60 protein-coding genes (1 of these 60 cut by a window edge) are annotated in these 54,580 nt (G+C 54.1%); 38 read left to right on the top strand and 22 right to left on the bottom strand.

From position 1 onward, the window contains the following. The 3 genes in view from csgF to csgD are tightly spaced (at most 9 nt apart) and all read right to left on the bottom strand, a layout consistent with a single transcriptional unit that may run on beyond the window. Positions 1-331 carry the 5' portion of a curli production assembly/transport protein CsgF gene (gene csgF, locus VGM55_RS17695; RefSeq protein ID WP_038473783.1) on the bottom strand. It extends 86 nt beyond the left edge of the window, so the window shows 331 of its 417 coding nt (coding positions 1-331); its start codon is at positions 329-331; its stop codon lies beyond the left edge, outside the window. Positions 332-340: 9 nt separating this feature from the next. After that, entirely contained in the window at positions 341-727 is a 387-nt protein-coding gene (gene csgE / locus VGM55_RS17690; protein ID WP_154187708.1) for a curli production assembly/transport protein CsgE, read from the bottom strand. Between the two features lie 5 nt (positions 728-732). Further along, positions 733-1,383 (bottom strand): biofilm master transcriptional regulator CsgD, encoded by a 651-nt coding sequence (gene csgD, locus VGM55_RS17685; protein WP_331636175.1) that lies wholly within the window; start codon positions 1,381-1,383, stop codon positions 733-735. Positions 1,384-2,160: 777 nt separating this feature from the next. Between csgD and csgB the strand changes: the two genes are divergently transcribed. The 10 genes from csgB (at position 2,161) to ymdB (ending at position 10,309) form a co-directional block, all read left to right on the top strand. After that, positions 2,161-2,613, top strand: coding sequence for a curli minor subunit CsgB (gene csgB / locus VGM55_RS17680; protein ID WP_154187707.1), 453 nt, complete (start codon positions 2,161-2,163; stop codon positions 2,611-2,613). Positions 2,614-2,658: 45 nt separating this feature from the next. Continuing rightward, entirely contained in the window at positions 2,659-3,072 is a 414-nt protein-coding gene (gene csgA / locus VGM55_RS17675) for a curli major subunit CsgA (protein ID WP_331636174.1), read from the top strand. Between the two features lie 57 nt (positions 3,073-3,129). Further along, entirely contained in the window at positions 3,130-3,459 is a 330-nt protein-coding gene (gene csgC / locus VGM55_RS17670) for a curli assembly chaperone CsgC (protein ID WP_331636173.1), read from the top strand. Between the two features lie 120 nt (positions 3,460-3,579). After that, positions 3,580-3,888 (top strand): hypothetical protein, encoded by a 309-nt coding sequence (locus tag VGM55_RS17665; RefSeq protein WP_038482776.1) that lies wholly within the window; start codon positions 3,580-3,582, stop codon positions 3,886-3,888. A 105-nt stretch (positions 3,889-3,993) separates the two neighbouring features. Beyond that, complete coding sequence (locus VGM55_RS17660; protein WP_331636172.1) at positions 3,994-4,599, top strand: outer membrane lipoprotein carrier protein LolA; 606 nt, start codon at positions 3,994-3,996, stop codon at positions 4,597-4,599. Then, on the top strand, positions 4,589-5,212 hold the full coding sequence (locus VGM55_RS17655; protein ID WP_144244027.1) for a 4'-phosphopantetheinyl transferase superfamily protein: 624 nt from the start codon (positions 4,589-4,591) through the stop codon (positions 5,210-5,212). Before VGM55_RS17660 ends, VGM55_RS17655 begins: the two co-directional genes overlap by 11 nt. Positions 5,213-5,287: 75 nt before the next feature. Continuing rightward, on the top strand, positions 5,288-6,169 hold the full coding sequence (fhuD, locus tag VGM55_RS17650) for a Fe(3+)-hydroxamate ABC transporter substrate-binding protein FhuD (protein WP_331636170.1): 882 nt from the start codon (positions 5,288-5,290) through the stop codon (positions 6,167-6,169). Beyond that, entirely contained in the window at positions 6,100-7,344 is a 1,245-nt protein-coding gene (locus tag VGM55_RS17645; protein WP_414648290.1) for an iron chelate uptake ABC transporter family permease subunit, read from the top strand. The genes fhuD and VGM55_RS17645 overlap by 70 nt, the downstream gene beginning before the upstream one ends. A 67-nt stretch (positions 7,345-7,411) precedes the next feature. Then, positions 7,412-9,628, top strand: coding sequence for a TonB-dependent siderophore receptor (locus tag VGM55_RS17640; RefSeq protein WP_331636168.1), 2,217 nt, complete (start codon positions 7,412-7,414; stop codon positions 9,626-9,628). A gap of 150 nt (positions 9,629-9,778) precedes the next feature. Then, positions 9,779-10,309, top strand: coding sequence for an O-acetyl-ADP-ribose deacetylase (gene ymdB, locus VGM55_RS17635; RefSeq protein WP_154187699.1), 531 nt, complete (start codon positions 9,779-9,781; stop codon positions 10,307-10,309). A 96-nt stretch (positions 10,310-10,405) separates the two neighbouring features. On the opposite strand, the gene mdoC is transcribed toward ymdB, so the two are convergent. After that, entirely contained in the window at positions 10,406-11,566 is a 1,161-nt protein-coding gene (gene mdoC, locus VGM55_RS17630) for a glucans biosynthesis protein MdoC (RefSeq protein WP_331636167.1), read from the bottom strand. A gap of 295 nt (positions 11,567-11,861) precedes the next feature. Here mdoC and mdoG point away from each other — a divergent pair, with 295 nt between their 5' ends. The 3 genes from mdoG to VGM55_RS17615 all read left to right on the top strand — a co-directional run bounded on the left by mdoG (position 11,862) and on the right by VGM55_RS17615 (position 16,415). Beyond that, positions 11,862-13,397 (top strand): glucans biosynthesis protein MdoG, encoded by a 1,536-nt coding sequence (gene mdoG / locus VGM55_RS17625; RefSeq protein ID WP_154187756.1) that lies wholly within the window; start codon positions 11,862-11,864, stop codon positions 13,395-13,397. Continuing rightward, on the top strand, positions 13,390-15,921 hold the full coding sequence (mdoH, locus tag VGM55_RS17620; protein ID WP_331636166.1) for a glucans biosynthesis glucosyltransferase MdoH: 2,532 nt from the start codon (positions 13,390-13,392) through the stop codon (positions 15,919-15,921). The genes mdoG and mdoH overlap by 8 nt, the downstream gene beginning before the upstream one ends. Positions 15,922-16,193: 272 nt before the next feature. Continuing rightward, on the top strand, positions 16,194-16,415 hold the full coding sequence (locus VGM55_RS17615; RefSeq protein ID WP_414648297.1) for a YceK/YidQ family lipoprotein: 222 nt from the start codon (positions 16,194-16,196) through the stop codon (positions 16,413-16,415). Positions 16,416-16,418: 3 nt separating this feature from the next. Here VGM55_RS17615 and VGM55_RS17610 read toward each other — a convergent pair whose 3' ends face one another. The 3 genes from VGM55_RS17610 to VGM55_RS17600 all read right to left on the bottom strand — a co-directional run bounded on the left by VGM55_RS17610 (position 16,419) and on the right by VGM55_RS17600 (position 19,186). Then, the gene (locus tag VGM55_RS17610) at positions 16,419-16,793 is read right to left on the bottom strand and encodes a MysB family protein (RefSeq protein WP_154187696.1); all 375 of its coding nucleotides are present in this window, start codon (positions 16,791-16,793) and stop codon (positions 16,419-16,421) included. Between the two features lie 94 nt (positions 16,794-16,887). Beyond that, complete coding sequence (gene mdtG / locus VGM55_RS17605; RefSeq protein ID WP_331636164.1) at positions 16,888-18,114, bottom strand: multidrug efflux MFS transporter MdtG; 1,227 nt, start codon at positions 18,112-18,114, stop codon at positions 16,888-16,890. Between the two features lie 148 nt (positions 18,115-18,262). Further along, positions 18,263-19,186: a Kdo(2)-lipid IV(A) acyltransferase gene (locus tag VGM55_RS17600; RefSeq protein ID WP_331636163.1), complete on the bottom strand. Its 924-nt coding sequence runs from the start codon at positions 19,184-19,186 to the stop codon at positions 18,263-18,265. A gap of 224 nt (positions 19,187-19,410) precedes the next feature. On the opposite strand from VGM55_RS17600, the gene VGM55_RS17595 reads away from it, so the two are divergent. Continuing rightward, a complete protein-coding gene (locus VGM55_RS17595) occupies positions 19,411-20,463 on the top strand; it encodes a rhodanese-related sulfurtransferase (protein WP_331636162.1) in 1,053 nt (350 codons plus the stop codon). Positions 20,464-20,497: 34 nt separating this feature from the next. Here the strand turns inward: VGM55_RS17595 and VGM55_RS17590 are convergent, their stop codons facing one another. From VGM55_RS17590 to mdtH, 9 genes are all read right to left on the bottom strand, one after another. Next, positions 20,498-21,070, bottom strand: coding sequence for a YceI family protein (locus VGM55_RS17590; protein WP_154187692.1), 573 nt, complete (start codon positions 21,068-21,070; stop codon positions 20,498-20,500). A 17-nt stretch (positions 21,071-21,087) separates the two neighbouring features. Then, on the bottom strand, positions 21,088-21,642 hold the full coding sequence (locus tag VGM55_RS17585; RefSeq protein WP_154187691.1) for a cytochrome b: 555 nt from the start codon (positions 21,640-21,642) through the stop codon (positions 21,088-21,090). Positions 21,643-21,905: 263 nt separating this feature from the next. Further along, positions 21,906-22,019 carry a DUF2770 family protein gene (locus tag VGM55_RS17580; protein WP_154187690.1) on the bottom strand — a complete coding sequence of 38 codons (114 nt, stop codon included), beginning with the start codon at positions 22,017-22,019 and terminating at the stop codon, positions 21,906-21,908. A 46-nt stretch (positions 22,020-22,065) separates the two neighbouring features. Then, the gene (gene solA, locus VGM55_RS17575) at positions 22,066-23,187 is read right to left on the bottom strand and encodes an N-methyl-L-tryptophan oxidase (protein WP_331636161.1); all 1,122 of its coding nucleotides are present in this window, start codon (positions 23,185-23,187) and stop codon (positions 22,066-22,068) included. A 129-nt stretch (positions 23,188-23,316) separates the two neighbouring features. Continuing rightward, a complete protein-coding gene (gene bssS, locus VGM55_RS17570) occupies positions 23,317-23,571 on the bottom strand; it encodes a biofilm formation regulator BssS (protein ID WP_008453527.1) in 255 nt (84 codons plus the stop codon). A gap of 298 nt (positions 23,572-23,869) precedes the next feature. After that, on the bottom strand, positions 23,870-24,115 hold the full coding sequence (gene dinI / locus VGM55_RS17565) for a DNA damage-inducible protein I (protein WP_154187688.1): 246 nt from the start codon (positions 24,113-24,115) through the stop codon (positions 23,870-23,872). Between the two features lie 75 nt (positions 24,116-24,190). Then, complete coding sequence (gene pyrC, locus VGM55_RS17560; RefSeq protein WP_331636160.1) at positions 24,191-25,237, bottom strand: dihydroorotase; 1,047 nt, start codon at positions 25,235-25,237, stop codon at positions 24,191-24,193. A gap of 146 nt (positions 25,238-25,383) precedes the next feature. Then, positions 25,384-25,944: a lipoprotein gene (locus tag VGM55_RS17555; protein WP_154187686.1), complete on the bottom strand. Its 561-nt coding sequence runs from the start codon at positions 25,942-25,944 to the stop codon at positions 25,384-25,386. A gap of 99 nt (positions 25,945-26,043) precedes the next feature. Then, positions 26,044-27,258 carry a multidrug efflux MFS transporter MdtH gene (mdtH, locus tag VGM55_RS17550; protein WP_154187685.1) on the bottom strand — a complete coding sequence of 405 codons (1,215 nt, stop codon included), beginning with the start codon at positions 27,256-27,258 and terminating at the stop codon, positions 26,044-26,046. A 229-nt stretch (positions 27,259-27,487) separates the two neighbouring features. Here mdtH and rimJ point away from each other — a divergent pair, with 229 nt between their 5' ends. The 5 genes from rimJ (at position 27,488) to VGM55_RS17525 (ending at position 31,864) form a co-directional block, all read left to right on the top strand. Beyond that, positions 27,488-28,078, top strand: coding sequence for a ribosomal protein S5-alanine N-acetyltransferase (gene rimJ, locus VGM55_RS17545; protein WP_154187684.1), 591 nt, complete (start codon positions 27,488-27,490; stop codon positions 28,076-28,078). Between the two features lie 2 nt (positions 28,079-28,080). Continuing rightward, complete coding sequence (locus tag VGM55_RS17540; RefSeq protein ID WP_154187683.1) at positions 28,081-28,728, top strand: YceH family protein; 648 nt, start codon at positions 28,081-28,083, stop codon at positions 28,726-28,728. A 2-nt stretch (positions 28,729-28,730) separates the two neighbouring features. Beyond that, positions 28,731-29,654: a Gfo/Idh/MocA family oxidoreductase gene (locus VGM55_RS17535; RefSeq protein WP_331636209.1), complete on the top strand. Its 924-nt coding sequence runs from the start codon at positions 28,731-28,733 to the stop codon at positions 29,652-29,654. Between the two features lie 113 nt (positions 29,655-29,767). Beyond that, positions 29,768-31,303, top strand: coding sequence for a murein biosynthesis integral membrane protein MurJ (gene murJ / locus VGM55_RS17530; protein ID WP_154187682.1), 1,536 nt, complete (start codon positions 29,768-29,770; stop codon positions 31,301-31,303). Between the two features lie 78 nt (positions 31,304-31,381). Further along, on the top strand, positions 31,382-31,864 hold the full coding sequence (locus tag VGM55_RS17525; protein WP_154187681.1) for a cold-shock protein: 483 nt from the start codon (positions 31,382-31,384) through the stop codon (positions 31,862-31,864). Positions 31,865-31,918: 54 nt separating this feature from the next. On the opposite strand, the gene flgN is transcribed toward VGM55_RS17525, so the two are convergent. From flgN to flgA, 3 genes are all read right to left on the bottom strand, one after another. Next, positions 31,919-32,344, bottom strand: coding sequence for a flagella biosynthesis chaperone FlgN (flgN, locus tag VGM55_RS17520; RefSeq protein WP_331636159.1), 426 nt, complete (start codon positions 32,342-32,344; stop codon positions 31,919-31,921). Between the two features lie 2 nt (positions 32,345-32,346). Next, the gene (gene flgM, locus VGM55_RS17515) at positions 32,347-32,640 is read right to left on the bottom strand and encodes a flagellar biosynthesis anti-sigma factor FlgM (RefSeq protein ID WP_154187680.1); all 294 of its coding nucleotides are present in this window, start codon (positions 32,638-32,640) and stop codon (positions 32,347-32,349) included. A gap of 95 nt (positions 32,641-32,735) precedes the next feature. Further along, positions 32,736-33,395 carry a flagellar basal body P-ring formation chaperone FlgA gene (gene flgA / locus VGM55_RS17510; RefSeq protein WP_331636158.1) on the bottom strand — a complete coding sequence of 220 codons (660 nt, stop codon included), beginning with the start codon at positions 33,393-33,395 and terminating at the stop codon, positions 32,736-32,738. Positions 33,396-33,554: 159 nt separating this feature from the next. On the opposite strand from flgA, the gene flgB reads away from it, so the two are divergent. The 11 genes from flgB to flgL all read left to right on the top strand — a co-directional run bounded on the left by flgB (position 33,555) and on the right by flgL (position 43,469). Next, positions 33,555-33,965, top strand: a complete 411-nt coding sequence (gene flgB, locus VGM55_RS17505; RefSeq protein ID WP_154187678.1) for a flagellar basal body rod protein FlgB — start codon at positions 33,555-33,557, stop codon at positions 33,963-33,965. A gap of 3 nt (positions 33,966-33,968) precedes the next feature. Further along, entirely contained in the window at positions 33,969-34,373 is a 405-nt protein-coding gene (gene flgC, locus VGM55_RS17500; protein ID WP_126356811.1) for a flagellar basal body rod protein FlgC, read from the top strand. Between the two features lie 11 nt (positions 34,374-34,384). Beyond that, a complete protein-coding gene (gene flgD, locus VGM55_RS17495; RefSeq protein WP_154187677.1) occupies positions 34,385-35,083 on the top strand; it encodes a flagellar hook assembly protein FlgD in 699 nt (232 codons plus the stop codon). A gap of 26 nt (positions 35,084-35,109) precedes the next feature. Beyond that, complete coding sequence (gene flgE, locus VGM55_RS17490) at positions 35,110-36,360, top strand: flagellar hook protein FlgE (protein ID WP_154187676.1); 1,251 nt, start codon at positions 35,110-35,112, stop codon at positions 36,358-36,360. A 20-nt stretch (positions 36,361-36,380) separates the two neighbouring features. Further along, entirely contained in the window at positions 36,381-37,136 is a 756-nt protein-coding gene (locus tag VGM55_RS17485) for a flagellar basal body rod protein FlgF (protein WP_154187675.1), read from the top strand. Between the two features lie 30 nt (positions 37,137-37,166). Beyond that, complete coding sequence (gene flgG / locus VGM55_RS17480; RefSeq protein WP_038473679.1) at positions 37,167-37,949, top strand: flagellar basal-body rod protein FlgG; 783 nt, start codon at positions 37,167-37,169, stop codon at positions 37,947-37,949. Between the two features lie 55 nt (positions 37,950-38,004). Next, positions 38,005-38,700 carry a flagellar basal body L-ring protein FlgH gene (locus tag VGM55_RS17475; RefSeq protein WP_154187752.1) on the top strand — a complete coding sequence of 232 codons (696 nt, stop codon included), beginning with the start codon at positions 38,005-38,007 and terminating at the stop codon, positions 38,698-38,700. A 12-nt stretch (positions 38,701-38,712) separates the two neighbouring features. Beyond that, positions 38,713-39,810, top strand: a complete 1,098-nt coding sequence (locus tag VGM55_RS17470; RefSeq protein WP_154187674.1) for a flagellar basal body P-ring protein FlgI — start codon at positions 38,713-38,715, stop codon at positions 39,808-39,810. Beyond that, on the top strand, positions 39,810-40,754 hold the full coding sequence (gene flgJ / locus VGM55_RS17465) for a flagellar assembly peptidoglycan hydrolase FlgJ (RefSeq protein ID WP_154187673.1): 945 nt from the start codon (positions 39,810-39,812) through the stop codon (positions 40,752-40,754). Before VGM55_RS17470 ends, flgJ begins: the two co-directional genes overlap by 1 nt. A 76-nt stretch (positions 40,755-40,830) precedes the next feature. Further along, entirely contained in the window at positions 40,831-42,486 is a 1,656-nt protein-coding gene (flgK, locus tag VGM55_RS17460; RefSeq protein WP_331636157.1) for a flagellar hook-associated protein FlgK, read from the top strand. Positions 42,487-42,500: 14 nt separating this feature from the next. Further along, on the top strand, positions 42,501-43,469 hold the full coding sequence (flgL, locus tag VGM55_RS17455; RefSeq protein WP_331636156.1) for a flagellar hook-associated protein FlgL: 969 nt from the start codon (positions 42,501-42,503) through the stop codon (positions 43,467-43,469). Between the two features lie 93 nt (positions 43,470-43,562). Here flgL and VGM55_RS17450 read toward each other — a convergent pair whose 3' ends face one another. Beyond that, positions 43,563-43,745, bottom strand: coding sequence for a DUF1869 domain-containing protein (locus tag VGM55_RS17450; RefSeq protein WP_154187751.1), 183 nt, complete (start codon positions 43,743-43,745; stop codon positions 43,563-43,565). A 242-nt stretch (positions 43,746-43,987) separates the two neighbouring features. Then, positions 43,988-47,236, bottom strand: a complete 3,249-nt coding sequence (rne, locus tag VGM55_RS17445; RefSeq protein WP_331636155.1) for a ribonuclease E — start codon at positions 47,234-47,236, stop codon at positions 43,988-43,990. A 570-nt stretch (positions 47,237-47,806) separates the two neighbouring features. Between rne and rluC the strand changes: the two genes are divergently transcribed. Beyond that, positions 47,807-48,760 (top strand): 23S rRNA pseudouridine(955/2504/2580) synthase RluC, encoded by a 954-nt coding sequence (gene rluC / locus VGM55_RS17440; RefSeq protein WP_167549838.1) that lies wholly within the window; start codon positions 47,807-47,809, stop codon positions 48,758-48,760. A gap of 193 nt (positions 48,761-48,953) precedes the next feature. Here rluC and VGM55_RS17435 read toward each other — a convergent pair whose 3' ends face one another. After that, positions 48,954-49,538: a nucleoside triphosphate pyrophosphatase gene (locus tag VGM55_RS17435; RefSeq protein ID WP_331636154.1), complete on the bottom strand. Its 585-nt coding sequence runs from the start codon at positions 49,536-49,538 to the stop codon at positions 48,954-48,956. A gap of 232 nt (positions 49,539-49,770) precedes the next feature. Here VGM55_RS17435 and yceD point away from each other — a divergent pair, with 232 nt between their 5' ends. The 7 genes from yceD to acpP all read left to right on the top strand — a co-directional run bounded on the left by yceD (position 49,771) and on the right by acpP (position 54,572). Further along, positions 49,771-50,292 (top strand): 23S rRNA accumulation protein YceD, encoded by a 522-nt coding sequence (gene yceD / locus VGM55_RS17430; RefSeq protein WP_038473650.1) that lies wholly within the window; start codon positions 49,771-49,773, stop codon positions 50,290-50,292. A 16-nt stretch (positions 50,293-50,308) separates the two neighbouring features. Further along, on the top strand, positions 50,309-50,479 hold the full coding sequence (gene rpmF, locus VGM55_RS17425) for a 50S ribosomal protein L32 (RefSeq protein ID WP_016535856.1): 171 nt from the start codon (positions 50,309-50,311) through the stop codon (positions 50,477-50,479). 12 nt (positions 50,480-50,491) lie between these two features. Continuing rightward, the gene (plsX, locus tag VGM55_RS17420) at positions 50,492-51,526 is read left to right on the top strand and encodes a phosphate acyltransferase PlsX (RefSeq protein ID WP_331636153.1); all 1,035 of its coding nucleotides are present in this window, start codon (positions 50,492-50,494) and stop codon (positions 51,524-51,526) included. Between the two features lie 6 nt (positions 51,527-51,532). After that, positions 51,533-52,486: a beta-ketoacyl-ACP synthase III gene (locus VGM55_RS17415; RefSeq protein WP_154187666.1), complete on the top strand. Its 954-nt coding sequence runs from the start codon at positions 51,533-51,535 to the stop codon at positions 52,484-52,486. Between the two features lie 17 nt (positions 52,487-52,503). Then, on the top strand, positions 52,504-53,433 hold the full coding sequence (fabD, locus tag VGM55_RS17410) for an ACP S-malonyltransferase (protein ID WP_154187665.1): 930 nt from the start codon (positions 52,504-52,506) through the stop codon (positions 53,431-53,433). A gap of 13 nt (positions 53,434-53,446) precedes the next feature. Next, positions 53,447-54,181 (top strand): 3-oxoacyl-ACP reductase FabG, encoded by a 735-nt coding sequence (gene fabG / locus VGM55_RS17405; protein WP_154187664.1) that lies wholly within the window; start codon positions 53,447-53,449, stop codon positions 54,179-54,181. 154 nt (positions 54,182-54,335) lie between these two features. Further along, a complete protein-coding gene (acpP, locus tag VGM55_RS17400; RefSeq protein ID WP_004157115.1) occupies positions 54,336-54,572 on the top strand; it encodes an acyl carrier protein in 237 nt (78 codons plus the stop codon). Positions 54,573-54,580: the final 8 nt, after the last annotated feature.

Raw genomic sequence — 54,580 nt, 5'->3', positions numbered from 1 at the left:
GTTGACCGTCGGTATTGGCGATATCGACGATGAAATCATTGGTGACCATGCGCCCCGGCTTCCCGGTATTGATATTGGTTAACAGGCCGCCCAGCACCTGTGACTGCAGCGCCTGGGTGAAATTATCCAGCGCGCTGGGCATTTGAATCCCAAGATCGCTGCTGTAGCTGGGATCTTTGTAAGAGTTTTGTGCCTGGGCCGAATTTAACAAATAGGCACCGTTATTGGGGTTACCGCCGAAGTTAGGGTTAACAAACTGGAAAACCATATTTCCGCCCCAGGCCAGCGGCGTAAAGAGCAGCAAGGGCAGAACGGCATGAGAGATACGCATCATCGTCTCCTAGAATTCGTCATGAGTTAAATCGCTGGTGCTCAATAATTGCTTATCAATCAGCCTGCGTTTAAGCGCCTCATCGGTATGGACCAGTGCCACCTCAACGTTTTTGTCGAAGTCGCGTTTTGTGGGGTAAAGAAAAGCCTGATAAACAACGTCCTGGCCGGCGGTAATGGTTATCCAACTCCCCCAGCGGGCGCTGGGGCGCTCGTTGATGGTTAAATTGCCGGTATAGCTGCTTTCCCATTTATCGCTGAAGGCGCGGTAGAAACTGTGGCCCACCGAAGTGACGGTATGGTCCGTCAACAGCCCGGGGATCTCGACTTCTTCAGCATGAACGCTGTTCATCGCGCACCAGCAGGCCGCCAGGACAAAAATGGCTGAGCGTTTCATGGTGTTTATCGCCGAAGGTTATCGTTTGCCCAGGAAACCGCCTGGGTGCGGTTTTTGACGGCTATTTTTCTGAACAGGTTATACAGGTGCGTTTTGACCGTGTTCTCACTGATAAACAGCGAGCGGGCGATTTCAACGTTGGAGGAGCCCACGCGCAGCTTGTTCAGAATTTCCTTTTCGCGCTGCGTTAAGCGTGAGGATTCGGTGCTATTAAAACGATAATTTCCGGAATGGCTGATGAGATAGCTGGCCAGCTTCTGCGAGAAGTAGCATTCTCCTTCCAGGACCCCACGCAGCCCCTCAACGACTTTGGGCTCTTCGGTCGCAAAATAAAATACGCCGTTGATATGCGGCCAGTTCTCGATCTCTCTGAAAGGATACTCTTCCGGCGTGTTGAGCAGCAGTAATTTTATCTGGCTGTTTTTACGGCTTAATTTTTCCTGCCAGAACAGGATGATCTTCTTATCCGTTTCCGCCATATCAAATAAAATCAGAACATTACTGGAAAAGTCATCCAGTGGACGTTGAATATTGTGAACCCGCCCATTTATTTCTAACGAGGCGCGTAGATGTTGTAATAAAGCTGAAGCCTGGAGAGAGGGTTTCGTAATTAACAATAACGTAGGGCCCTGTAGGGCATGGACTTCATTATACATGATGAAACTCCACCTGGTTTTTGTCGCTACCGTTTGAATTAATGGAAATTAATTCTCCCTGAGATATCGAGATTCGCGACAGTGCTGTATGTTAAATATTTTTAATCGCCGAAATAATGGTTTTCGGTCGCAAAGGGATTTTTAACTAAAGTCTTACTATCTGTTTTCAATTTAGCGATTAGACATTTTAAAGCAAGTGTTAACTATGTAACTAAATGTTTCTGTGGATATTAAAATGTTTCCATGTGATTTTTTATCTATTTGGATTTAAGCCTAAAGTTGTACTTTTAGAATTGGTTGTATAGTCATTATTTTTTCTTTTTTCATTCTACTTTGCTGAATTTTAATGTTTTTATTCTTAGTGATTTGATTTTGTTAACGCCTCTCATATTTTTAAAAACAGCGTTTCCAGTATTCACCCGCTTCGCTTAAGAAAACCATGCCTGGTGACGAATGTTTTTCATAAACTGACTAAGCATCGCCTAAGTTGTGCTAAGTCAGTGACCGTAAAGGCGACTTTAAATAAGTGTGCTAATGATTATCCGATCCCTGGATCAGGTAGTTGCAATGAAGGGATTAGTGTATTTGATTCCGTATTAATACTTTGGTGTGAATTGGATAATGCAAAATACCACTCGTGCATGAGATATTTAAGATGCCTGCCGTAACATACTCATTTCCGTAACGGAGCAATAACAAATTACCATTGGTTCGTTATAAATAATTACTGCATTACGCGTCATAATGTTCCGGCGTTATTAGGTTCAAGGTGACAGAATGAAAAAATATTGGCTGTTAATGATATTGTTTATGGGGCTGTCTCAGTACGGCCTGGCCCAGAGGAACGATCTTGCCGTCTCCGAATACAATTTCGCCGTAAATGAATTGAGTAATCCTCAATTTAATCAAACGGCGATTGTTGGCCAGTACGGCAGTAATAATAATGCGGCGGTGACTCAGCGAGGTCAGCGGCAATTATCTGAGATAGCACAGAGCGGCTCGGGTAACCGGGCAAACATCGATCAATCAGGTAGTTATAACCTTGCTTATATCTCGCAAGAGGGCGTCGCCAACGATGCGAGTATAAAGCAGGATTCATTTGGTAATGCCGCTCTTATTATCCAGCGAGGTGCTGGTAACAAAGCAAACATTACCCAATACGGTACCCAGAAGTCAGCAGTTGTTGTGCAAAACCAGTCACAAATGGCGATTCGTGTTATTCAGCGATAAGCAAAACATTTGGGCTGAAACTATCAATCCGATGGGGGTTTTAGTATGAATCTTTTCAAAGTTGCAGCATTAGCAGCATTGGTTGTTTCCGCAGGTGCAATGGCTACTTACCCGCAGCAGGCTCAGCACTCAACCTTGAAAATATATCAGCAAGGTAACGGCAATAACGCCACAGCACTGCAGTCGAATGCTTTCTATTCGAAGACGGATATTAAACAGCTGGGCACCGTAAACGGGGCAAAAGTTGGCCAGGGTTCCGACAGCAGCGATATTAAATTGCTGCAGGACGGCTATGGTAATAACGCCACTATCAGCCAGTGGAACGGTAAAAACGCGCAGATTGACGTTCAGCAGTTCGGGACCAACAACGGGGCGGTGGTTAACCAGACGGCATCAAGCTCACTGGTTGCTGTTACCCAATACGGTAACGGAAACCACGCAACGGCTTCTCAGTATTAAGCCTGCCTGGCAATAGCGTAAACAGGGCCACAGGCCCTGTTTTTCTTTGGAGGTCGTATGCATACCCTGGTGTTGCTTGCTGCGCTCTCAAGCCAGCTGACGTTTAATACCCGGCAACAGGACAATATTTACACCATAACTCCCGTCGCCACACTCGCCGCCGATTGCCAATGTACTATGACGCTCGCCGCCACCAAAAGCGGCACCGCCGGACAAAGCACCAGCCAACAAAGCAGTGAGTTGTTCATTAAAGCGCATCAAGAGGTTGCTCTGTCGCAGCTTAGCCTGAATATCGATCCCGGCGACAGCGTTACGGTGACCGTCACGTTGAGCGACGGGAAAGCATTTCACCTTGAACAGCAGTGGCGAGAGCCGGGCAAACCTTGACGACGAATAAATATATGTGACGGAGGTATTGCAAGAATAAAAAACATCGATCACTGTTTAATTATCTTTGATTATCTGCCGATAACCTTCAGGGACGACAGCAATCGAGGAGTAATGAACGTGAAAGCAATTTATACGAAGTATTTGCTTTGTCTGGCGCTGAGCGTGGCGGTTACGCCGTTATCCCAGGCCGCTTCCTCTGGCATTATCCATTTTCGGGGTGAAATAGTAGAAGGCGGCTGTCAGTGGGCGCCTGCAAGTTCCAGTGTTGCAATGACCTGTACCGAAAAAGGCAAACCTGTCACCCAAACCGTGGCCCTTAGTTCCCTTGATGGCGTAACCGTGCATAACGACAGCACGATGCAAACCCGCGTGCAGTATCTCGACTCACAGCACAAAACCGCCGTTTTGCACGTGACTTATCAATAATCTCCTGGCCCGTTTTGCCGACGGGCCTTCTCCTTTTGGTTTCAGACCACGTTGCAGAGTAAACTAGCCGACGTCGATTTAGATTCAGGGTATAGGGCTAGTGCTGTGAAAAAAAGTTTGCTTCTCTCTCTTCTGCTGGTGGCTCAGGCGACCGGCGCGGTGACGCTGGATGAAATCCAAAAGCGGTTTGCCGCTGCGCCCGTTATGCGGGCTCAGTTTGAGCAGGAGCGCCAGATAAAAGGCATGGTCCAGCCGCTGCATTCCAGCGGGCGAGTCGTGGTAGCGAAGAACAAAGGGCTGTGGTGGCAGCAGCGTCAGCCTTTCCCGATGCGGCTGATCGTGGGCGATAACCGCATGGTGCAGGTGATGGGTAACCAGCCTCCTCAGGCCATTACTGCTCAGAGTAACCCGCAAATGTTCCAGTTCAACCAACTGTTGCGCACGCTGTTTTATATCGACCGTAAAACGCTGGAGAAAGACTTCATCAGTGAATTTTCCGATCTCGGACAGGGGAAATGGCGGCTGGTGTTGATTCCCTCTGATGAAACGCTTAGCGGACTGTTCCGCTCCATAACGCTTTATGGCGAGAAGTCTCTCGATCGTGTTGAGCTTCACGACGTTGAGGAGGACTCGACGGAGATAACCTTCAGCCATTATCAGCCAGAGCCCCACAAACTTACCCAGGAAGAGCGTAAACGCTTTGTCTTCTGATGCACATTACCGGCTTGCCGTGGGGAGAGTAGGGCACCTTTGCGATCCGCAATCCGTGGAGCGCTGGCTGTCGGAGGCGCTGATCGCTATGGCGCCACAGGGCGCGCGCCGCTCTGCATGGCTTGCCGGGCGAGTGCTTTTAGCGCAGCTGCTGGATAACGGCGCTTTGCCGCCGCTGCAAAACGGTTCTCACGGTAAACCCTGGCACCCGTATCTGCCTGAATTCAATATTTCTAACAGCGCCGACGCCGTTGCGGTACTGACGGGCAACAAGCCCGTTGGCTGCGACATGGAGCTGCTGCGCCCGCGTAAGCGCTGGCAGGCGGTGGCGAAGCACAGTTTTTCCCCGGCGCTTAATGACTGGCTGGAAGGGCTGCCTGAAGCGCAGCAGCTGACGGCATTCTGGCGTTTGTGGACGGCCCACGAAGCGGTCGTGAAGCAGCGGGGCGGGACGGTCTGGCAAATACCGGAGCTGTCGCTCCCGCTGGAAACGCTTTGCCCGCCGAACCTGCATTTGCAGCATATTACCTGCGGCGAATGGCTGATTGCCTGCTGTGGGTCTGAGGCGTTTGCAGCTGATTTTTCCGTAGAACGAGCGGTGGCTATCGGCTGAGTTTTTGATTGCGTTGTCGGCGGGCGGCGGCATAATACGTAAAACTTAATTAGAACGATAACTATTGCTATTTATATGGGCGTTTCTCTCAGCCGTCGGCGTTTGCTGGCGCTTTCCGCCTTGCTGCCTCTGGCCACAATTTTTCCGGGCCGCGCTCAGGCGCAGCGTGTTGACCTGAGCCGTATTATTGCCCTGGAGTGGCGGCCGGTCGAAATGCTGCTGGCCCTCGGCATCATGCCGCTGGCTATCGCCGATAAACGCAATTATCACCGCTGGGTTGGGGAGCCAAAGCTGCCTGATACCGTCGTTGACGTTGGGCTGAGAAACGAGCCTAACCGCGAATTAATGCAGCGCCTCAACCCTTCGCTATTTCTAATCTCCAAAGGTTTTGGCCCCGCCGAGTCAGACTTAAAGCCAATCGCTCCCTGCTGGTCGACGGCGTTCAATGACGCCAGCAGGCGCCCGTTGGCGCTGCTGGAGAAAGATTTAATGAGGCTCGGGCAGTTCCTGGGGCGCGAGCAACAGGCTGTCGAGCATCTGGCACAGCTTCACCAGGGCATTGCTTCCACGCGTGAAAAACTCCCGTCTGACCCGAGGCCGCTGGTGATGTTCTCGTTTCTCGATAGCCGCCGGGTGATGATTTTTGGCCGCAGCAGCCTGTTCAATGATTTGCTGGAGCGGCTGGGGATGCGCAATGCCTGGGACGGGAAAACCAATGCCTGGGGGAGTGCCGTGGTGGGGATTGAAACCCTGGTCAGGCTGGAGAACGTTACGGCGCTGTGTTTTATGCATGGCGATGACGATCCGGTGAAAACGGTGGCGAAATCTGCGCTATGGCAGGTGATGCCCTTTGTTCGTGACGGGCAGCTGCACCTGCTGCCAGCGGTATGGTTTTACGGCGGCAGTTTCTCGGCGCTGCGTTTCTGCCAGCTCTTGCCGGAGGCACTGTGCGCATAATCCTTCTTTTACTCTGTGCCTTTACGCTGTTTTTAACCGGCTACAACTTTCAGCAAATGCTGCCCGCAGGCCTTTGGTGGCAGGCGATAACCTTGCCGCAGGTCACCGATGTTTCGCAGATGCTTTTTCATTACAGCCTGCTGCCGCGAACAACGCTGGCGCTGCTCACCGGTGCCGGGCTGGCGCTGGCCGGCTGTCTGTTTCAGCATATCCTGCGTAACCCTCTGGCCGAACCGGCAACCCTGGGCGTTGCGGCCGGGGCGCAGCTGGGCCTGACCCTTGCGACGCTTTTTCTGGCGGGGGCAGGTGAGGCGGGTAAACAACTTGCTGCGCTCGCCGGCGCAATGGCTGTCGGCACTATTGTACTGGGGGCGGCGTGGGGTAAGCGTATGTCACCCGTAACGCTTATTCTTGCGGCGGCGGGAACGCTGGTGCAGAAAATGACCGGAAATCCTATGGCCAGCCCCGAAGTGCTGGGCGTGAGTTCCGGAGCGGCCTGCGCCATCGTGTTATTGACCTTCCTTGTCCCCGGCGACGTAAGCGCGTGGCAGCTTCCTGCCGGATTTACAGGTGCAACGCTCACGCTGCTGGCAATGCTCATTTTGGCCCGGACAGGGCTGGCGCCGGGCCGGCTGCTGCTGACCGGCGTTGCGCTAAGTACCGTCTTTGCCACGTTATTGACCTTGTATCTTGCGAGTGGCGATCCGCGAAGTGGGGCGGTGCTGACGTGGCTTTCAGGTTCAACCTGGAAGGTCACCGGCCAACAGGCACTGGTGAGCGGAGGCATGGCGCTGGTATTGATAGGCTTTACGCCACTGGTGCGCCGCTGGCTGACTATTCTGCCGTTGGGAGGCGAGGCCGCGCAGGCGCTTGGCGTTGCCCTTAATCGCTCGCGTATCAGTATCCTCGTGCTGGCTGCTGGGTTAGTGGCTGCTGCAACGTTATGCGTTGGGCCACTGAGTTTTGTCGGCCTGATGGCCCCCCACATGGCAAGGATGCTCGGCTTCCGCCGCGCGGTGCCTCAACTCGTCGTGGCGATAGCCATCGGTGCCGGGCTGATGCTGGTGGCCGACTGGCTGGGGCGCAGCATTATCTTCCCGTTCCAGATCCCCGCCGGGCTGCTGGCAACGCTCTGTGGCGCCCCTTACTTTATCTGGCTATTACGTAAGGCGTAGCGGGTAACGACAATCAAAATCAGAATCGTTCTCATTATTGAATTTTAAATTTTACCAGGGACTTTAGATGCCTCACCAACCTTCTCATCAGGCCGGGTTTAAACTTCGCCTGATTGCAGCACTGATCGCTGCCTCCTGCCTGCCTGCCGTTGCTTCGATGCAGGAAAACACTCAGCAAAAAACTGCCGCTAAAGAAGAGACGATTACCGTAACGGCTACCCCGGATAATCAGTTCAGCGCGGGCGGTAACGATCTGGTCCCGGCTTACCTGGAAGGGCAGGTAGCCAACGGCGGGCGCCTGGGCATGCTCGGTGAACAGGATGCGAGCAACGTGCCGTTTAACGTTATCGGCTATACCTCAAAAATGATTGAGGATAAGCAGGCCAATACTATCAGCGACATTATTCGCAACGACGCCACCGTGCAGCCCGTGCGCAGCTACGGTAACTTCGGCGAATCCTACCGCATCCGAGGTTTCCTGCTCGACGGCGACGATATTTCTTACGGCGGACTTTACGGCGTGCTGCCGCGTCAGATAACGAGCACGGCCATTGCGGAGCGCGTGGAGGTTATTAAGGGTTCCACGGCGTTTCTGAACGGCGTGCCGCCGGGTGGCTCTGGCGTGGGCGGGGCGATCAATATCGAGCCTAAGCGGGCGGGAAGCGAGCCGCATACCCAGATTGGCGTGGATTATACCGGGCGCTCGCAGATTGGCGGCATGCTGGATACGGGGCGTAGGTTTGGCGATAACGACCAGTTTGGTGCGCGAGTTAACCTGCTTCACCGCGAGGGCGAAAGCGAAGTTCATGGCCAGAAGGACAGAACGTCGCTGGCAAGCGTTGGGCTCGATTACAAAGGCGAGAAGCTGCGGACTTCCTTCGACGGCGGCTATCAGAAAATGACGGTGCATAATGGGCGTATCGGCGTTGGCGTTGGGGCGATTACGGCGATGCCTGACGTGCCGGATAACCGCACAAACTACGGGCAGCCTTGGGTTTACTCAGATATGAGCAGCCGTTTTGCCGCCCTGCACAGCGAGTACGATTTGCAGGACAACTGGACGCTTTATGGCGCGCTGGGCACCAGCGAAACCGACGAGCGTGGCAATTACAGCGTGCCAAAGTTTGTTGATAACAACGGCAATACCAGCCAGACGCGCCTTTCTACGCGCTACATCGCCGACGCTTTCTCCGGCATGGGCGGGGTGAGAGGTAAGTTTGATACCGGCTTTATCGGCCACAGCGTGAACCTGGGCTATTCAGGCGTGTACCGAAAAACCCGCGCGGCCTACACCATGTCGTCCAGTAAAACTGCCGTCGGGAATAACATCTACGACCCGTCTTATATCGACCTCAGCCGTTTTCCGACGGTCGCTTCCGGCAGCGATATGGACGATCCAACCCAGCGTAGCCGCACGATTACCGGCGGCGTGTCTCTTTCCGACACGCTCTCTGCGCTGGATGGTAAGGTCCTGTTGACCCTGGGGGCCCGTCGCCAGGAAGTGCGGGTTCGTAACTACAGCTATACCGGCGTCGAAGACACGAAGTCGCGCTTTGACGCTTTCAACGTTACGCCGGTTTATGGCCTGGTGGTGAAGCCGTGGGAGCCGGTTTCCTTCTATGCTAACCATATTGAAGCGCTACAGCCTGGCCCAACGGCAACGTCGAAAGCGACCAATGCCGGTAACGTCGTCGGTATCGTGCAGTCAAAGCAGAACGAAGTCGGTGTGAAGATGGACTTCGGCCGCGTGGGCGGGAGCATGGCGCTGTTTGAGGTCAAAAAGCCGGTGGGGATGATCGACAGCAACAACGTTTACGGCCTCTACGGTGAGCAGCGTAGCCGCGGTATGGAGCTGAACGTCTTTGGTGAGCCGATGTACGGCGTACGTCTGCTGGGCAGTGCACTGTGGCTTGAGCCTGAAATGGTTAAGACCAGCGGCGGAACCTATGACGGTAACGACGCTATCGGTGTACCTCGCTACTCCTGGTCCGTAGGCGGTGAATGGGATCTGCCGTGGGTGCAGAACCTGACCGCGACCGGGACGCTTATCCGCACCGGCTCTCAGTATGTCAACGTGGACAACAGCCTGAAGCTCAACGGCTGGACGCGACTCGATCTCGGCGTGCGTTACAGCACGAAGGTAAACGACCAGACGCTGACCTGGCGTGCCAACGTGGAAAACGTGACCAACGAGAAATACTGGGCGTCCATCGACGACAGCGGCTCGTACATTACGCAAAGCGACCCACGTACCTTGAAACTTTCCATGACTGTTGATTTCTAATCCAATAACAAATGCCCCGTTAAGGCGGGGCTTTTTGTGGCTGATATCCGAACATGTTTAAAAGTTGAAATGTCCGGAAACGATAATAGTCATGTACGCGCCCCGTCTGACGAGAATAGACTACGGCAAAGTACAGTTGGAGAATGGTTAATGAGTGCACGCATACAGGTAGTCCAGGGGGATATCACACAGATTGAGGTTGATGTGATCGTCAACGCGGCAAACCCTTCGCTGATGGGCGGTGGGGGAGTGGACGGGGCGATTCATCGTGCCGCCGGACCTGCGCTGTTGGAAGCCTGTAAAGCGGTACGCCAGCTCCAGGGCGAATGCGCCCCTGGCCATGCGGTTATCACCGAAGCCGGAAACATTGCAGTAAAAGCGGTTATTCACGCCGTGGGGCCGGTATGGCACGGCGGAGAGCAGAACGAGGCTGAACTTCTGGAGCTTGCCTATCGCAACAGCCTGGATTTAGCCGCCGCTAATGGCTATCGCACTATTGCTTTCCCGGCGATAAGCACCGGGGTTTATGGCTTCCCGAAGGCACAGGCGGCGCGCATAGCCTGGGATACCGTCTATAAATATATCGGCCTACGCCCGCTGCCGGAAAGCGTGGTGTTTGTCTGCTTTGATGATGAAAACACGCAGATTTATCAGCAGATTGCAGCCGGTTGTCATAAATAAATCATCAAGCCTTCATAAATTTTCAATCCAGGAAGGCTACGCTTCTCAGCGCGGAGATAGTAAAAGGCCGGAATCGATCACCCGGCCTGCTGTGTATTACCCGGCAAATGATTGCGGCGCAACGGCCTTCTGTTTCGGCTTGCCGGAAAACAGGAAGCGAAGAAGCGGAATGCGTAAATGAAGCTCATAGAGCAGCAGCGCAATGCCGACAACAAACACCAGTCCGCTAAAGAAGCCCAAAATATTGGACGTAATGTGTGGCGTAATAAATGCGCCAAAGAACAGCGTTAGCGGATGGTGCACCAGATAAATAAACAGCGATGCATTGACGAAATAGGTTACCCGTGCTGATTTAAAATTCAGCATCTTGTAGCCCAGCGAGAACACCACATTGACCATCCATAGCCCCATAAGCATGGTGATCACGCTTTCCGTTTCGTACATCCAGGCGTCACCGCTGCCGTAGCGCTGGTTTAACAAATATGCGGCAAAGGCGCATGTTGCGCCCACCATGCTCCAGCGCGAAGGCGTAGTAAACAGTATCTTCAGCGACTCGCGTTTGAAGGTGAGCGCCCCGAGCATAAAGAACGGCAAATAGAACAGCGTTTGCATCACAACGAAATTAAACAGCCCATCGCTTAATAAAGGCGCGTGGATAATAAAAATCATTCGCCGTACAGCGGCATATAAAATGCCAAAGCCTAAGAACAGAATTGAGAGTTTTCCCAGCGTAATTGGTGAATTATTATTCTTTTCGTTTCGAATTATAAAATCATTAATTTTTTGAAACAAAACCATGCCTAGCGTTGTTAATATCACCAGTACCAGCAAAAACCACAGGTGAGACACCAGTTCCCACACCAGCGTGTTGTATTTTTGGTAGCCGGTGAGCGTATGCCACAGGCCCGCTTTGTCGTTAATATATTGCAGCATCAGAAACTGAGGCAGCGTCAGCAGCGGAATGGCCGTCAGCATGGGAATGCCGACCCGCTCTACGCGTACTGTCCACCAGCGTTTTAGCGGGTAGCGCAGAAATAACATGTAGGAAAAATAACCAGAAATAACGAAGAACACCTGCATACGAAACGCGTGAATAAAATCATTAAATAGCGTCAGGCTTGCAGAAGGCATCGCGCTATTCACGTGCCAGTGGTGGCTCGAATAGATAAGCGAAATGTGGAACGGGATGCCCAGTAGCATCAACCATGCCCGGATAGAATCCAGGAAAAACTCACGTTGTTGCGGTGCGTTACTCATAATACTCCAGACATTTTCAGACTATTCGTCTTATCCTTAAGACCCTATCCTATCAGGCTAAAAGTCCAGTTCAGTCTACATATTCGTGGCAACCCTACACTAAGCGTGTCATCCTGTCGCCAGGGTGAACTCTTAAAGCGTAAGCAGTTGTCTTTATTTTGCTTAAACCCTGAGCCAGTACGCTGAACAAAGCGGTGATTTGGTTGTCGGAAAGCAAAAGTTTCCATTAAAATGGATAGATTGATTTAAGCACACAAAGGGGGATGTGCTGGTTAATATGAAACATAAAGCAAATATGATGAAAGTGCGCTGGTTAGGCGCGGCCGTAATGTTGTCCCTTTATACCACCTCGGTTTGGGCCTTCACTATCGACGACGTCGCAAAACAGGCGAAAACCTTAGCGGGTAAGAGCTATGAAGCTCCGAAAAGCAACCTGCCTTCGCAATTCCGCGACATGAAATACGCGGACTACCAGCAGATCCAGTTCAATCATGACAAAGCTTACTGGAACAACATTAAGACCCCATTCAAGCTCGAATTCTACCACCAGGGGATGTACTTCGATTCGCCGGTGGCGATCAATGAAGTGACCGCTACCGCGGTGCACAAGATCAAATACAGCCCGGACTATTTTAACTTCGGTGATGTAAAGCACGATAAAGACACCGTAAAAGATCTCGGTTTTGCCGGATTCAAAGTGCTCTATCCGATCAATAGCAAAGATAAGAACGATGAAATTGTCAGCATGCTCGGAGCGAGTTATTTCCGCGTAATTGGCGCTGGCCAGGTTTATGGCCTGTCTGCCCGTGGGCTGGCCATTGATACCGCTTTACCGTCAGGTGAAGAGTTCCCGCGCTTCCGTGAATACTGGATTGAACGTCCGAAACCAACGGATAAAACGTTAACCTTGTACGCATTGCTTGATTCCCCACGAGCGACCGGTGCTTACCGTTTTGTTATCACCCCTGGGCGTGACACCGTGGTGAACGTGCAGTCTAAAGTCTATCTGCGCGATAAAGTCGGCAAGCTGGGTGTGGCACCGCTAACCAGTATGTTCCTGTTTGGGCCAAACCAGCCGTCCCCAACCACTAACTTCCGCCCGGAGCTGCATGACTCCAATGGTCTGTCTATTCACGCAGGTAACGGTGAATGGATCTGGCGTCCGCTGAACAACCCGAAACACCTTGCCGTAAGCTCGTACGCAACGGAAAACCCGGTTGGTTTTGGCCTGCTGCAGCGTGGCCGTCAGTTCTCTCGCTTTGAAGATTTAGACGATCGTTACGATCAGCGTCCGAGCGCGTGGGTTGCCCCGGTCGGGGATTGGGGTAAGGGCCGTGTAGAACTGGTTGAAATCCCAACGAACGATGAAACTAACGACAACATCGTCGCCTACTGGACGCCGGATCAACTGCCGGATCCTGGTAAAGAGATGAACTTTAAGTACACCATCACCTTTAGCCGCGATGAAGATAAAATGCATGCGCCGGATAACGCGTATGTTCTGCAAACCCGCCGTTCAACCGGTGACGTTAAGCAGTCTAACCTGATCCGTCAGCCGGACGGTACCATTGCGTTTGTGGTGGACTTTACCGGTGCGGAAATGAAAAAACTGCCGACCGATACCCCGGTTACCGCGCAGACCAGCATTGGCGATAACGGTGAAATAGTCGATAGCCAGGTGCGTTATAACCCGGTCACAAAAGGCTGGCGTTTAACGCTGCGCGTGAAGCTGAAGGACGAGAAGAAGACGACGGATATGCGTGCTGCGCTGGTCAACGGCGATCGGACACTGAGTGAAACCTGGAGCTATCAGCTGCCTGCCAATGAATAAGTCTACTGAATTCTTGCCCGATTACATTGAGGCACTTCCGCTTTCTGCTGAGCAGAAGGCGGGTCTTCCTGCATCCGATCTTCAGGCGGTGCATGAGGCGCTAGACGCGCAGCAGCACCACTACGAACGAGCGGATGATTCTCCCCTTGCATCGGTAAAAGCTCGCCTCGAGGCGAGCTGGCCGGGTTCCCTCGACGGTGAGCAATTGATCGCCGATGAGGAAGGGCGCCCCCAGCTTCAGGCAATGCCGAAAGCGACGCGCGCTTCTATGTTCCCGGACCCATGGCGTACCAACCCGATTGGCCGTTTCTGGGACCGCCTGCTTGGCCGTGATACGAAGTCGAAATTTGCCTCAAAAGAAGAGGAAGCCTCCGAGCAGAAATGGCGTACTGTCGGCACTATCCGCCGCTACATTCTGCTGATCCTGACGCTGGCACAAACCGTGGTAGCAACCTGGTATATGAAGACGATTCTTCCGTATCAGGGTTGGGCGCTGATTAACCCAACAGACATGGGTGGCCAGGATTTGTGGGTCTCCTTTATGCAGCTGCTGCCGTATATTCTGCAAAGCGGCATCCTGATTCTGTTTGCGGTGCTTTTCTGCTGGGTTTCTGCCGGTTTCTGGACCGCGCTGATGGGCTTCCTGCAGTTGCTGATGGGCAAAGACAAGTACAGCATTTCTGCGTCAACGGTAGGGGATGAGCCGATTAACCCGGAACACCGTACCGCGCTTATCATGCCGATTTGTAATGAAGACGTGGATCGCGTGTTTGCGGGTTTGAGGGCGACCTGGGAGTCCGTGAAGGCAACCGGGCAGCAGGCGCACTTTGACGTATATATTTTGAGCGACAGCTACAATCCGGATATCTGCGTCGCCGAGCAGAAAGCCTGGATGGAGCTTATCGCTGAAGTGCAGGGCGAGGGGCAAATCTTCTACCGCCGCCGCCGCCGCCGCGTGAAACGCAAAAGCGGTAACATCGATGATTTCTGCCGCCGCTGGGGTAACCAATACAGCTACATGGTGGTGCTGGACGCCGACTCCGTGATGAGCGGTGACTGTCTGACCAACCTTGTACGCCTGATGGAAGCTAACCCGAAGGCCGGTATTATCCAGTCTTCACCAAAAGCATCGGGTATGGACACGCTGTACGCGCGTTGCCAACAGTTTGCGACACGCGTATATGGGCCTCTGTTTACCGCAGGCTTGCACTTCTGGCAGCTGGGGGAATCCCACTACTGGGGCCATAACGCGATTATTCGCGTGAAGCCTTTCATTGAGCACTGTGCGCTGGCACCGCTGCCGGGTGAAGGTAACTTTGCTGGTTCGATTCTTTCCCACGACTTCGTAGAAGCGGCGCTGATGCGTCGTGCCGGCTGGGGCGTATGGATTGCCTACGATCTGCCTGGCTCATACGAAGAACTGCCGCCGAACCTGCTGGACGAGCTGAAACGCGACCGCCGCTGGTGCCAGGGTAACCTGATGAACTTCCGCCTGTTCCTGGTGAAAGGGATGCACCCGGTACACCGTGCGGTATTCCTGACGGGCGTGATGTCTTACCTGTCTGCGCCGCTGTGGTTTATGTTCCTGGCGCTGTCGACTGCGCTGCAGGTCGTGCATGCCCTGACCGAGCCGCAGTACTTCCTGCAGCCGCGGCAGCTGTTCCCGGTTTGGCCGCAGTGGCGTCCAGAGCTGGCGATCGCGCTGTTTGCCTCGACGATGGTTCTGCTGTTCCTGCCGAAGCTGCTGAGTATCATCCTTATTTGGTGCAAGGGCTCCAGGGAGTACGGCGGCTTCCTGCGCGTGACCTGCTCGCTGCTGCTTGAAGTGCTGTTCTCCGTGCTGCTGGCGCCGGTGCGTATGCTGTTCCACACCGTGTTTGTGGTCAGCGCGTTCCTCGGCTGGGAAGTGGTCTGGAACTCACCGCAGCGTGACGATGACTCCACGCCGTGGGGGGAAGCCTTCATGCGCCATGGCTCGCAGCTTCTGCTGGGCCTGGTGTGGGCGGTGGGAATGGCCTGGCTGGATCTGCGCTTCCTGTTCTGGCTGGCGCCGATTGTGTTCTCGCTGATCCTGTCGCCGTTCGTTTCCGTGCTGTCGAGCCGTGCTAGCCTTGGCCTGCGTACCAAGCGCTGGAAACTGTTCCTGATTCCGGAAGAGTATTCTCCGCCTCAGGTGCTGGTGGATACCGAGAACTATCTGGAGCTGAACCGCAGCCGCACGCTGGACGATGGCTTTATGCACGCGGTGTTTAACCCGTCGTTTAACGCCCTGAGCACGGCGATGGCAACGGCTCGTCACCGTAAGAGTCTGGTGCTGGAGATTGCCCGTGACCGTCACGTTGAGCAAGCGCTTAACGAAACGCCGGACAAACTCAACCGTGACCGCCGGCTGGTGCTGCTGAGCGACCCGATGACCATGTCGCGTCTGCATTACCGCGTGTGGGCGAATCCGGAGCGCTATTCCTCCTGGGTTGATAGCTACAAAAAGCTTCAGCTTAACCCGCTGGCGCTGACGACAAAGTAAGCCGCAGCTAAGTGACAATGCCGACCTCAGGGTCGGCATTTAAGACGGCTGACAAACCCTTGGCGAGAGAAAAAATACCCAACGGCTCGTTAATAAAAACAGGAAAATCAATTTATTGATTTTCGGCTGATAACCACAAAGAGGGAAAAACCACGTTTTTCCCTCTTTGTCAGCAACCGCCAATGCCGACCTTCGGGTCGGCATTTTTTTGCCTTTTATCCGGCGATGGTTATACTCAGCGCTTCCTAAACAGGAGAGCGTGCGTGGGTAAAATAATTGCGGTGCTGGTGATGGCCTTGCTGCTAAGCGGCTGCGGCAGCATTATTAGCAGAACGGTGCCGGGGCAGGGACACGGTAACCAGTACTACCCAGGCGTGCGCTGGGACGTACGCGAAGGTGCATGGCGATATATCACCGTGCTTGACCTGCCGTTTTCGCTGATCTTCGACACCCTGCTGCTGCCGATTGACGCCAGCCACGGGCCCTATGAATAGCGGCTAGCGCTCATCCCACTCGTCAGCTGCCGCCTGGCCCTCTTCGGTGTCCAGCGGCGGCTCGAGCTGAAACTCACCTTCGTCCCACTCGTGTAGCGTGTTCTCTTCCAGCCACTCCTGGCGCAGCTCAATCTCGTCAAAATCGCCGTCAAACACGCTTTGTGCGGCTTCACCGCTTAGCATCGGCAGGCATTCACCTTCCTCGCTGTCGTCGGTAAAGAACTCGGCCTGCCACATGATGTCACCATCCTGCAAAACGTACTTCTGGAAATTGAACTGCTCGACGCTGGCGCTCTCTTCATCCACGCTTGGGTTTTCGGCAAGATACTGCTCCCGTGCGGCATCAATGGCTTCTTCCAGGGTTGCATACATGCTCATGGGCATCTCCTTGTGGCAAAGGTCAGGGAGCGGCTGCTCCGTTACGATTTCCAGTTAATTGTTGACGCTGTTGGCAAAGATGCAAGTCTGAGATTTACTCTCCAGGGATTCGCACTCGTTCGGCGGGTTGGCGCAGCGTCATCCACGAGTACAGGGCGTTAAACAGCACGACGCTGGCGGTGACCAGGAACACGGTACGGAAGCCGTAGCTCGCGGAAACGGCAGCCCCGAGCAGCGGGCCGGTGACGTTGCCGATATCACGGAAAGATTGGTTATAGCTAAATATACGGCCTGCAATCTGATTCGAAGAGTTGTAGACCAGGAGCGTTTGCACGGCGGGTAACAGCGCGCCGTCCGCAGCCCCTAACAAGAAACGTAAAATGCCAAGCTGCCAGGTATTCTGCACCAGCGACATGGGGATAAGCAGCAGGACGGAGATAACCAGCGCGCCGATAAGGATCTTCTCCGGCCCGATACGATCCCCAAGCTTGCCCAGCCGTGGGGCGCCGATCAACGCCGCGACGCCAGGCACGGATGCAATCATTCCGCTAATAAACGCCAGGTTGCTGACGTTACCGGCCAGATCGCGCACGTAGAGCGTTAAAATCGGCGCGATAGAGCCGGTCGCCACCTGAATAATCATTGTGGTGATAAACAGGCTCAGCACCAGGCGCGGATTTTTCAATGAGGTCAGTACCTGGCGGGCGTGCAGTAGGTCCTTTTTGGATACCGGCGTGAACGACTCGCGAATGAAGAACAGCGTCATCACAAAGCAGAGAAACAGCACCAATGAGGTGATAAAGAATACCGAGCGCAGCCCGTAGGAGTCCGCCATCAGGCCACCGATGAGCGGGCCAAGCAGCGCGCCGCTGACCGCGCCCGTTGAAAGTGTGCCGAGCGCCCAGCCGCTTTTATGGCGCGGGATCTGGGTGGCTATCAGCGCGTTAGCGTTAGGCACAAACCCGCCAAGCAGGCCGAGCAGGGCCCGTAGCGCCAGGAATTGCCAGATATTTTGCGCCAGCCCCATAAACAGCATGACGATAGACATCCCGAGCGCGGAACGCAGCAGCATCAGTTTTCGACCCTTACGGTCGGCAAGTCCGCCCCAGAAAGGCGAAGCCACGGCGGAAAACAGGAAGGTAATGCTGAAGACCAGCCCGGACCACATGTTCAGCTGGCTGTGGCCGGTGACCCCGAGTTGCTCAACGTAAAGCGGAAGGAACGGCATCACCAGGCTGAAGGCCGCGCCGGTCAGGAAGCAGCCAACCCAGACGACGGCCAGATTACGCTTCCAGTTGATAGTGCTGTCAGGGGGAGTCATACCGCTCCGAAGTTGCCAGTGCCAAAAAGAGAGGGAATTATTACTCTGCTAATTATGCGCCTGTTGGCATTGGGCTGGCAAATCGAAGGGCTTTTTCGATCAAACGCACGGTAATAAAAAGCCGCCTGTTACGGCGGCTATTGCGCGATTATTGGTAGCGGTCGGGCATCCCTTCCGGGCGGGTCTTAAAGCGGCGGTGTAGCCACATATACTGTTCTGGCGCCATCAGAATGCACTTCTCAACGATTTTGTTCATCCAGCGGGCGGTTTCTGCCGGGCTTTCAAGCGGCGGGTTCAGCTCAGGCTGGATAATCGTCAGCTCGTAGCCTTTGCCGTTTGGCAGTCGGCGCGGCACAAACGGCACGGCGCATGCCCCGGAGAGCTTGGCGAGCGTGTAGGTTCCCGTGGTCGTGGCGGCTTGTTCAACGGCGAAGAACGGCACGAATTCGCTGCCACGAGGGCCGTAGTCGTGATCGGGTGCATACCAGATGATGTCGCCATTTTTCAGGGCGCGGATCATGCCTTTCAGATCTCTACGGTCAATCATGCTCTTATTGGAACGCATCCGCCCCCAGGTTTGCAGCCAGTCCAGCAGAGGGTTGTCATTTGGGCGATACACGCCGATACCTGGGGTTTTAATGCCGAAAATACGGGCACCCAGCTCCAGCGTCAGGAAGTGAATACCAATCAGCAAAATACCCTGGCCGGTTTTCTCGATGCCTTTAACGATATCGACGCCTTTGTAGTGGCACCATTTGTTGATGCGCTCGGTAGACCAGAACCAGGCCATGCCGGTTTCAATCAACCCCATGCCGACGGACTCAAAGTTGGCCACCACCATGCGTTCGCGTTTTTCCGCACTCATGTCCGGGAAGCAGAGTTCAAGGTTGCGGTAGGCTATTTGCGCACGGCGCTTCATCAGGCGTTTTGCCAGCCGGCCCAGACCACAGCCAATACGATATAGCACCGGGTACGGGAGCTGAACCAGCAGGTATAAAAAGCCAATGCCCAGCCAGGTGGGCCAGTATCGCGGGTGCAATAATGCACGGGAGAATTGCGGTAAGTTCGTCATGTAAAACCTTTGTGACGGCAATTGCCGGATCTTCTAATCATTCCATTGTGACATTTTTTGGCGCACAGCCAAAATAAGCGCTGGCAGAGTGCCTGATATTTCACCGATTGTTGCCGTTTCTATCGATGAGTGAGCAAAATGTAGCGTAAAACGTGGGGATGTAAATAACCGTTATTTGCTTTATGATGCAGCCCACTTTTTTCCAACGATTGCGAGCGAACACCATGCCAGTGTTACACAACCGCGTATCGAATGAGGAGCTGCGCGCGCGCATGCTTGCCGAAACCGAGCCGCGCACGACTATCTCATTCTACAAATACTTCACTATTGAACAGCCGCAGGCCACGCGTGATGCACTTTATCAGCTGTTTTTGAGCCTCAAAGTGTTTGGCCGTGTCTATTTGGCCCATGAAGGGATCAACGCGCAGATAAGCGTCCCGGAAAGCCGGGTTGATGCCTTCCGCGAAGCGCTTTATGCCTTCCACCCGGCATTCAATAATTTGCGCCTGAATATTGCACTTGAGGATGACGGGAAATCCTTCTGGGTGCTGCGCATGAAGGTGCGTGACCGCATCGTCGCCGACGGCATTGATGATCCAACATTTGACGCAAGTGACGTAGGCGAGTACCTGAAAGCGGCGGAAGTGAACGCCATGCTCGACGATCCGAGCGCGCTTTTCATTGATATGCGTAACCACTACGAATATGAAGTCGGGCATTTTGAGGATGCTCTCGAGATCCCGGCCGACACCTTCCGCGAACAGCTGCCGAAAGCCGTTGATATGATGCAGGATGACAAAGACAAGAAAATTGTCATGTACTGCACCGGCGGGATCCGCTGCGAAAAAGCCAGTGCATGGATGCGGCATAACGGCTTTAAAAACGTTTACCACATTGAAGGCGGGATCATTGAGTATGCGCGTCGTGCGCGTGAGCAAGGCTTGCCGGTGCGCTTTGTCGGGAAAAACTTTGTCTTCGATGAGCGAATGGGGGAGCGTATTTCTGAAGATGTGATTGCCCACTGCCACCAGTGCGGTACGCCGTGCGATAGCCACACCAATTGCAAAAATGACGGCTGCCACCTGCTGTTTATTCAGTGCCCGAGCTGCGCGGAGACATTTTCCGGCTGCTGCAGTGAAGTGTGTCGCGATGAGCTGGCACTGTCGCCTGAAGAGCAGCGCCGACGCCGTGCGGGTCGTGAAAACGGCAATAAGATCTTTAATAAGTCTCGCGGGATGCTGAACACCACGCTGGGTATTCCTGATCCCGAGAAATAATAAATATCCCCCGGTTCGCCGGGGGAATAGTTTTTTACTGGCGTACACCTTCAACAGAGATAATCAGATCAACGTCCTGGGAAGCCGGGCCTAGATCCTGAGTGATGTTGAAGTCTTTCAGCTTTATTTTTCCTTCCGCTTCAAACCCCGCGCGTACGCCGCCCCACGGGTCATCGCCCTGACCAATCAGCTTAGCTGCCAGCGTGACCGGTTTGGTGACGCCGTTCAGCGTCAAATTGCCGGTAATATCCAGCTTCTCGCCGTCTTTTTTCACTTCCGTTGAGGTGAAAGTTGCCTGAGGGAATTTCCCCACATTGAGGAACTCGGCGCTGCGCAGGTGTTTATCACGCTCGGCGTGATTAGTATCAACGCTGGTGGTGTTGATGGTGACGTTGACTTTATCCGCCGCAGGATTTTGCTCGTCGAAGGTAAAGCTGCCGTCAAAATCACGGAAGGTGCCGTACAGCCAGCTATAGCCGAGATGCTGAATACGGAAGTTCACAAACGCGTGCTGACCCTGTTTATCAATTTTATAGTCAGCGGCGACGGCGGAGCCGGCGGTGAATAACAGAGCGCTTAAGGTGGCTCCCAGCAGGATTTTCTTCATTGTCTTACTCTCCATAGTTAACGGGATGCTTTCCCCAGCATGCGCTTGAGGGTGGCATCCTTATCTAGAAAATGGTGCTTCAGGGCGGCAAGGGCGTGAAGCAGGGAAATGATGACGACGGACCAGGCAAGCCAAAGGTGTGCCGTACCGGCGAGGTCGGCCTGAACACCAAAGTCCGTCAGCGTAGCGGGCACATCGAACCAGCCAAAGACGCTAACTGGTTTACCATCAGCCGTTGAAATCAGATACCCGCTCAGCAAAATGGCGAACAATAATGCGTACAGCAAAATATGAGCGACAAGCGCACTGATTCGCGTCAGGCGTGAATAGCTTTTTAGCGGCGGAGGCGGCGGGGAAATAAAGCGCCAGAGAATACGAATCACCAGCCCAAGCATTAACAATATGCCGATGCTTTTATGTATTTCCGGGGCCTTATGGTACCAGACGTCGTAATAACTTAGCGTTACCATCCACAGTCCGAGCGCAAACATGCCATAAACCGTGGCGGCGATCAGCCAGTGAAGCAGAACCGAAAGGTGTCCATAGCGTTCGGGTGAGTTTCGCCATTGCATATTTATGCGTCCATGTGTTTTCTGAAGAAAATAAAACATAGGTGTTCTGTTAACGACAGATCAACATAAATATTCTCATTTCGATATATATTTATTGTATGTCTGTTTTTTTGAATAACACTTGCGGAATGCGTTCAATAGAGTCGAATGAATATAATTGTTTTGATTGGGAAAGATATTGATTGGCGGTTAATTATTTGTCGTGAAACTATATTTAATTAATTTTGCGTCAATATTTGTCAACATAACGTGTATGTGAATAATCAAAAGAAATAAATATAAGCCAGATCCAGTAGCGCAAGCATCGCCCAAAGAACAAGGTAAAGAATAAAATGTTCGCGGATATTATGGGTCAAAAATTGAATAAAACGGATCATGGTGTTCCCCTGAGTAAAGTGGCGGAGGCGTCCGCCACGGGGGATGTTACGCTGTTTTGAAACGTGAAAGTGCGAACGGAGTTAAATCAAACGCCGGTTTTTGACCCAGAGCAAACTGGCAGGCAATTTCACCCAATACCGAGGCGAATTTAAAGCCGTGCCCGCTTAGGCCGGTGATGACCAGGGTGTTGTCATGGCCGGGCAGCGTATCGATGATGAAGTCTTCATCGGGCGAGTTGTCGTAGGTACAGGCTTTACCATGCAGGCAGCAGCCGATACCGGGTAAAAACTCACGCAGGAAAGGAAACACTTCAGACCCGTCGCTGGCGATGCTGCCAAAAGGTTTACGTTGCTCGGGCGAGTCAATCCGCTGCCCGCCATTGTGCTTACCCAGTTTCAGCTCGTTATCTTCGGCCGGGAAGCCGTAATACTGGTCGCCATTTGGCGTTTCTGCGGTAAACGCCGGGAATTTGTTGTTCTCGCTGTAGCGACCATCGGCCTGGTGCCAGGCAAAGATTTTGCGAACCGACGCGATCGGCAGGTCTGGCAGCAGTTTGGTGACCCAGGTGCCCGCGCTGACCAGCAGCTTGCTCCCGTGATATTCACCTTCTTCGGTCACGACCGTTACGCCTTCGTCATCGTGGCGGACCGCCGTCACATTGCAGTTAAAAAGCTGGGCGCTGCCACCTTGTTTAGCAAGGTTGATGTAGGTCTCGATGGCAAGTTCACTTTTCAATACACCTGAGTCCGTCTCAAACAAGCCGACGTAGTTTTCAGGCACCGCAATCTCCGGCCAGCGTGTGGCAATGGCGGCGGCGTCCAGCGTTTCAACCGGCAGGGAAAATTTCTCGGCGCTGGAGGCGACATTACGAATAAACGGAGAATCGGCCGGGCCAAGATTGATTACCCCGGTACGATGAAACAGTTTTTCACCGCTGGTTTCAGCCAGCGCATCCCAGAGTTTCTGGGCACGCAGCACCAGTGGGACATATTTTTCACCTTCGCCATACGCATGGCGCATCAGGCGGGTATCGCCGTGGTGGCTGCCCCGGTCGTGCGGCGGGTGGCCGCTGTCAATCATCAGTACCTTCAGGCCTGAATGTGTTGCATAGCAGCCTGCAGCGGCACCGACGGAACCGCTGCCGACAATGATGAGGTCGTAGTTCATAAGCTTTTCTCTGTGGAAAATTATCTATAGCAGGGTAATTAATTCACCCGAGCGATGCAATTAACGGTGAAGTTTAAAATAAAAAAGGCACCCCGCTGGGTGCCTGTGGCTTTTGTTAAGCATGAGTCGTCAATGCTTTCGATAATCGCTTTCCTGGTAATCACTGGATTCAATTTTGGCGATGCCGGCTTCGAGAATAGAAATAAATTGCCGGGCGACATCGGTGGTCAGCCAGAGCGTCTGGCCGATCTCGGTTTCATCGTGCTTCTGATTATTGGATGTCAGGTAGTGCAGGCGCAGCATCATGGCGTCGTAGCTGTCGACGGTGCTGATGTCCCATCCGACGAGGGGATGAGTCTGAATAACATCACTATTTTTTTCCATCATAACCCCTTTTATACGTGTTTAAAGACAACGGCTAGCGAGGTTCATGCGTGATTTATCGTGAAGCGAGTTAAGTATATCAATAATGAGCAGATAACGGGGATGAAATAAATACTCAGCAACACTTTTTTTGCATTTTTGTGTTCGGTTGAGCAATAAAGCGGCAGGTTATTCTGATTTGTCTGAGAGAAAAGGGAAAATAAACAGCGGTAGTTTAAAAATTAAGCAAAACAAGGTGCGTAAATAAAAAAACCGGATGGCGACACCCGGCAAAAAAGTACCAACATAATTGAGGGTATTAGTCGGCAGAGAACCAATCGTCAGCGCTTTCCCAGGTTTCCTGGAGGATCTCGCTGATTCGCGTTTTATCTTCTTTAGCACCGCCCAGCACGGACAGGTTGTTGCCGGAGGCATAACGCACCTGAACGTCGCTGCTGGTGTCGGGAAAATGTTGATTGATACGGCGGGAAAGCTCACTGGCAAGGGCGTCGATAGCCCCGGGCGGCAACGGTGTGGTTTTGGCTATAGTCACTTCAATACGCATAACGACCCCCTGTATAATATACTGGATATTTATACAGGCTAACTTTCCAGTAAGCAACAGGGGGCGTTGAAATATTTAGCCTTTAACCGACCAGGCGACGTCCTCTCCGGCAAGGAACGGGACGATGCTGTCGTCACCGGCTTCAATCAGCTCCGGCATTGTCTCGGCAACGCGTACCAGCTCGATACTGTCTTCATTCACCGGCAGGCCGTAGAAACGCGGGCCGTTCAGCGAGGTGAAAGCTTCGAAGTGCTGCAGAGCGGTCATCTCCTCAAACACCGTGGCATACGCACCCAGCGCAGAAGGTGCATTGAAACAGCCTGCACAGCCGCAGCTTGCCTCTTTGCGATGGCGAGAGTGAGGCGCCGAGTCGGTACCGAGGAATACGCGGTCACAGCCGCTGGCTACGAGCTCGCGCAGGGCGTCCTGATGAACGCTACGCTTCAGAATCGGCAGGCAGTAAAGATGCGGGCGAATGCCACCAACCAGCATGTGGTTGCGGTTAAACATCAGATGCTGAGGTGTGATTGTTGCGCCAATCAGCGAGTTGCCTTCCTTCACGTACTGGGCCGCATCTTTAGTGGTGATGTGTTCAAACACCACCTTCAGTTCCGGCAGCTGGCGGCGTAGCGGTTCCATCACGGTTTCTATGAAACGTGCTTCACGATCGAAAATATCGATGTCGGCATGGGTGACTTCGCCGTGCACCAGCAGCGGCATGCCAATTTTTTGCATGCGTTCAAGCACCGGCATGATAGCGGCGGTGCTGGTGACGCCGTGGGTAGAGTTGGTTGTGGCATTGGCAGGGTAAAGCTTGGCGGCGGTAAACACGCCTTCATTAAAACCGCGCTCTATTTCGTTAGGGTCAAGCGTGTCGGTCAGGTAGCAGGTCATTAGCGGTTCAAAATTTTGCCCGGCCGGCACGGCATCAAGAATGCGCTGACGGTAGGCAATCGCCGCTTCCACGGTGGTGACAGGAGGCACAAGATTGGGCATCACAATCGCACGGCCATACGTCTGGCTGGTGTAAGGCACCACGGTTTTCAGCATCTCACCATCGCGAAGGTGAATATGCCAGTCATCTGGGCGGCGGATTTTTAATACCTGAGGTAATGCAGTCATGAATGTGCTCCGGCGTGAGAGGGAAAATCAGTCATCAAGGGCTGGTTTTATGCCGGGCACTAAGGATAAGGGGAAACGTTATCGTTTGCACCACTTATGTTGCACAAACGCCTCGGGGCAGCAAAGCGGCCCCGAGGGTTAACCGGTTAGTCGGTTAAAGGAATGATGATTTCACCAGGCTTAACCTCAATGCCTTTGGCATACTTCTTCGCCAACGACTCGCCTTTGCTGCGGTCTTCACTCAGGACATAGGCAGGCTGTTGATTGAAGTAGCTGCGCAGCGACTGGTTCAGGTAGGGAACGATAGTTTGCAACACGGTCTGCATTTTTTGCGGCTCGACCTGAGCATCAACCACCTCCATCTCCTGCAGGTAGATAGCGCCTTGCTCTTTATTGAACACCGGCAGCGCTTTCAACTTCAGTTTTAAGGTGGCTTTTTGATTACCGAATAGTGACGTCATGTCGAGGTTGGCATCGCCGGTTAGCGTGACTTTATTCGGTTCTTCCCGGCCAATCTGGCTGGCTAAATTGGTTAACACGACATGCGCGTCGGCGACGCCGGGCAGGCCAATATCTTTTGAGAAGTTATTGTGTTTTTCCAGCGACTGGTTGATCTCCTGTTCGCTCACGCTGTACTGCGTTAGCTGGTTGCATCCTGATAGCAGGCCGCCAAGCATCAATGCGGCGGCAAAAACAATCTTCTTCATAGGCTTCCTCAAAATAGCGGCTCAAATGCCGTGCCTTACGTTGATCAGCATAATGCGGCACGGCGCCTGCGGCTACAGGAAAAGGATGAAAGGTGTGGTTTACCCCGGGCCGCCGGGTTCAAACATCGTTGGCTCCACGGGTTTGAGGCTGAACTGCCACCAGAGTGCGGCAAGGGTAATACAACCGATAATACCCAGCATCGCCCACGGGAGCTCGGGCTGTTGAAGCGCTTTACCTGCGTCAAACAGCCAGCCACCACCGGTATAGCCGAGCGCGCCACCCAGCGACAGCCCTAAACGGCTGAACCCCATGTAACTCCCGCGTGCGCGAGCATCGGCAAGCGAGGCGCTCAGCGTTTCCCTGGCCGGTTCGGCAATAATCGAGCCAATGTAAAAGGTACAAATCAGGGCAAAAAGCTGCTGTAAGGTTGACGCAAGGCCGACAGGCATCAGGCTCACCGTCATTAAAATCAGCCCCGCCATTAAACGCTGCTCAAGGCGGAAACGTTTTTCGCTCCAGCGGGCAATGGGGTACAGCAACGTGAGCGAAAGCGCCGCCTCAATGGCGTACATCCACTTCACTGCCGATGCGGTACCGGCGATGTCGTTCACCATCAGCGGCAGCATCAGCATCACCTGGACGGCCAGCATGTAGTAACCGGTCAGCGTCAAAACATAGGTTATAAAGCGCTTATCACGGAGCACGCGCCCCATACCTTCACGCATCGGCGTACGAATAGTCGAAAGCTTATAGGCGGGAAGCAGCCAGGCGTTAAGTGCCGCACACAGAACGAACATCACTGCCCCTACGGCACACACCAGGCGGAAATCATACTGCAGCAGCCAGCTGCCCAGAAGGGCACCGATAACCGCCCCGGCGCTGTCCTGCATCATGAGCAGTGAGAAAAATCGTCCGCGGTGCTGAGGGCGTACCAGCTTGACGACCAGCGCCGAGCGGGGAGGATCAAACAGCGTACCGCCGATGGCTGAGAGCAGGCAGGAGAGCCACAGCATCCACGGTTCGGTGGCGATGCCCATGGTGGCAAAACCGGCAGCGCGCAGCAGCATACCGGTGACAATCATCGGCTTGGCACCGAGTCTGTCGGCAATTGCACCGCCGAAAATCCCCAGCCCTTGCTGAATAAACTGACGCAGACCCAGGGCAATGCCGACCATCAATGCGGCCCAGCCCAGCTGGTCAACGAAGCGAATGGAAATCAAAGGGAAGACAACGAAAAAGCCCAATACCACTAACATGTTATCAAGCAGCAGGAAATATTTACCCAGGCTCCTTGCCTGCGCCACCCGCGACATCTCCCCTCCAGGGAACTTCATTAAACGCGACAAGTACTTATTCTCGCCTGCTGCCCGGGCTTTTGACACACGGCGCAGGACAATATTTTTTTATCGTTCAACGAGTTTGATTCAAGGCTCTAATCGAAAAAAGTGATGTTGCTTCATGTTGTTGTTTTCACACGGCGGCCAGGCACAGGTATAGTAACAAGATGAGCCCCGTGAACCGGGATGAAGGAGTGGGATAAACATGTTTGGCTACCGCAATAATGCACCGAAAGTTCGCCTGGTGACCGACAGACTGGTGGTGCGTCTGGTTTATGAGCGAGATGCCTGGCGTATGGCGGATTACTACGCCGAAAATCGCCAATTTCTGAAACCCTGGGAACCCATTCGGGATGAAAGCTACTGCTACCCGTCAGGCTGGCAGGCAAGGCTTGGCATGATCAATGAAATGCACAAGCAGGGCAGTGCGTACTACTTTGTGCTACTCGATCCGGAAGAAAAAGAAGTCATCGGCGTGGCCAACTTTTCCAACGTCGTGCGCGGTTCGTTCCATGCTTGCTACCTCGGTTACTCCATCGCTGAAAAGTGGCAGGGGCAGGGGTTAATGCATGAGGCGCTGACCAGCGCTATTCGCTACATGCAACGTAGCCAGAATGTGCATCGCATTATGGCCAACTATATGCCGCACAATCAGCGAAGCGGCGACTTGCTGGCGCGTCTTGGCTTCGAAAAAGAAGGGTACGCAAAGGATTATTTGCTTATTGACGGCGTATGGCGGGACCACGTTCTGACCGCGCTTGTCAATAAAGACTGGACCCCAGGTCGTGGAGTTTAAAAATGAAATATCAGTTAACGGCGGTTGAAGCGCGCGTGATTGGCAGCCTGCTGGAAAAGCAAATCACGACGCCAGAGCAGTATCCCATGTCGGTCAACGGCGTAGTCACCGCCTGCAACCAGAAAACCAACCGTGAACCGGTGATGGAGCTGAAAGAGCACGACGTCCAGGACACGCTGGATACGCTGGTGAAAAATCATTATCTGCGCACCGTCAGCGGGTTTGGCAACCGCGTGACCAAATACGAACAGCGCTTTTGCAACTCAGAGTTTGGTCAGTTGAAACTGACGCCGGCAGAAGTAGCGGTTATCACCACATTACTGCTGCGTGGCGCACAAACGCCGGGTGAGCTGCGCAGCCGTGCCGGGAGAATGTTTGAGTTCACCGATATGGCGCAGGTAGAAGCTACGCTGGAAGGGCTCGCGGGTCGTGACGACGGGCCGTTTGTTGTACGTCTGCCGCGCGAGCCGGGTAAACGTGAAAGCCGTTATATGCATCTCTTTAGCGGTGAGGTTGATTTTTCTGCGATGACAGAGCAAAGCGTAATCCCGGTTTCAGACTCGCTCAATGCGAGAGTGGACGCGCTGGAGGCAGAAGTTGCCGAGCTTAAACAGCGGCTGGGTTCCCTGCTTGCGCATCTGGGAGACTAATGATGACTAAATTACGCATTGGCGTGGTGGGGCTGGGCGGTATAGCGCAGAAAGCCTGGCTGCCGGTTCTTGGCGCATCAAGCGACTGGTCGCTGGTTGGCGCATTTTCGCCAACCAAAGCGAAGGCGCTGCCGGTTTGTGAAACCTGGCGAATTCCCTATGTCGACTCGCTGAGTAACCTGGCGGCCCGGTGCGATGCCGTATTTGTTCATAGCGCCACCCGCTCGCACTTTGCGGTGGTGAATGCGCTGCTCAACGCTGGCGTTAACGTCTGCGTGGATAAACCCTTAGCGGAAAATCTGGCCGATGCCGAGAGGCTGGTGGAGCTTGCGGAGCGAAAAAAACGCACCCTGATGGTCGGGTTCAACCGTCGTTTTGCGCCGCGCTACCAGCAGCTAAAGGCAAAACTCTCCACCGGAGCGTCCCTGCGCATGGATAAACATCGCAGCGATAGCGTTGGCCCTAACGATCTGCGCTTTACGCTGCTCGATGATTACCTTCACGTGGTGGATACGGCGCTGTGGCTTGGCGGCGGTTCCGCCCAGCTGCAAAGCGGTACGCTGCACACCAACGAGCTGGGGCAGATGCTGTATGCCGAGCACCATTTCAGCCAGGGCAACCTGACCGTAACGACCAGCATGCATCGTCGGGCCGGAAGCCAGCGTGAGTGGGTTCAGGCGGTGACCGACGGCGGGCTTTATGAAGTGACCGACATGCGTCAGTGGCGTGAAGAGTGCGGAGCAGGGGTGATAGAGCAGCCGATTCCCGGCTGGCAAACAACGCTGGAACAGCGCGGCTTTGCAGGCTGCGCTCGTCACTTTATCGACTGCGTGGCGAATCAGACGGTTCCTGAAACGTCCGGTGAACAGGCTCTGCTGGCGCAGCGCGTCGTGGAGAAGCTCTGGCGCGAGGCGATCATTGAATAAGCTGTAACAGATCACGGTAGCAATTCGGCGCGGTATCGGTAGACTATGCCGACTTGTCATCATCCATGAACGCCTGCATTGCAGGCGTTCATGTTTGTGGAATAACAGAATAAATGAACCTATTAAAATCGCTGGCGGCCGTCAGCTCGATGACCATGTTTTCCCGCGTGCTTGGCTTTGCGCGCGACGCTATTGTGGCGAGGGTATTTGGGGCAGGAATGGCGACGGACGCCTTCTTCGTGGCGTTTAAGCTGCCGAACCTGCTTCGCCGTATATTTGCCGAGGGCGCTTTCTCCCAGGCTTTTGTACCGATTCTTGCTGAATACAAGAGTAAGCAGGGTGAAGATGCAACGCGCGTTTTTGTCTCCTATGTATCGGGGCTTTTGACCCTGGCACTGGCGCTGGTCACCGTACTCGGCATGCTCGCTGCACCATGGGTTATTCTGGTTACCGCGCCGGGCTTTGCCGACACTGCGGATAAATTTGCGCTGACCTCGAGTCTGCTGCGCATTACCTTCCCGTATATTTTGCTGATTTCGCTGGCGTCGCTGGTGGGGGCCATTCTTAATACCTGGAACCGTTTCTCGGTTCCGGCGTTTGCCCCGACGTTCCTCAATCTCAGTATGATTGGTTTTGCGCTGTTTGCCGCGCCGCACTTTAACCCGCCGATTCTGGCGTTGGCCTGGGCGGTGACGGTGGGCGGCGTTCTGCAGCTGGCCTATCAGCTGCCGCACCTGAAGAAAATCGGTATGCTGGTGCTACCGCGTATCAGCTTTAAAGATGCGGGCGCGATGCGGGTTATCAAGCAGATGGGGCCGGCTATTCTCGGCGTTTCCGTCAGCCAGATTTCGCTGATCATCAATACCATTTTTGCCTCTTTCCTGGTGTCCGGCTCGGTCTCCTGGATGTACTATGCTGACCGCCTGATGGAGTTCCCGTCCGGGGTGCTGGGCGTGGCGTTGGGCACCATTTTATTGCCGTCGCTGGCGAAGAGCTTTGCCACCGGCAACCACGATGAATACTCCCGCCTGATGGACTGGGGGCTGCGTCTCTGCTTCCTGCTGGCGCTGCCGAGCGCCGTAGCGCTGGGTATTCTGGCCAAACCGCTGACCGTTTCTTTGTTCCAGTACGGCAAGTTTTCTGCTTTTGATGCCCTGATGACCCAGCGTGCGCTGGTTGCGTACTCGGTCGGCCTGATGGGGCTTATCGTGGTGAAAGTGCTGGCGCCGGGTTTCTATTCCCGCCAGGACATTAAAACGCCGGTTAAGATAGCCATCGTGACGCTGATTTTGACGCAGCTAATGAACCTGGCGTTTATCGGCCCACTGAAACATGCCGGGCTTTCGCTGTCGATTGGTCTGGGCGCCTGCATTAACGCCTCGCTGCTTTACTGGCAGCTACGCAAGCAGGATATCTTCCAGCCGCAGGCAGGCTGGACGCCATTCCTGCTGCGCCTGGTGGCGGCGGTGCTGGTGATGTCTGCGGTGCTGGTTGGGCTGATGTACGTCATGCCGGCCTGGGACTTAGGTAATATGCCTTACCGATTGCTACGGCTGATGGCTGTTGTCGTTGCGGGCGTTGTCGCCTATTTTGCGACGCTGCTGCTGCTGGGCTTCAGGCTGAAAGATTTCGCCCGCCGCACGCTTTGATTTTTTTCTGGGTGGATGACGCTTTCGTCAGGCCGCCCTATTCTTTATATGTTGAAAGGTTAATTAGGTGACAGAGCGATGAGAGGAATAATCACAACCTGGTTCGAAGACAAGGGCTTCGGATTTATCAAAGATGAAAACGGCGAGAACCGTTACTTCCATGTGATTAAAGTCGCCAACCCGGAGCTTATCAAAAAGGATGCGTCGGTGACCTTCGAGCCGGGAACCAATAATAAAGGCCTGTCGGCCTTTGCTGTCAAGGTTGAGCCGGAGAGCAAGCATCTCTTTATTGCGGGAGAGCGTCTTAAAATCACCTCGATCAAATCTTTCGTGGTGTACAGCGAAGAGCAGCCTGCTGACGGCAAGATCGATAAAGAAAATGCGGTGCTGTCGGTTGGCCTGCTGATGAACAGCATTCGCCCGAAGGCAGAGAAAAAAGAGGGCGAAATGCGCACGGTGAAAAAACTGGCCGTGACCACATTCCAGGGCGAAACGCATCTCTTCTCAGAGGATGAGATTGATATTGAGGCTACGGTAAAAGTGTTGAAATCGCTGAAATAAACGATCTGCTGGTCAAGGAGAGCGTTGACCAGCAGTTTTCATCTGGTGGGAAAATCAGATAGTGATTTTTTTACCGCCGCGGTTCGCCTGCGACGTTGCCTGCCCGTCGGCACCATAGAAGTCCGGTGCCTGATGCGGTTTTAATACGGCAAGCGCCTGCTCATTACGGGCCATCTGGTCTTCAAGTAGCCAACCATTGTGCTGGTTAATATCCCGCAAATGCAGGGTTTTTTGCGTAATCGTCTGCCAGCGCTGGTTGACATCGATGCTGGTTACCGCTCCCGAATTTTGCTCAGCACGTCGCTGCTGTTCCAGGTAATCCAGGGTTGCCAGCAGCGAGCTTTTATCTTCAGTTATACGTTGCAGCGCATTGCTGTTTATCTGGCCTGCGGAAAGCTGCAGCTGTTCGGCATCCATCACCTCTTTCAGTGAATTCAGTACCGCGGTCATTTGGTCCAGCACTTCTAACAGACGACTCACCGTTATTTACTCGACAAATAGCTTTGGGCTTCCTGGATCAGCGCATCGGCGATCTTGCCGGTATCCATCTTCAGGTCACCGTTACGAATAGCCGTCTTCAGCGCTTCAACACGATCCATGTTGATATCGCTGGTTCCCGGCTGCATTAATTTAGCCTGCGCATCGCTTAATTTTACGCTGGTGCTGTTGGCGGTTGTCGATTTTTCCAGACGGCTTTTCAGCGCCTGTGGATCGCTGGTTTCACGCGGTTGTACGGTGCTTACCGGTTTCAGTGGCGACGTGCGATCAATGCTCATTGTTCTCTCCTCATCGAGGGGCTCGCGGCGTAAGAGCCAGTCAGTATTATTTATTGATAGTACTATCGGCAGTCGCCGCGGAATCTTTAAAAAGATTATAGATTAATCAGAATATTCCCATCAGCATCAACCGTCCCGCTTACCACCTGTCCTGAGGACATTCGAACGCGGGCATTTTGCGTGACCGCAGCGTTGTTCAGCGCCTTGCCTTCACCGTTGACGCTAAAGCCTTCGCCGGAGGCAATAACCTGAACCTGCTGGCCGGCTTTTACGCGCCAGGCCTGTCGAATCATCGACTGAATCACCGGCTGACCGGGCGCTATGTCCCGCAGCGTCACCGCATCGGTGGCCTGGCCGATATCCATCATAGTTCGTGGCGGAAGTTGGTCAAGGCGGCCGCTTTTTAGCTGCACGCTGGCCTCATCGATCCTTGCTCCGCGGGGTATTGCCCGGATGGCGACCACATAGTTACCCGTCGCAATCACCTGAACCTGGATAAACCGTTTGTCGCTGCCGCAGCGTGCCATCACGCTCACGCTTCCCCACAGTTTGGCATTTCCCGGCGTTGAAAATTCGGGCAGAGGGCAGGCAGGAAGCTGGGTTTCAGGGGTTTTCACCTTGACGCTGACGTCATCGCTGATCCCCGCCAGCCGCTGCTGGAAATACTGGGTCAGCGGTTGGTCGAGCGCACCCGCCAGGGCCAGTTGGCTTACCAGCAAACTTGCTACGCCGCTCCAGATTTTCAGGCTTCTCATCGCGCTTCTCCATTCTCAGGTTGCGGTGATTTTAACCGTGAGCCGTTTTGATCAAGGCGATAAATAGCGACGTATTTTGCGCTTATTCCACCCATCACGTACGCGTAAGGCGCTTTAAGCTTTCGGACGATTCCTAATTCTATGGACCATGGAGGAAGCATGCTCGATAAACTGGACGCCGCACTGCGATTTCAGCAAGAAGCGCTTAACTTGCGTGCCCAGCGTCAAGAGATTCTGGCTGCGAATATCGCCAATGCCGACACGCCGGGCTTTCAGGCGCGCGATATCGACTTTGCCAGTGAAATGAAAAAAGTGATGGAGCGCGGACGCGTTGAAGGTGGCGGCATGTCGCTTGCGCTGACTTCCTCGCGCCATATTCCGGCACAAACCCACTCCACTCCGTCGCTCGATCTCCTCTACCGCGTACCTGACCAGCCAGCAATGGACGGTAATACCGTTGATATGGACCGCGAACGTACGCAGTTTGCCGATAACAGCCTGGGTTACCAGACTAACCTCACGGTGATTGGCGGCCAAATCAAAAGCATGATGTCGGTGCTACAGGGATAATCGATGGCCTTACTCAATATTTTCGACATCGCCGGTTCGGCAATGACCGCCCAGTCCAAACGCATGAACGTCGCGGCGAGTAACCTCGCTAACGCCGACAGCGTCACCGGGCCTGACGGGCAGCCTTACCGCGCAAAACAGGTCGTTTTCCAGGTTGATGCTGCGCCTGGTGCTGCGACCGGTGGCGTTAAAGTGACTAACGTGGTGGAGAGCGATGCGCCGGACAAGCTGGTGTTCCAGCCGGGTAACCCGCTTGCAGACGCGCGTGGTTACGTGCGTATGCCTAACGTAGATGTTGTCGGGGAAATGGTGAACAGCATGTCCGCCTCCCGCAGCTACCAGGCAAACGTCGAAGTGCTCAATACCGTGAAGGGCATGATGATGAAAACGCTCACTCTCGGTCAGTAACAGGAGCCTATATGTCCATCGCAGTCAAAATGAACGATCCAACTAACAATGTTGATCCTACTGCAGGTGCGTCAAAAAACAGCCTGACGGGCAACAGCGCGGCGGACCTGCAGGGCAGCTTTTTGACCCTGCTGGTTGCGCAGTTAAAAAACCAGGATCCGACAAATCCAATGCAAAACAACGAACTGACAACGCAGCTTGCGCAAATCAGTACCGTTAGCGGCATTGAAAAACTGAACACTACGCTGGGCTCGGTCTCCGGCCAGCTCAACCAGAACCAGTCGCTGCAGGCGAGTGCCCTGATTGGCCATGGCGTCATGATCCCGGGCAACAAAGTGCTGGCGGGAACGGACTCAAAAACCAACACCATCAGCACCACGCCGTTTGGCGTTGAGCTGCAGCAGGCGGCGGATAAAGTCACCGCAACTATCTCCGATAAAGACGGCAAAGTGGTCCGCACCATTGAGATTGGCGGGCTCAGTGCCGGGGTACATACCTTCACCTGGGACGGCAGCGCCAATGACGGCACCAACGTACCCGACGGTTCTTATACTGTGGCAATTAATGCCACCAACGGCGGGACGCAGCTGGTGGCTCAGCCACTGAACTTCGCCATGGTGAACGGCGTCATTAACAGCAAAGACGGTGCCAAGCTGGATCTCGGAACCTACGGTTCCACGACCCTCGATGCAATCAGGCAAATTATTTAAGCCTATAACCTTAGCAGGAGTAAGACATGGCGTTTTCTCAAGCGGTCAGCGGCTTGAATGCTGCGGCCACCAACCTGGACGTGATTGGTAACAACATTGCCAACTCCGCCACCTACGGTTTTAAATCCGGCTCGGTTTCTTTTGCCGATATGTTTGCGGGCTCTAAAGTGGGCCTGGGCGTTAAAGTGGCGGGTGTGACCCAGAACTTTAGCGACGGTACCACGACCGGTACCGGCCGTGGCCTGGACGTGGCTATCAGCCAGAACGGTTTCTTCCGCCTGGTGGATAGCTCTGGCTCCGTGTTCTATAGCCGTAACGGGCAGTTCAAGCTGGATGAAAACCGTAACCTGGTGAACATGCAGGGCCTGCAGTTAACCGGTTACCCGGCAACCGGCACCCCGCCAACCATTCAGCAGGGCGCAAACCCGGTTGGCCTGTCGATCCCAAATACCCTGATGGCGGCAAAATCCACCACCACGGCGTCCCAGCAGATCAACCTGAATTCTACCGACAAGGTGCCGACCACCACGCCTTTCGATCCGACTAAATCGGATAGCTACAACAAGAAGGGGACGGTGACCGTATTTGACAGCCAGGGTAACGCCCACGGCATGGACCTTTACTACGTTAAAACTGCGGATAACACCTGGCAGGTGTTCACCAAAGACTCTTCTGTTGCGGGCTCTACCGCGAGCTCAGCAGGGTTTATGCGCTTCGATAACAACGGTTCCCTGCTCGGTATTACGGCAAACGCTGCCGATCCTATTCCGAACCCGAATACCCTGCCAAGCGGTATTACTGTGACGACTGGCACCAGCAACGGCGCGCAGCCTGCGACCTTTGCTCTTAGCTTCCAGAACTCAATGCAGCAGAACACCGGCGCCAACAACATCGTTGCGACCAACCAAAACGGCTATAAGCCGGGTGACCTGGTCTCTTACCAGATTAACGATGATGGCACCGTTGTGGGTAACTACTCCAACGAGCAGACCCAGCTTCTGGGGCAAATCGTGCTGTCCAACTTTGCCAACCCTGAAGGTTTGTCGTCCCAGGGCGATAATGTCTGGACCGCGACCAACTCTTCCGGCGTTGCATTATTGGGGCTCGCGGGTACCGGCAACTTCGGTACGCTGACCAGCGGGGCGCTGGAGTCTTCGAACGTGGATCTGAGTAAAGAACTGGTGAACATGATTGTCGCGCAGCGTAACTACCAGTCGAATGCGCAGACCATCAAAACTCAGGATCAGATCCTCAATACCCTGGTTAACCTGCGCTAAGCGCCTGACGGGACGGCTTAATGGATCACGCAATCTACACCGCCATGGGCGCTGCCAGCCAGACGCTGAATCAACAGTCAGTCACGGCAAGCAACCTGGCGAATGCTTCGACCCCGGGCTTCCGCGCGCAGCTTAACGCTTTGCGTGCGGTACCGGTTGAAGGGCTTTCTCTGCCAACCCGTACCCTTGTCATCGCCTCTACGCCTGGGGCGGATATGACTCCGGGTCAAATGGACTACACCTCGCGCCCGATGGACGTTGCTTTACAGCAGGATGGCTGGCTGGCGGTGCAGACGCAGGACGGCGGAGAAGCCTATACCCGTAACGGTAACATCCAGGTCAGCCCAGCGGGGCAACTGACTATCGGTGGCCGACCTGTTATCGGCGACGGTGGCCCTATTGCGGTACCGGAAGGTTCGCAGGTCACTATCGCGGCTGACGGAACGATCTCCGCGCTGAACCCCGGTGATCCACCGAATACCGTGGCGCCTATTGGTCAACTGAAGCTGGTGAAAGCCACGCAGCAGGAGGTTGTTCGTGGTGATGACGGGCTATTCCGTCTGAACCAGACGGCCCAGGCCACACGCGGTGCGGTACTGCAAGCGGACCCTACCATCAAGGTGATGTCCGGCGTACTGGAAGGCAGCAACGTTAAACCGGCAGAAGCGATGGCGGACATGATAGCCAACGCTCGTCGCTTTGAGATGCAGATGAAAGTTATCGCCAACGTTGATGACAATGAACAGCGTGCTAACACGCTGCTGCAAATGACCTAACGACCGGCTTACTTACTACAGGATTCAATCATGATCAGTTCTTTATGGATCGCCAAAACAGGTCTTGATGCACAGCAAACCAATATGGATGTGATTGCCAACAACCTGGCAAACGTCTCTACGAACGGTTTCAAGCGTCAACGCGCCGTGTTTGAAGATTTACTTTATCAAACCATCCGCCAACCTGGCGCACAGTCCTCTGAACAGACGACTTTGCCGTCCGGTTTGCAGATTGGTACCGGCGTTCGCCCGGTCGCCACCGAGCGTCTGCACAGCCAGGGCAACCTGTCTAAAACGGACAACAGCAAGGATGTGGCGATTAAAGGCGAAGGTTTCTTCCAGGTCTTACTCCCGGACGGCACCTCCGCTTACACCCGCGATGGTTCCTTCCAGGTTGACCAGAACGGCCAGCTGGTGACGGCGGGGGGGTTCCAGGTTCAACCTGCGATTACCGTGCCGGCCAACGCGCTGAGCCTGACTATCGGACGTGATGGCGTGGTAAGCGCTACCTTGCAGGGGCAGGCCGCTCCTGTGCAGGTTGGCCAGCTGAACCTGACGACCTTTATGAACGATACCGGTCTGGAAAGTATTGGTGAGAATCTCTACACCGAAACCCAGGCATCCGGTGCGCCAAACGATTCCACGCCGGGATTGAACGGCGCCGGTCTGCTGTATCAGGGCTATGTTGAGACTTCAAACGTTAACGTTGCTGAAGAGCTGGTGAATATGATCCAGGTTCAGCGCGCATACGAAATCAACAGCAAAGCGGTCTCCACGACCGATCAGATGCTGCAAAAACTGACGCAAATGTAAGGCGTGTGCCGACGTGCGAAAGCGCGTCGGCTGCCGTGACCTGAAGATGAAAGCAATGCAAAACCCAATGGTGCTCCGTCCTGTTGTCCTGAGTCTGGTGTTTGCCGTAAGCGGCTGCGCCCTTGTGCCAAGTAAACCGCTGGTTGAAGGTGCGACCACCGCCCAGCCGGTCCCCGGCCCTGCACCTGCGATCAACGGGTCAATTTTCCAGACCGCGCAGCCGATGAACTATGGCTATCAGCCGCTGTTTGAAGACCGCCGCCCGCGTAATATTGGCGACACCTTAACCATCCAGCTTCAGGAAAACGTTAGTGCCAGTAAAAGTTCTTCGGCGAATGCCAGCCGAGACGGCAAATCGGCCCTTGGCTTTGATACCGTGCCGACCTTCGCCTCGGGGCTGTTGGGGAATGGGAAAGCCGACCTGAATGCCTCTGGCAGTAATGGCTTTAACGGGAAAGGCGGTGCCAACGCCAGCAACACCTTCAGCGGCACCCTGACGGTGACCGTCGATCAGGTACTGGCGAACGGTAACCTGCATGTGGTGGGCGAAAAACAGATAGCCATCAATCAGGGCACCGAATTTATACGCTTCTCCGGCGTAGTGAACCCGCGCACCATCAGCGGCAGCAACACCGTGGCCTCCACCCAGGTAGCGGATGCCCGAATTGAGTATGTCGGTAACGGCTACATTAATGAAGCGCAGAATATGGGCTGGCTGCAGCGCTTCTTCCTTAACGTATCGCCGATGTAAGCGAGGGGTACCATGGTTAAATATTTATTTGGGCTGGTTGTGCTGTTGGCAACAACATACGCCTCCGCCGACCGCATTCGCGACCTGACGACCGTTCAGGGCGTGCGTGAGAACTCCTTGATAGGTTACGGCCTCGTTGTCGGGCTGGACGGTACCGGTGACCAGACGACACAAACGCCGTTTACCACCCAAAGCCTGAACAACATGCTTTCCCAGTTGGGCATCACCGTGCCGACCGGCACCAACATGCAGCTGAAAAACGTTGCGGCGGTAATGGTTACCGCAAAATACCCGGCGTTTGCGCGCGCGGGGCAGAACATCGACGTTGTCGTTTCCTCAATGGGTAACGCCAAGAGCCTGCGCGGCGGTACGCTGTTAATGACCCCGCTTAAGGGCGTTGATAACCAGGTTTATGCCCTGGCGCAGGGTAACGTGCTGGTCGGCGGCGCGGGCGCTGCCGCAGGCGGCAGCAGCGTGCAGGTGAACCAGCTTAACGGCGGGCGTATCACCGGTGGCGCGGTCGTCGAGCGCGAGCTGGCCGGTACCTTTGGCAATGGCAATACCCTTAATCTGCAGCTTAACGACGATGACTTCAGCCTCGCGCAGCAGATTACCGACACCATTAACCGTTCCCGCGGCTTTGGCAGCGCCACGGCGCTGGACGGTCGTACCATTCAAATTCGCGTGCCAAGCGGCGGCAGCTCGCAGGTTCGCCTGCTGGCAGATATCCAGAACCTTGAGGTCAACATGCCGGTTCAGGATGCCCGCGTGGTAATTAACTCCCGTACGGGCTCGGTGGTCATGAACCGTGAAGTGACGCTGGATAACTGCGCCGTCGCGCAGGGAAATCTGTCCGTCACGGTGAACCGTCAAAACCAGGTCAGCCAGCCTAATACGCCATTTGGCGGCGGTCAGACCGTAGTAACGCCGCAAACGCAGATCGATCTGCGTCAGAGCGGTGGCTCGGTACAGCGCGTGAATTCCAGCGCCAACCTGAACAATGTCGTCCGCGCGCTGAACGCGCTGGGTGCCACGCCAATCGATCTGATGTCTATCCTGCAATCAATGCAAAGCGCAGGCTGCCTGCGTGCGAAACTGGAAATCATCTGATGCTGACCGATGCCCGTTCACTTGCTAATGCCGCGTTTGACGCTAACTCGCTTAATGATTTGAAGGCGAAGGCCGGACAGGATCCAAAAGGTAATCTAAAAGAGGTTGCCCACCAGGTGGAGGGGATGTTCGTACAGATGATGCTGAAAAGCATGCGTGAGGCGCTGCCGAAAGACGGGATTTTCAGCAGCGAATCCACACGTATGTACACCAGCATGTATGACCAGCAGATTGCCCAGCAGCTCAGTGCGAAAGGGCTGGGTCTGGCGGATGCCATGGTCAAGCAGATGAGCGGGGAGCAGAGCGAACCGTCCGAAAGTGCCGGTCAGGTGCCGCTGAAACTCGACCCGCAAACCGTTACCAGCTACCAGAACCAGACCCTGACGCAGATGGTGCGCCAGGCCGTGCCGCGTGCGCCTTCGAACGAAGAGCCGATGAGCGGAGACAGCAAAGACTTCCTGGCGCAGCTCTCACTGCCGGCGCGTTTAGCGAGTGAGGCTAGCGGTATTCCGCACCACCTGATTCTGGCGCAGGCCGCGCTGGAGTCCGGATGGGGGCAGCGGCAGATCCGCACGGAAAAAGGTGAACCAAGCTTTAACCTGTTTGGCGTCAAGGCGACGCCGGGCTGGAAAGGGGCGACGACTGAAATCACCACCACCGAGTTTGAAAACGGTGAGGCGAAGAAAGTAAAAGCGAAATTCCGTGTCTATAGCTCGTATCTGGAAGCGCTGTCGGACTACGTTGGCTTACTGACGAAAAATCCTCGCTACGCCGCCGTAACGAATGCGGCCTCGGCAGAGCAGGGCGCTCAGGCGCTGCAAAACGCCGGTTACGCAACGGATCCTCACTACGCTCGCAAGCTGACCGGCATGATCCAGCAGCTGAAATCAATGAGCGACAAGGTTTCTAAAGCCTACAGCACTGATTTGTCAAATTTGTTCTGAAGAAGACTCAAGTCCCATGGCCTGCTGCCGATAATAAGCAGCAGAACCTTTGACCACACGCTATCAAGGAACCTTCATGTCCAATAGCCTGATTAACAGTGCCATGAGTGGCCTGAGTGCTGCCCAGGCGGCATTAAGCACCGTCGGCAATAACATTTCTAACTATAATGTAAATGGTTACACCCGCCAGACGACGATACTGTCACAGTCAAAAAGTACCCTGACCGGGGGCGGCTATGTGGGCAACGGCGTGTATGTTAACGGCGTGCAGCGTGAATACGATTCATTCATCACCAACCAGCTGCGTGCGGCGCAGACGCAAAGCAGCGGGCTGGCAACGCAGTACCAGCAGATGTCAAAAATCGACAATATTCTGTCCGGTACAACTAACTCACTGTCAAAAACCATGCAGGATTTCTTCTCCAGCCTGCAGACACTGACCAGTAATGCTCAGGATCCGGCTGCGCGTCAGGCCCTGTTAGGTAAAGCTGACGGTCTGGTCAATCAGTTTAAGGTCACCGACCAGTATCTGCGCGATCAGGACAAACAGGTTAACCTGTCCATCACCAGCAGCGTTGATCAGATCAACACCTACGCCAAACAGATTGCCAACCTGAACGATCAGATCTCTCGCCTGAAAGGCGTGGGCGCGGGCTCTGCACCAAACGATCTGCTGGACCAGCGCGATCAGCTGGTTAGCCAGCTGAATCAAATTGTCGGCGTCGATGTCAGCGTACAGGACGGTGGCACTTATAATATTTCTATTGCTAATGGTCTGACTCTGGTGCAGGGCAATACCTCTAACCAGCTGGCGGCGGTTAACTCCAGCGCGGACCCTTCACGTACCACCGTTGCTTTTGTCGATCCGGTCGCCGGCAAGATTGAAATCCCGGAAAGCCAGCTGAATTCTGGCTCCCTCGGTGGTCTGTTTAGCTTCCGCTCTCAGGATCTGGACAGCGCGCGTAACCGCCTGGGACAGATGGCACAGGCTTTTGCAACGGCGTTGAACAGCCAGCACACCCAGGGCTATGACGCTAACGGGGATAAGGGGACCGACCTGTTTACCTTCGGCGGCCCAACTGTGCTGAGCAATACCCGTAATACCAGCGGCACTCAGCTGACTGCGACCACAACGGACAGCAAGCAAGTGCAGGCCAGTGATTACAAGGTTGAGTTTGTGAGCGGGAACTGGCAAGTCACCCGTTTATCTGACAATGCCAATATCAATCCAGGCACGACCACAGATGCCAGCGGTAACGTGAGCCTGAACTTTGATGGACTGAAAGTTGGCGTTAGCGGTACGCCTGCCAACAACGAAAGCTTCACCGTAAAACCGGTTGCCAATGCGGTAGTGAACATGAGTTTAGCCGTCAAAGACGAGTCTAAACTGGCGCTGGCAAGCGATCCTACTTCGGGTAAAAGCGATAACCGTAACGCTCAGACGATGCTGGATCTGCAGAACTCAAAGCAGGTCGAAGGGAACAAAACCTTTAACGATGCTTACGCCACCCTGGTCAGTGATGTGGGTAACAAAACGGCCAGCCTGAAGGTCACCAGCACGACGCAGGATAATGTGGTTACGCAGCTAACAAAGCAGCAGCAATCTATCTCCGGCGTAAACCTCGATGAAGAGTACGGCAACCTGCAGCGTTACCAGCAGTACTACATGGCCAACGCCCAGGTACTCCAGACTGCGTCTACGCTGTTTGATGCACTGTTGAATATTCGCTAACGGGAGCCAAAGCCATGCGTATCAGTACCCAGATGTTGTATGACCAGAACATGCGCGGCATTAGCGATGTACAGAGTTTATGGTTGAATTATGGCGAGCAAATGAGCAGCGGTAACCGCGTGAACAGGCCGTCAGACGATCCAGTTGCGGCTTCTCAGGCCGTCGTGCTTTCGCAGGCGCAGTCCATGAACGACCAGTACAAACTGGCGAGGACTTTTGCAAATCAGAAAGTGTCGCTGGAAGAAAGTGTTCTGCAGCAGGTGACGTCCTCCATCACAAATGCTCAGGAGAAGGTGGTGAAAGCGGGTAACAGCGGTACGCTGAATGATGACGATCGGGCCTCTCTGGCGACTGAACTTGAAGGCATTCGCAACCAGCTATTAAACCAGGCTAATAGCACTGACGGGAATGGGCGCTATATTTTTGCTGGCTATAAAACCGAAGCGGCACCGTTCAGCGGTGGCGCGGGCAGCATTACTTATAACGGCGGGACTATCCCGATTACTCAGCAGGTAGACACTTCCCGCACCATGACCATCGGCCATACCGGGGACCAGGTCTTTAACCACATTTCCAGCAATGCGACGCCGGAACCTGATGGTTCACCGAGCGAAACGAATTTGTTTAATATGCTGGACTCTGCAATTAAAGCATTGAAAACGCCGACAGCTGGGCTGGATGACGCGGGTAAAAAAGCCCTCGATGACGCGGTTGCAAAGACGAACCGTGGATTAGGTAACGCGCTAAGCAACGTTTCAACCGTACGTGCTGAGCTGGGAACACAGCTAAACGAACTAAGCAAGCTGGACGACTTAGGCAGCGAACGGGCGCTGGGACAGGCAGATCAGATGAGCCAGCTGGTGGGTGCGGACTGGAATGCGACCGTCTCCAACTATGTACAGCAGCAGGCCGCGTTGCAGGCATCTTATAAAGCATTTAGTGATATGCAGGGCATGTCACTTTTCCAGTTGAATAGTCGATAGCATTCTACGTTTTGGGCGCGTTATGAAACTGAGCGCGCCTTATATGCCCGCTTCCGGCACCCCGGAGCGGGCTTTTTTTTGCCGACAGGAACATTACCCGCCGCAAACTTCGTACTCGTCTTCCGTATCGTACGCGCGAACGGTATTGACCCGCTCTTTAACGACCCCGGCGGCAATATCAGGAATAAGCAGCCTCACTGGAGACTCGGTTTCATAGTCGACCGAGACACCGTTACTGTTATTGGTGACGCTGACGGTGTACGTTGCTTTACCCATCATGAATTCCTTTGGCTGTTCACCACCTTGCCCAGGGCGATGCCTTCCAGCTTTGCCTCGGGAGCATCGTGTTTTTTCTTATTTAACCTGAGACTATTTAACCCCCTGCTGAGTTGTGAAATTTGACATAAAGTGAATTTTAAATGCACTTTTAAGGGGCGGGTAATGACCTTGTCATAAATACCGGGCCACAGGCAAAAAAAAGCCGGTCGATTGACCGGCTTTTTACGCTCTGCGGAAAATTACTCCGTTTCTGGCGGACGGGTCGCCGGCGCGGTTGCCTGATGGCTTGCGCTGTGACCGCCCGCAGAACCCTTACCGCTGAACTCGAAGGATGGGCGAACCCACTCGCTATGGCGAGGTGCCTCCGGAGTATAAGTCGGTGCAGGGGCACGCGTCATCGGTGCCGTAGCGTGTTTGACGGCTACAGCGGATTCGGCCTTAACCGCTTGTTCCACCGGCTCCGCTTCTACCGCAGGTGCCGCTTCAACAACAGGTTTCACCTCTTCAACCACCGCGATCGGGGCTTCTTCTACCGCTGGCTGTTCTACAGCAACCGGGGCAGGTTCAATGACTTCTGCTGCCTGTGGCACCGGCTGAGCGGATTCTTCCTGTGCGGGTTTAGCTTGCTCAACGGTTTCTTCGGCGACAACGTGATCCGCAGCGGCAATCACCTGTGGCTGTTCGGTGACCGGTGCTGCGATGATTTCTGGATGCGTTGTTTCAATCGCGACCGGTGCAACAACGGTCTCTTCAGCTTTCACAGGTTCACTAACCTGCACATCGGCAACAGGGGCTACGGCTTCAACAGCCGCCGCCTCAGCAACGTTGGTGTGCTGGACTTCTTCGTGAGACTGGAAGACCTCTTCCTGAGCAACCTGATCGTGTGGACGAGCAATCGGGTAGGTGATGAACACTTTACCTGATGCCAGTTCCGGAGAGGCACACGCGGTTGCCAACGGCATAGGAGACACGGCCGGGTAACGCTCATCACGGTAACGACGACGGCGCTGGCCGCTCACGCGCAGGTGGCGAGGAGAACGACGTGAACGACGCGGCATACCGGCAGTCTCACGATTCTCTGCGTTGTCATCCTGCTGCTCAGCGATGACAGGGGCTTCTACCACAGCTGGAAGCGGGATAGTTGCCAGCTCGGTGCTCGCCTGTACAACCTGAGTTTCTTCCACGGCAGGAGTATCAGCAGATTCGAAGCGAACTTTTTGGTTCAGCTGGCGCGGTTTACGGCGCTGCATGACCTGAGTGCGTTCTTCCTGCTCGGCTTCTTGCTCAACAACGTTATCCTGCTGCAGTGCTTTCACTTCCTGCTGCGCCTGACGTTTTTCATCAGAACGGCGGCGGTTGCGATCGCGACGCGGCTGCTGCTCGTCACGGGACTTCTGCTGTTTTTCAGCATCGTCTACGGCAGTAGCAACGTTCTGGCGAACTTCACGGGATTCCGTATTCTGCTGCTGACCATTACGGCGGTTACGGCGGTTGTCGTCACGACCCTCACGCGGCTCGCGAGCTTCACGGCCTTCACCGTTGCGGTCATCGCGGTTATTACGATTGTCACGGTTATCGCGATCGCGGTTGTTGCGGTCACCGCGCTCATTACGATCGCCACGATCGCGGCGATTGTTCTGACGGCGGTTGTTGTTGCGACGATCCTGACGTTGAGTATCAGACTCAGTCGCTTTTTCTTCCTTCACTTCTTTAACTTCTGCCGTGGCGTTATCGCCAGCGAAGAGTTTTTTCAGTGCGGCGAAGAAACGGCTAACCAGACCCGGCTGCGTGGCTGCATCAGCTTTTGGCTGAGTTGTGGCAGGCCCGGTCACGACGGCGGCAGGTTTAACCGCAGCGGTTTCCTGTGGCGCCGGCGGTACTTCAGGCATCACAAAGGTTGCCAGAGCAGGCTGCTCCGGACGCTTGCGTTCGGTGTACTCTTCATCAGAAGGCATTGCCATCTCTTCTTCATGCAGCTTAGGCAGCATGTAGCTCAGAGTATGGGTTTCTTCGCCTTTCCGTACGCGCAGCACAGAATAGTGCGGCGTTTCCATTTGATCGTTTGGAACGATGATCGCCCGTACGCCGCCCTGGCGTTTTTCAATTGCGCTCACCGCGTCACGTTTTTCGTTCAGCAGGTAAGAGGCAATAGGCACAGGCACGATGGCGTGAACTTCTTTGGTGTTCTCCTTCAGCGCTTCTTCTTCAATCAGACGCAGGATGGAGAGAGACAGAGATTCGTTATCGCGAACGGTGCCGGTGCCGCTACAGCGTGGGCAGACGTGGTGGCTGGACTCGCCGAGGGACGGGCTAAGACGCTGACGTGACATCTCCAGCAGGCCAAAACGCGAGATGTGGCTGATCTGGATGCGCGCTCTGTCCTGACGTACGGCTTCACGAAGGCGGTTTTCAACGGCACGCTGGTGGCGAACCGGCGTCATATCGATGAAGTCGATAACAATCAAGCCGCCGAGGTCACGCAGGCGCAGTTGGCGAGCAATTTCATCGGCCGCTTCAAGGTTGGTATTGAACGCTGTCTCTTCGATATCGCCGCCGCGGGTTGCGCGCGCGGAGTTGATGTCGATGGCGGTCAGGGCTTCCGTGGTATCAATAACGATTGAACCACCGGATGGCAGACGGACTTCACGCTGGAACGCGGATTCAATCTGCGACTCAATCTGATAGTGGCTGAACAGCGGGATTTCACCGGTGTAGAGCTTAATTTTGCTGCTGAAATCTGGACGGCCCAACGCGGCGATATGCTGGCGAGCCAGCTCCAGCACTTTTGGGTTATCAATCAGAATTTCGCCGATATCCTGACGCAGATAGTCACGGAAAGCGCGAACGATAACGTTGCTTTCCTGGTGGATCAGGAACGGAGCAGGGCGGTTTTCAGCGGCTTTCTGGATAGCTTCCCAGTGCTTCAGGCGGAAGCTCAGATCCCACTGCAGGGCTTCGGCGGATTTGCCCACGCCCGCGGTACGCACGATAAGACCCATGCCGTCCGGCAGCTCAAGTGAAGAAAGCGCTTCTTTTAATTCGGTACGGTCATCCCCTTCGATGCGGCGAGAAATACCACCGGCGCGAGGGTTGTTTGGCATCAGAACCAGGTAGCTACCCGCGAGGCTAATAAAGGTGGTTAAGGCCGCACCTTTGTTACCGCGCTCTTCTTTATCGATCTGGACGATCACTTCCTGGCCTTCGCGCAGAACATCTTTGATATTCGGACGGCCATGGGAAGCATAATTAGAAGGGAAGTATTCGCGAGCGATTTCTTTCAGAGGAAGGAAACCGTGTCTTTCTGCGCCATAATCAACAAATGCCGCTTCCAGACTAGGTTCAATACGGGTGATTTTGCCTTTATAGATGTTCGCTTTTTTCTGTTCGTGTCCCGGGCTTTCAATGTCCAGATCGTACAGACGCTGCCCATCTACAAGGGCGACACGCAACTCTTCTTGCTGAGTTGCGTTAATTAACATTCTTTTCATCGTAACTTACTCATTATTCTTACATTGGCGACAGAGCTGCGGACATGGTGACGCTAACCGGGAGTGAACCGATGGCCTCGTGACTAAACGCGTAGTCGCCAACCTCACGGTTGTCGCTTGCTGAGAGGCGCAAAGTGTCGGTTGCCTGTATTTCATACGGAAATACAGCGCAATTATCGTGGGAATAACCTTAGAATGTTTCTTAAGAGTGATTCCATTTTACCGGTCAGGCTGCAACCCGCAGCCCGCTAACTGCCTGAAAGTACAATACGTCTTACGCCATTGCTGCGTGGATGAACGTTCAGGCAAAATTGGTCATTCCGCAAAATTTCTTGTTTTAACAAGTTTCAACGCGGAAAACCGTAACATTATTCCACTGCTAACCTTGTTATAGCAAGATGACTTTTGCTATTAGCGCCCTGTTTCTCACAGTTTTTTAACCTGTATTTTAAGGCTGACGTAAAGCTCGCGATAAAAGACGGTTGAGACGGTTTAAAACAGGACAGATTGTCAGTTAAGCACATAAAAATGAGTGGCGCTATGCGCACGGGCTATTTAGAATCGCCGACCATGAAAACAGAGACTCCATCAGTAAAAATCGTTGCAATTTCGGCCGATGAGGCCGGGCAGCGTATCGACAACTTTTTGCTCGCCCGCCTGAAGGGCGTGCCAAAAAGTATGATTTATCGCATCGTGCGTAAAGGCGAGGTGCGAGTGAATAAAAAACGCATCAAGCCCGAGTATAAACTTGAAGCCGGGGATGAGGTTCGTATCCCGCCGGTCCGCGTGGCCGAGCGTGAGGAAGAGGCTGTCTCTCCGCATCTGCAAAAAGTGGCCGCACTGAGCGATGTCATTCTTTATGAAGACGACCATATTCTGGTGCTTAACAAACCCTCCGGCACGGCGGTACACGGTGGCAGCGGCTTGAGCTTCGGCGTCATCGAAGGGCTACGTGCCCTGCGCCCGGAAGCTCGTTTCCTTGAGCTGGTGCATCGCCTCGACCGCGACACGTCCGGCGTACTGCTGGTGGCTAAAAAACGCTCCGCGTTGCGTTCGCTTCATGAGCAGCTGCGTGAGAAGGGGATGCAAAAGGATTACCTCGCGCTGGTTCGTGGGCAATGGCAGTCACATGTCAAAGTGGTACAGGCTCCGCTGCTGAAGAATATTCTGCAAAGCGGGGAGCGCATCGTGAGGGTAAACAGCGAAGGTAAGCCATCCGAAACGCGCTTTAAGGTTGAAGAGCGCTATGAGTTTGCGACCCTGGTACGCTGTAGTCCGGTCACCGGGCGTACCCACCAAATTCGCGTCCATACCCTGCACGCCGGGCATCCTATCGCCTTTGACGATCGCTATGGTGACCGCGAGTTTGATAAGCAGCTTGCGGGCACCGGGCTGAACCGCCTGTTCCTGCACGCTGCCGCGCTGAAGTTTACCCACCCGAATACCGGGGAGGTGATTCGTATCGAAGCGCCGCTGGACAATAATCTAAAGCGTTGCCTGCAGGTTTTACGCAACGCTAAGTAATGCCAGTTAGTGAAAAGCGCTCCGCATCGCCGGAGCGTCAGGTTGATGACAAACGGCCGAAAAACGTGGTTTTCGGCCGTTTGGGGCAAACCAGAGAACATCATTCATTGTTTCTATTAGACCAACGCTCGGGCTTTTTTAGATCAATGAATTTTGTTAGCAGTCTCGCGCCCCGCATTGCCGGAGCGTTTTTTTAGTCCAGCAGCGGGTTACAGCCTTCCTTGCGCAGCATTTCGCACAGGCTGATTAGCGGTAGCCCAACCAGGGTATTCGGATCCTTCCCTTCCAGTCGCTCAAACAGCGTGATGCCCAACCCTTCGCTTTTAAAGCTGCCCGCGCAGTTAAGCGGCTGCTCTTTTTGCACATAGCGGCGAATTTCTTCCTCCGTCAAATGACGAAAGTGAACATCAAAAGGTTCGCACAGCGTTTGCAGCTGGCCGTTTGCTGAATTATACAGTGCCAGCCCGGTATAAAAGGTCACGATGGTACCGCGTGCCTGCAATAATTGTTGTATGGCATTCTCCTCGCTGTGCGGTTTTCCGGCGATCTGGTTATTCAAGACGCAAACCTGATCGGAGCCGATGATAAGATGTTCGGGATAGCGTTCCTTTAATGCCTGAGCTTTAGCCTGAGCGAGGCGAGTGACCAACTGCCGCGCATTTTCTCCGGGCTGTGGCGTCTCATCGACCTCGGGAGCAGCGGTAATAAAAGGCAGACCCAGTTTTTCCAGCAGGCTGCGGCGGAACGGGGAAGTGGACGCGAGAACAATCGATTTCATATTTTTTTCATTAAAGATAGCGAATTGAATAAAGGCATTTTAAACTGTGCCACCGCAATGTGTGCGAATATACCCGTCATATTTTAAGCCGCAGAGGCGTTACCAGCGCTCACTTACCCGAGCCGGGTGCCTGTCTGCAACTTAAACTATTTAGGGTAGAAATGGCAAAAGGCGCTGTTTCCAGGCCTTTTTCTTTGACTCTATGACGTTACAAAGTTAATATGCGCGCCCTATGCAAAAGGTAAAATTACCCCTGACTCTTGATCCGGTTCGTACGGCTCAAAAACGCCTTGATTACGAAGGAGTGTATGCTTCCGATCAGGTTGAGCGTATCGCCGAGTCTGTAGTCAGTGTGGACACTGATGTAGAATGCTCCATGAGATTCGCTATCGATAACCAGCGCCTCGCGGTTTTGACCGGCGATGCAAAGGTGACGGTAACGCTCGAATGCCAGCGTTGCGGGAAACCGTTTGTGCATCATGTTCACACAACGTATTGTTTCAGTCCGGTCCGCTCTGACGAACAGGCTGAAGCACTCCCGGAAGCGTATGAGCCGATTGAGGTTAACGAATTCGGTGAAATCGATCTGCGGGCGCTGGTGGAAGATGAAGTTATCCTCTGCTTGCCTGTAGTTCCGGTGCATGATTCTGAACACTGTGAAGTGTCCGAGGCGGACATGGTCTTTGGTGAACTGCCTCCAGAGGCGGAAAAACCAAACCCATTTGCCGTATTAGCCAGTTTAAAGCGTAAGTAATTGAGGAGTAAGGTCCATGGCCGTACAACAGAATAAACCAACCCGTTCCAAACGTGGCATGCGTCGTTCCCATGACGCGCTGACCACCACCACCCTGTCCGTGGACAAAGTTTCTGGTGAAACTCATCTGCGTCACCACATCACTGCCGACGGTTTCTACCGCGGCCGCAAGGTTATCGCTAAGTAATCTGGCGCAACCTTGAGACGTCTAACCCTAGCGTTAGATGCCATGGGTGGGGACTTCGGTCCTTCCGTGACAGTGCCTGCAGCTTTGCAGGCACTGGACTCAAACTCTTCGCTTAATCTTCTTTTAGTCGGTAATCCCGACGCAATCACGCCATTACTTGCCAAAGCTGATTTCGAGCAACGCTCGCGCCTGCAGATTATTCCTGCGGAATCGGTTATTGCCAGTGATGCCAGACCGTCACAGGCGATCCGCGCAAGCCGTGGGTCGTCAATGCGCATTGCGCTTGAGCTGGTGAAAGAAGGGCGGGCAGAAGCCTGCGTCAGTGCCGGGAATACCGGCGCGCTGATGGGGCTTGCGAAATTACTGCTTAAGCCAATTGACGGGATTGAGCGCCCGGCGTTGATGACGGTATTACCGCATCAGCAAAAGGGGAAAACGGTGGTGCTTGACCTTGGCGCTAACGTTGACTGCGACAGCACGATGCTGGTGCAATTTGCCATCATGGGATCCGTGATGGCCGAAGAGGTGCTGGGTATCAGTCGCCCTAAAGTGGCGCTACTGAATATCGGCGAAGAAGAGACTAAGGGGCTGGACAGTATCCGTGATGCCTCTGCTTTATTAAAAACAATGCCTTCAATGAACTATATTGGATACCTTGAGGCTAACGAATTACTCACCGGCAAGACCGATGTGCTGGTCTGTGATGGTTTTGTCGGTAACGTCACACTCAAGACGATGGAAGGTGTTGTCAGGATGTTCCTTTCGCTGCTCAAATCGCAGGGGGAAGGAAAAAAAAGGTCGTGGTGGCTGATTATATTGAAGAAGTGGCTACAAAAGCGCCTGATAAGGCGATTCGGTCACCTCAACCCCGACCAGTATAATGGCGCCTGTCTGTTAGGATTGCGCGGCACGGTGATTAAGAGTCACGGTGCGGCCAATCAGCGAGCGTTTGCTGTCGCGATTGAACAGGCAGTGCAGGCGGTGCAGCGGCAAGTCCCTCAGCGGATTGGCGCTCGCCTGGAATCTGTATTACCCAAGAGTGACTGAGCGTACATGTATACGAAGATTATTGGTACCGGCAGCTTCCTGCCTGAACAAGTGCGTACTAACGCTGACCTGGAAAAAATGGTCGATACGTCTGACGAGTGGATTGTCACCCGCACAGGTATCCGTGAACGCCGTATTGCTGGCCCGAATGAAACGGTTTCGACCATGGGTTACGAAGCCGCCGTCCGCGCGCTGGACATGGCCGGCATTGATAAAAACGACATCGGCCTGATCGTTGTGGCGACAACGTCTTCAACGCACGCTTTCCCAAGCGCGGCGTGCCAGATTCAGGCCATGCTGGGTATTAAAGGTTGCCCGGCGTTTGACGTTGCCGCCGCGTGTGCGGGCTTTACCTATGCGCTGAGCATTGCCGATCAGTACGTGAAGTCCGGCGCCGTGAAAAACGCGCTGGTCATCGGTGCTGATGTGCTGGCGCGTACCTGCGATCCGACCGATCGCAGCACCATCATTATTTTTGGCGACGGTGCAGGCGCGGCCGTACTGGGTGCATCTGAAGCGCCGGGTATCATCTCTACCCATCTGCACGCAGACGGTAGCTATGGTGACCTGCTGACGCTGCCGAACGTCGATCGCGTGAATCCTGAAAATTCAGTTCATCTGACGATGGCCGGTAACGAAGTCTTTAAAGTCGCGGTGACTGAGCTGGCTCACATCGTTGACGAAACCCTGGAAGCAAATAACCTCGATCGCTCTGCGCTCGACTGGTTGGTGCCGCATCAGGCTAACCTGCGCATCATCAGTGCGACCGCGAAAAAACTCGGGATGCCGATGGATAACGTCGTCGTGACCCTGGATCGCCATGGCAATACGTCTGCCGCTTCCGTACCGGCAGCGCTGGACGAAGCGGTACGCGATGGTCGCATCAAGCGCGGTCAGCTGGTACTGCTGGAAGCGTTCGGCGGTGGCTTCACCTGGGGCTCTGCACTGGTTCGTTTTTGATTAAAGGAATTTTCGACATGACGCAATTCGCTATGGTGTTTCCGGGACAGGGTTCCCAGTCCGTTGGCATGCTGGCCGATCTCGCGGCAAGCTATCCGGTGATTGAAGCCACGTTCCGCGAAGCTTCTGACGCGCTGGGTTATGACCTGTGGGCGCTGACCCAGCAGGGGCCGGCGGAAGAGCTGAATAAAACCTGGCAGACTCAGCCAGCGCTGCTGACGGCTTCCGTCGCATTATGGCGCGTTTGGCAGCAGCAGGGCGGCAAAGCGCCTGCGCTGCTGGCGGGCCACAGCCTGGGTGAATACTCCGCGCTGGTTTGCGCTGGCGTGATTAATTTCGCCGATGCCGTTCGCCTGGTCGAACTGCGCGGTAAGCTGATGCAGGATGCTGTACCTGAAGGGACCGGCGCAATGTCTGCCATTATCGGTCTTGACGATGCGTCCATTGCCAAAGCCTGTGAAGCGTCAGCGCAGGGGCAGGTTGTCTCTCCGGTGAACTTTAACTCTCCGGGACAGGTTGTGATCGCCGGTAACAAAGAAGCCGTCGAGCGTGCCGGTGCTGCCTGTAAAGCCGCTGGCGCAAAACGTGCTCTACCGCTGCCGGTGAGCGTGCCGTCCCACTGCGCGCTGATGAAGCCTGCGGCCGATAAACTGGCGCTAGCGCTGGAAAACATTACCTTTAACGCCCCGGCTATTCCGGTCGTTAATAACGTTGACGTGAAGTGTGAAACCGCACCGGAAGCCATTCGTAGCGCGCTGGTACGCCAGCTCTACAGCCCGGTTCAGTGGACCAGGTCCGTAGAGTTTATCGCGGCGCAGGGCGTATCCCAACTGCTGGAAGTTGGCCCAGGCAAGGTTCTGACGGGGCTGACTAAACGTATTGTTGACACCATGACGGCAGCGGCCATTAATGAGCCTGCAACACTGTCAGCGGCGCTTGAACAATAAAACGAGGAAAACCATGAGTTTTGAAGGAAAAATTGCGCTGGTAACCGGCGCAAGTCGCGGAATCGGCCGCGCTATCGCTGAGACTTTAGTGGCTCGCGGTGCGAAAGTTATCGGTACGGCAACCAGCGAAAGCGGTGCGCAGGCTATCAGTGACTATCTGGGCGAGCACGGCAAAGGCTTCATGCTGAACGTAACCGATCCGGCTTCTATCGACTCCGTGTTGGGCAGCATTCGCAAAGAGTTTGGCGAAGTCGATATTCTGGTTAACAATGCCGGCATCACTCGCGATAATTTGCTGATGCGCATGAAGGATGATGAGTGGAACGATATTATCGAAACCAACCTGTCATCTGTTTTCCGTCTGTCAAAAGCGGTAATGCGAGCTATGATGAAGAAGCGTCATGGGCGTATTATCACTATCGGTTCTGTGGTTGGTACCATGGGAAATGCTGGTCAGGCTAACTACGCTGCGGCGAAAGCGGGTTTGATTGGCTTCAGTAAATCGCTGGCGCGTGAAGTTGCGTCGCGCGGTATTACTGTGAACGTTGTTGCTCCGGGTTTTATTGAAACGGACATGACGCGTGCGCTCTCTGATGAACAGCGTGCGGGTATTCTGGCGCAGGTTCCTGCGGGTCGTTTAGGCGACGCAAATGAAATCGCCAGTGCTGTAGCATTTTTAGCCTCTGACGAAGCTGGGTACATCTCTGGTGAGACCCTGCACGTCAATGGCGGAATGTACATGGTTTAATCACGGTGAAAAATATTTGCGTTATTTGGGCGAATGCCCGCAAAATAGCGTAAAATCGTGGTTTGACCAGCCGGGATTTGGTTGCATCTTTTTCAACATTTTATACACTACGAAAACCATCGCGAAAGCGAGTTTTGATAGGAAATTTAAGAGTATGAGCACTATCGAAGAACGCGTTAAGAAAATCATTGGCGAACAACTGGGCGTTAAGCAAGAAGAAGTAGTGAACACCGCTTCCTTCGTTGAGGACCTGGGCGCTGATTCTCTTGACACCGTTGAGCTGGTAATGGCTCTGGAAGAAGAGTTTGATACTGAGATTCCGGACGAAGAAGCTGAGAAAATCACCACCGTTCAGGCTGCCATTGATTACATCAACGGCCACCAGGCGTAAGTGAACAT

The organism is Cedecea sp. (assembly GCF_036500665.1).
In the GTDB taxonomy this organism is placed as follows: domain Bacteria; phylum Pseudomonadota; class Gammaproteobacteria; order Enterobacterales; family Enterobacteriaceae; genus Cedecea.
Note: the sequence above shows the minus strand (reverse complement) of the source record. Positions and strands in the feature narration are given on the sequence as shown.

What these genes read in the sequence shown, in the direction of transcription:
- csgE (WP_154187708.1), bottom strand. Translation starts at nt 727, where the DNA reads ATGAAACGCTCAGCCATTTTTGTCCTGGCGGCCTGCTGGTGCGCGATG.
- csgD (WP_331636175.1), bottom strand. Translation starts at nt 1,383, where the DNA reads ATGTATAATGAAGTCCATGCCCTACAGGGCCCTACGTTATTGTTAATT.
- csgB (WP_154187707.1), top strand. Translation starts at nt 2,161, where the DNA reads ATGAAAAAATATTGGCTGTTAATGATATTGTTTATGGGGCTGTCTCAG.
- csgA (WP_331636174.1), top strand. Translation starts at nt 2,659, where the DNA reads ATGAATCTTTTCAAAGTTGCAGCATTAGCAGCATTGGTTGTTTCCGCA.
- csgC (WP_331636173.1), top strand. Translation starts at nt 3,130, where the DNA reads ATGCATACCCTGGTGTTGCTTGCTGCGCTCTCAAGCCAGCTGACGTTT.
- fhuD (WP_331636170.1), top strand. Translation starts at nt 5,288, where the DNA reads ATGGGCGTTTCTCTCAGCCGTCGGCGTTTGCTGGCGCTTTCCGCCTTG.
- VGM55_RS17645 (WP_414648290.1), top strand. Translation starts at nt 6,100, where the DNA reads ATGGTTTTACGGCGGCAGTTTCTCGGCGCTGCGTTTCTGCCAGCTCTT.
- VGM55_RS17640 (WP_331636168.1), top strand. Translation starts at nt 7,412, where the DNA reads ATGCCTCACCAACCTTCTCATCAGGCCGGGTTTAAACTTCGCCTGATT.
- ymdB (WP_154187699.1), top strand. Translation starts at nt 9,779, where the DNA reads ATGAGTGCACGCATACAGGTAGTCCAGGGGGATATCACACAGATTGAG.
- mdoC (WP_331636167.1), bottom strand. Translation starts at nt 11,566, where the DNA reads ATGAGTAACGCACCGCAACAACGTGAGTTTTTCCTGGATTCTATCCGG.
- mdoG (WP_154187756.1), top strand. Translation starts at nt 11,862, where the DNA reads ATGATGAAAGTGCGCTGGTTAGGCGCGGCCGTAATGTTGTCCCTTTAT.
- mdoH (WP_331636166.1), top strand. Translation starts at nt 13,390, where the DNA reads ATGAATAAGTCTACTGAATTCTTGCCCGATTACATTGAGGCACTTCCG.
- VGM55_RS17610 (WP_154187696.1), bottom strand. Translation starts at nt 16,793, where the DNA reads ATGAGCATGTATGCAACCCTGGAAGAAGCCATTGATGCCGCACGGGAG.
- mdtG (WP_331636164.1), bottom strand. Translation starts at nt 18,114, where the DNA reads ATGACTCCCCCTGACAGCACTATCAACTGGAAGCGTAATCTGGCCGTC.
- VGM55_RS17600 (WP_331636163.1), bottom strand. Translation starts at nt 19,186, where the DNA reads ATGACGAACTTACCGCAATTCTCCCGTGCATTATTGCACCCGCGATAC.
- VGM55_RS17595 (WP_331636162.1), top strand. Translation starts at nt 19,411, where the DNA reads ATGCCAGTGTTACACAACCGCGTATCGAATGAGGAGCTGCGCGCGCGC.
- VGM55_RS17590 (WP_154187692.1), bottom strand. Translation starts at nt 21,070, where the DNA reads ATGAAGAAAATCCTGCTGGGAGCCACCTTAAGCGCTCTGTTATTCACC.
- VGM55_RS17585 (WP_154187691.1), bottom strand. Translation starts at nt 21,642, where the DNA reads ATGCAATGGCGAAACTCACCCGAACGCTATGGACACCTTTCGGTTCTG.
- VGM55_RS17580 (WP_154187690.1), bottom strand. Translation starts at nt 22,019, where the DNA reads ATGATCCGTTTTATTCAATTTTTGACCCATAATATCCGCGAACATTTT.
- solA (WP_331636161.1), bottom strand. Translation starts at nt 23,187, where the DNA reads ATGAACTACGACCTCATCATTGTCGGCAGCGGTTCCGTCGGTGCCGCT.
- bssS (WP_008453527.1), bottom strand. Translation starts at nt 23,571, where the DNA reads ATGGAAAAAAATAGTGATGTTATTCAGACTCATCCCCTCGTCGGATGG.
- dinI (WP_154187688.1), bottom strand. Translation starts at nt 24,115, where the DNA reads ATGCGTATTGAAGTGACTATAGCCAAAACCACACCGTTGCCGCCCGGG.
- pyrC (WP_331636160.1), bottom strand. Translation starts at nt 25,237, where the DNA reads ATGACTGCATTACCTCAGGTATTAAAAATCCGCCGCCCAGATGACTGG.
- VGM55_RS17555 (WP_154187686.1), bottom strand. Translation starts at nt 25,944, where the DNA reads ATGAAGAAGATTGTTTTTGCCGCCGCATTGATGCTTGGCGGCCTGCTA.
- mdtH (WP_154187685.1), bottom strand. Translation starts at nt 27,258, where the DNA reads ATGTCGCGGGTGGCGCAGGCAAGGAGCCTGGGTAAATATTTCCTGCTG.
- rimJ (WP_154187684.1), top strand. Translation starts at nt 27,488, where the DNA reads ATGTTTGGCTACCGCAATAATGCACCGAAAGTTCGCCTGGTGACCGAC.
- VGM55_RS17540 (WP_154187683.1), top strand. Translation starts at nt 28,081, where the DNA reads ATGAAATATCAGTTAACGGCGGTTGAAGCGCGCGTGATTGGCAGCCTG.
- VGM55_RS17535 (WP_331636209.1), top strand. Translation starts at nt 28,731, where the DNA reads ATGACTAAATTACGCATTGGCGTGGTGGGGCTGGGCGGTATAGCGCAG.
- murJ (WP_154187682.1), top strand. Translation starts at nt 29,768, where the DNA reads ATGAACCTATTAAAATCGCTGGCGGCCGTCAGCTCGATGACCATGTTT.
- VGM55_RS17525 (WP_154187681.1), top strand. Translation starts at nt 31,382, where the DNA reads ATGAGAGGAATAATCACAACCTGGTTCGAAGACAAGGGCTTCGGATTT.
- flgM (WP_154187680.1), bottom strand. Translation starts at nt 32,640, where the DNA reads ATGAGCATTGATCGCACGTCGCCACTGAAACCGGTAAGCACCGTACAA.
- flgA (WP_331636158.1), bottom strand. Translation starts at nt 33,395, where the DNA reads ATGAGAAGCCTGAAAATCTGGAGCGGCGTAGCAAGTTTGCTGGTAAGC.
- flgB (WP_154187678.1), top strand. Translation starts at nt 33,555, where the DNA reads ATGCTCGATAAACTGGACGCCGCACTGCGATTTCAGCAAGAAGCGCTT.
- flgC (WP_126356811.1), top strand. Translation starts at nt 33,969, where the DNA reads ATGGCCTTACTCAATATTTTCGACATCGCCGGTTCGGCAATGACCGCC.
- flgD (WP_154187677.1), top strand. Translation starts at nt 34,385, where the DNA reads ATGTCCATCGCAGTCAAAATGAACGATCCAACTAACAATGTTGATCCT.
- flgE (WP_154187676.1), top strand. Translation starts at nt 35,110, where the DNA reads ATGGCGTTTTCTCAAGCGGTCAGCGGCTTGAATGCTGCGGCCACCAAC.
- VGM55_RS17485 (WP_154187675.1), top strand. Translation starts at nt 36,381, where the DNA reads ATGGATCACGCAATCTACACCGCCATGGGCGCTGCCAGCCAGACGCTG.
- flgG (WP_038473679.1), top strand. Translation starts at nt 37,167, where the DNA reads ATGATCAGTTCTTTATGGATCGCCAAAACAGGTCTTGATGCACAGCAA.
- VGM55_RS17475 (WP_154187752.1), top strand. Translation starts at nt 38,005, where the DNA reads ATGCAAAACCCAATGGTGCTCCGTCCTGTTGTCCTGAGTCTGGTGTTT.
- VGM55_RS17470 (WP_154187674.1), top strand. Translation starts at nt 38,713, where the DNA reads ATGGTTAAATATTTATTTGGGCTGGTTGTGCTGTTGGCAACAACATAC.
- flgJ (WP_154187673.1), top strand. Translation starts at nt 39,810, where the DNA reads ATGCTGACCGATGCCCGTTCACTTGCTAATGCCGCGTTTGACGCTAAC.
- flgK (WP_331636157.1), top strand. Translation starts at nt 40,831, where the DNA reads ATGTCCAATAGCCTGATTAACAGTGCCATGAGTGGCCTGAGTGCTGCC.
- flgL (WP_331636156.1), top strand. Translation starts at nt 42,501, where the DNA reads ATGCGTATCAGTACCCAGATGTTGTATGACCAGAACATGCGCGGCATT.
- VGM55_RS17450 (WP_154187751.1), bottom strand. Translation starts at nt 43,745, where the DNA reads ATGGGTAAAGCAACGTACACCGTCAGCGTCACCAATAACAGTAACGGT.
- rne (WP_331636155.1), bottom strand. Translation starts at nt 47,236, where the DNA reads ATGAAAAGAATGTTAATTAACGCAACTCAGCAAGAAGAGTTGCGTGTC.
- rluC (WP_167549838.1), top strand. Translation starts at nt 47,807, where the DNA reads ATGAAAACAGAGACTCCATCAGTAAAAATCGTTGCAATTTCGGCCGAT.
- VGM55_RS17435 (WP_331636154.1), bottom strand. Translation starts at nt 49,538, where the DNA reads ATGAAATCGATTGTTCTCGCGTCCACTTCCCCGTTCCGCCGCAGCCTG.
- yceD (WP_038473650.1), top strand. Translation starts at nt 49,771, where the DNA reads ATGCAAAAGGTAAAATTACCCCTGACTCTTGATCCGGTTCGTACGGCT.
- rpmF (WP_016535856.1), top strand. Translation starts at nt 50,309, where the DNA reads ATGGCCGTACAACAGAATAAACCAACCCGTTCCAAACGTGGCATGCGT.
- VGM55_RS17415 (WP_154187666.1), top strand. Translation starts at nt 51,533, where the DNA reads ATGTATACGAAGATTATTGGTACCGGCAGCTTCCTGCCTGAACAAGTG.
- fabD (WP_154187665.1), top strand. Translation starts at nt 52,504, where the DNA reads ATGACGCAATTCGCTATGGTGTTTCCGGGACAGGGTTCCCAGTCCGTT.
- fabG (WP_154187664.1), top strand. Translation starts at nt 53,447, where the DNA reads ATGAGTTTTGAAGGAAAAATTGCGCTGGTAACCGGCGCAAGTCGCGGA.
- acpP (WP_004157115.1), top strand. Translation starts at nt 54,336, where the DNA reads ATGAGCACTATCGAAGAACGCGTTAAGAAAATCATTGGCGAACAACTG.